Source organism: Bradyrhizobium sp. WU425 (assembly GCF_021052305.1).
Classification (GTDB): domain Bacteria; phylum Pseudomonadota; class Alphaproteobacteria; order Rhizobiales; family Xanthobacteraceae; genus Bradyrhizobium; species Bradyrhizobium canariense_D.
The window spans coordinates 7,489,565-7,546,825 of the sequence record NZ_CP088089.1 but is presented as its reverse complement, the minus strand read 5'-3'; the positions used below and the strand labels follow the sequence as shown (position 1 = coordinate 7,546,825).

Annotated in this window: 48 protein-coding genes and 1 pseudogene (2 of these 49 only partly in view); 20 read left to right on the top strand and 29 right to left on the bottom strand. The window is 64.6% G+C overall.

All coding sequences use genetic code 11. From position 1 onward, the window contains the following. Both BcanWU425_RS35910 and BcanWU425_RS35905 read left to right on the top strand, forming a co-directional pair. Positions 1-1,581: the 3' portion of a potassium/proton antiporter gene (locus BcanWU425_RS35910; RefSeq protein ID WP_018460076.1), read on the top strand. It extends 213 nt beyond the left edge of the window; the window shows 1,581 of its 1,794 coding nt (coding positions 214-1,794); the start codon falls outside the window, past its left edge; it ends in the stop codon at positions 1,579-1,581. A 337-nt stretch (positions 1,582-1,918) separates the two neighbouring features. Beyond that, entirely contained in the window at positions 1,919-2,179 is a 261-nt protein-coding gene (locus BcanWU425_RS35905) for a PepSY domain-containing protein (protein WP_085352012.1), read from the top strand. Between the two features lie 258 nt (positions 2,180-2,437). On the opposite strand, the gene modC is transcribed toward BcanWU425_RS35905, so the two are convergent. The 4 genes from modC to mepA all read right to left on the bottom strand — a co-directional run bounded on the left by modC (position 2,438) and on the right by mepA (position 5,774). Beyond that, complete coding sequence (gene modC, locus BcanWU425_RS35900) at positions 2,438-3,100, bottom strand: molybdenum ABC transporter ATP-binding protein (RefSeq protein ID WP_085352011.1); 663 nt, start codon at positions 3,098-3,100, stop codon at positions 2,438-2,440. A gap of 2 nt (positions 3,101-3,102) precedes the next feature. Further along, on the bottom strand, positions 3,103-3,798 hold the full coding sequence (modB, locus tag BcanWU425_RS35895) for a molybdate ABC transporter permease subunit (RefSeq protein WP_204513179.1): 696 nt from the start codon (positions 3,796-3,798) through the stop codon (positions 3,103-3,105). Positions 3,799-3,826: 28 nt separating this feature from the next. Next, positions 3,827-4,609 (bottom strand): molybdate ABC transporter substrate-binding protein, encoded by a 783-nt coding sequence (modA, locus tag BcanWU425_RS35890; RefSeq protein WP_085358550.1) that lies wholly within the window; start codon positions 4,607-4,609, stop codon positions 3,827-3,829. Between the two features lie 220 nt (positions 4,610-4,829). Continuing rightward, positions 4,830-5,774, bottom strand: coding sequence for a penicillin-insensitive murein endopeptidase (mepA, locus tag BcanWU425_RS35885; RefSeq protein WP_085358626.1), 945 nt, complete (start codon positions 5,772-5,774; stop codon positions 4,830-4,832). A 457-nt stretch (positions 5,775-6,231) separates the two neighbouring features. On the opposite strand from mepA, the gene BcanWU425_RS35880 reads away from it, so the two are divergent. Further along, positions 6,232-8,403: an EAL domain-containing protein gene (locus BcanWU425_RS35880; RefSeq protein ID WP_204513180.1), complete on the top strand. Its 2,172-nt coding sequence runs from the start codon at positions 6,232-6,234 to the stop codon at positions 8,401-8,403. Between the two features lie 53 nt (positions 8,404-8,456). Here BcanWU425_RS35880 and BcanWU425_RS35875 read toward each other — a convergent pair whose 3' ends face one another. Further along, positions 8,457-9,197: a hypothetical protein gene (locus BcanWU425_RS35875; protein ID WP_018460068.1), complete on the bottom strand. Its 741-nt coding sequence runs from the start codon at positions 9,195-9,197 to the stop codon at positions 8,457-8,459. A 206-nt stretch (positions 9,198-9,403) separates the two neighbouring features. Beyond that, positions 9,404-10,558: an acyl-CoA dehydrogenase family protein gene (locus BcanWU425_RS35870; RefSeq protein WP_166517650.1), complete on the bottom strand. Its 1,155-nt coding sequence runs from the start codon at positions 10,556-10,558 to the stop codon at positions 9,404-9,406. Between the two features lie 256 nt (positions 10,559-10,814). Here BcanWU425_RS35870 and BcanWU425_RS35865 point away from each other — a divergent pair, with 256 nt between their 5' ends. After that, positions 10,815-12,215: a TAXI family TRAP transporter solute-binding subunit gene (locus BcanWU425_RS35865; protein ID WP_026233936.1), complete on the top strand. Its 1,401-nt coding sequence runs from the start codon at positions 10,815-10,817 to the stop codon at positions 12,213-12,215. Between the two features lie 153 nt (positions 12,216-12,368). Here the strand turns inward: BcanWU425_RS35865 and BcanWU425_RS35860 are convergent, their stop codons facing one another. Both BcanWU425_RS35860 and BcanWU425_RS35855 read right to left on the bottom strand, forming a co-directional pair. Further along, positions 12,369-13,988, bottom strand: coding sequence for an amidase family protein (locus BcanWU425_RS35860; RefSeq protein WP_204513182.1), 1,620 nt, complete (start codon positions 13,986-13,988; stop codon positions 12,369-12,371). Positions 13,989-14,096: 108 nt separating this feature from the next. Further along, positions 14,097-14,558, bottom strand: coding sequence for a GNAT family N-acetyltransferase (locus BcanWU425_RS35855; protein ID WP_018460065.1), 462 nt, complete (start codon positions 14,556-14,558; stop codon positions 14,097-14,099). A 501-nt stretch (positions 14,559-15,059) separates the two neighbouring features. On the opposite strand from BcanWU425_RS35855, the gene BcanWU425_RS35850 reads away from it, so the two are divergent. Further along, positions 15,060-15,233, top strand: coding sequence for a hypothetical protein (locus BcanWU425_RS35850; RefSeq protein ID WP_007604975.1), 174 nt, complete (start codon positions 15,060-15,062; stop codon positions 15,231-15,233). 14 nt (positions 15,234-15,247) lie between these two features. Beyond that, a complete protein-coding gene (locus BcanWU425_RS35845; RefSeq protein WP_085352004.1) occupies positions 15,248-15,457 on the top strand; it encodes a hypothetical protein in 210 nt (69 codons plus the stop codon). A gap of 20 nt (positions 15,458-15,477) precedes the next feature. Here the strand turns inward: BcanWU425_RS35845 and BcanWU425_RS35840 are convergent, their stop codons facing one another. Beyond that, complete coding sequence (locus tag BcanWU425_RS35840) at positions 15,478-15,816, bottom strand: response regulator (RefSeq protein ID WP_018460063.1); 339 nt, start codon at positions 15,814-15,816, stop codon at positions 15,478-15,480. A 166-nt stretch (positions 15,817-15,982) separates the two neighbouring features. Here BcanWU425_RS35840 and BcanWU425_RS35835 point away from each other — a divergent pair, with 166 nt between their 5' ends. Next, positions 15,983-16,756, top strand: coding sequence for an SDR family NAD(P)-dependent oxidoreductase (locus BcanWU425_RS35835; RefSeq protein WP_018460062.1), 774 nt, complete (start codon positions 15,983-15,985; stop codon positions 16,754-16,756). A gap of 267 nt (positions 16,757-17,023) precedes the next feature. Here the strand turns inward: BcanWU425_RS35835 and lepA are convergent, their stop codons facing one another. Continuing rightward, the gene (lepA, locus tag BcanWU425_RS35830) at positions 17,024-18,835 is read right to left on the bottom strand and encodes a translation elongation factor 4 (RefSeq protein ID WP_204513183.1); all 1,812 of its coding nucleotides are present in this window, start codon (positions 18,833-18,835) and stop codon (positions 17,024-17,026) included. Between the two features lie 126 nt (positions 18,836-18,961). On the opposite strand from lepA, the gene BcanWU425_RS35825 reads away from it, so the two are divergent. Next, positions 18,962-20,587, top strand: a complete 1,626-nt coding sequence (locus BcanWU425_RS35825) for a glycosyltransferase family 39 protein (protein ID WP_204514047.1) — start codon at positions 18,962-18,964, stop codon at positions 20,585-20,587. Positions 20,588-20,602: 15 nt separating this feature from the next. Here BcanWU425_RS35825 and BcanWU425_RS35820 read toward each other — a convergent pair whose 3' ends face one another. The 5 genes from BcanWU425_RS35820 to BcanWU425_RS35800 form a co-directional block, all read right to left on the bottom strand. Next, positions 20,603-20,920, bottom strand: a complete 318-nt coding sequence (locus BcanWU425_RS35820) for an HPr family phosphocarrier protein (RefSeq protein ID WP_018460059.1) — start codon at positions 20,918-20,920, stop codon at positions 20,603-20,605. Continuing rightward, positions 20,917-21,318: a PTS sugar transporter subunit IIA gene (locus BcanWU425_RS35815; RefSeq protein WP_007597752.1), complete on the bottom strand. Its 402-nt coding sequence runs from the start codon at positions 21,316-21,318 to the stop codon at positions 20,917-20,919. Before BcanWU425_RS35815 ends, BcanWU425_RS35820 begins: the two co-directional genes overlap by 4 nt. Before the next feature lie 133 nt (positions 21,319-21,451). Beyond that, on the bottom strand, positions 21,452-21,976 hold the full coding sequence (locus BcanWU425_RS35810; RefSeq protein ID WP_018460057.1) for an HPr kinase/phosphorylase: 525 nt from the start codon (positions 21,974-21,976) through the stop codon (positions 21,452-21,454). Continuing rightward, complete coding sequence (locus BcanWU425_RS35805; RefSeq protein WP_018460056.1) at positions 21,973-23,778, bottom strand: sensor histidine kinase; 1,806 nt, start codon at positions 23,776-23,778, stop codon at positions 21,973-21,975. Before BcanWU425_RS35805 ends, BcanWU425_RS35810 begins: the two co-directional genes overlap by 4 nt. Before the next feature lie 116 nt (positions 23,779-23,894). Next, positions 23,895-24,596, bottom strand: a complete 702-nt coding sequence (locus BcanWU425_RS35800; RefSeq protein WP_007597749.1) for a response regulator transcription factor — start codon at positions 24,594-24,596, stop codon at positions 23,895-23,897. A 242-nt stretch (positions 24,597-24,838) separates the two neighbouring features. Here BcanWU425_RS35800 and BcanWU425_RS35795 point away from each other — a divergent pair, with 242 nt between their 5' ends. The 3 genes from BcanWU425_RS35795 (at position 24,839) to BcanWU425_RS35785 (ending at position 30,164) form a co-directional block, all read left to right on the top strand. After that, the gene (locus BcanWU425_RS35795) at positions 24,839-25,588 is read left to right on the top strand and encodes a HugZ family pyridoxamine 5'-phosphate oxidase (protein ID WP_204513184.1); all 750 of its coding nucleotides are present in this window, start codon (positions 24,839-24,841) and stop codon (positions 25,586-25,588) included. A gap of 63 nt (positions 25,589-25,651) precedes the next feature. Continuing rightward, positions 25,652-28,246, top strand: a complete 2,595-nt coding sequence (locus BcanWU425_RS35790) for a CHAT domain-containing protein (protein ID WP_204513185.1) — start codon at positions 25,652-25,654, stop codon at positions 28,244-28,246. Between the two features lie 301 nt (positions 28,247-28,547). Beyond that, the gene (locus tag BcanWU425_RS35785; protein WP_018460052.1) at positions 28,548-30,164 is read left to right on the top strand and encodes a phosphoenolpyruvate carboxykinase; all 1,617 of its coding nucleotides are present in this window, start codon (positions 28,548-28,550) and stop codon (positions 30,162-30,164) included. A gap of 165 nt (positions 30,165-30,329) precedes the next feature. Here BcanWU425_RS35785 and BcanWU425_RS35780 read toward each other — a convergent pair whose 3' ends face one another. Beyond that, a complete protein-coding gene (locus BcanWU425_RS35780) occupies positions 30,330-31,145 on the bottom strand; it encodes an acyl-CoA thioesterase (protein ID WP_085352000.1) in 816 nt (271 codons plus the stop codon). 94 nt (positions 31,146-31,239) lie between these two features. Next, positions 31,240-33,756, bottom strand: coding sequence for a glycogen/starch/alpha-glucan phosphorylase (locus BcanWU425_RS35775; RefSeq protein ID WP_204513186.1), 2,517 nt, complete (start codon positions 33,754-33,756; stop codon positions 31,240-31,242). 230 nt (positions 33,757-33,986) lie between these two features. On the opposite strand from BcanWU425_RS35775, the gene BcanWU425_RS35770 reads away from it, so the two are divergent. Continuing rightward, positions 33,987-34,220: a hypothetical protein gene (locus tag BcanWU425_RS35770; protein WP_231189520.1), complete on the top strand. Its 234-nt coding sequence runs from the start codon at positions 33,987-33,989 to the stop codon at positions 34,218-34,220. A gap of 90 nt (positions 34,221-34,310) precedes the next feature. Here the strand turns inward: BcanWU425_RS35770 and BcanWU425_RS35765 are convergent. Beyond that, positions 34,311-34,570, bottom strand: a pseudogene (locus tag BcanWU425_RS35765) (GIY-YIG nuclease family protein); the annotation flags it as partial. Positions 34,571-34,759: 189 nt separating this feature from the next. Here BcanWU425_RS35765 and BcanWU425_RS35760 point away from each other — a divergent pair. After that, positions 34,760-35,191, top strand: coding sequence for a hypothetical protein (locus BcanWU425_RS35760; protein ID WP_018460048.1), 432 nt, complete (start codon positions 34,760-34,762; stop codon positions 35,189-35,191). A 156-nt stretch (positions 35,192-35,347) separates the two neighbouring features. On the opposite strand, the gene BcanWU425_RS35755 is transcribed toward BcanWU425_RS35760, so the two are convergent. Beyond that, positions 35,348-36,124, bottom strand: a complete 777-nt coding sequence (locus BcanWU425_RS35755) for a DUF2865 domain-containing protein (protein WP_083926594.1) — start codon at positions 36,122-36,124, stop codon at positions 35,348-35,350. A gap of 272 nt (positions 36,125-36,396) precedes the next feature. Further along, on the bottom strand, positions 36,397-36,960 hold the full coding sequence (pyrE, locus tag BcanWU425_RS35750) for an orotate phosphoribosyltransferase (protein WP_018460046.1): 564 nt from the start codon (positions 36,958-36,960) through the stop codon (positions 36,397-36,399). A gap of 199 nt (positions 36,961-37,159) precedes the next feature. Between pyrE and BcanWU425_RS35745 the strand changes: the two genes are divergently transcribed. Further along, positions 37,160-37,786 carry a glutathione S-transferase family protein gene (locus BcanWU425_RS35745; protein ID WP_204513188.1) on the top strand — a complete coding sequence of 209 codons (627 nt, stop codon included), beginning with the start codon at positions 37,160-37,162 and terminating at the stop codon, positions 37,784-37,786. A gap of 41 nt (positions 37,787-37,827) precedes the next feature. Here the strand turns inward: BcanWU425_RS35745 and BcanWU425_RS35740 are convergent, their stop codons facing one another. From BcanWU425_RS35740 to BcanWU425_RS35730, 3 genes are all read right to left on the bottom strand, one after another. Continuing rightward, a complete protein-coding gene (locus tag BcanWU425_RS35740) occupies positions 37,828-38,463 on the bottom strand; it encodes a LysE family translocator (RefSeq protein WP_085351997.1) in 636 nt (211 codons plus the stop codon). A gap of 184 nt (positions 38,464-38,647) precedes the next feature. Next, on the bottom strand, positions 38,648-41,728 hold the full coding sequence (gene polA / locus BcanWU425_RS35735) for a DNA polymerase I (RefSeq protein WP_204513189.1): 3,081 nt from the start codon (positions 41,726-41,728) through the stop codon (positions 38,648-38,650). A 210-nt stretch (positions 41,729-41,938) separates the two neighbouring features. Beyond that, entirely contained in the window at positions 41,939-43,006 is a 1,068-nt protein-coding gene (locus tag BcanWU425_RS35730; RefSeq protein WP_204513190.1) for an acyltransferase family protein, read from the bottom strand. Between the two features lie 192 nt (positions 43,007-43,198). On the opposite strand from BcanWU425_RS35730, the gene BcanWU425_RS35725 reads away from it, so the two are divergent. The 3 genes from BcanWU425_RS35725 to BcanWU425_RS35715 all read left to right on the top strand — a co-directional run bounded on the left by BcanWU425_RS35725 (position 43,199) and on the right by BcanWU425_RS35715 (position 49,078). Next, positions 43,199-44,515: a UDP-glucose dehydrogenase family protein gene (locus BcanWU425_RS35725; protein ID WP_018460041.1), complete on the top strand. Its 1,317-nt coding sequence runs from the start codon at positions 43,199-43,201 to the stop codon at positions 44,513-44,515. Positions 44,516-44,662: 147 nt separating this feature from the next. Then, positions 44,663-47,140 carry an ATP-dependent helicase HrpB gene (hrpB, locus tag BcanWU425_RS35720; RefSeq protein ID WP_204513191.1) on the top strand — a complete coding sequence of 826 codons (2,478 nt, stop codon included), beginning with the start codon at positions 44,663-44,665 and terminating at the stop codon, positions 47,138-47,140. Positions 47,141-47,434: 294 nt separating this feature from the next. Continuing rightward, positions 47,435-49,078, top strand: a complete 1,644-nt coding sequence (locus BcanWU425_RS35715) for a lysine--tRNA ligase (RefSeq protein WP_204513192.1) — start codon at positions 47,435-47,437, stop codon at positions 49,076-49,078. A gap of 171 nt (positions 49,079-49,249) precedes the next feature. On the opposite strand, the gene BcanWU425_RS35710 is transcribed toward BcanWU425_RS35715, so the two are convergent. After that, entirely contained in the window at positions 49,250-49,903 is a 654-nt protein-coding gene (locus BcanWU425_RS35710; protein ID WP_018460038.1) for a S24 family peptidase, read from the bottom strand. A 204-nt stretch (positions 49,904-50,107) separates the two neighbouring features. Between BcanWU425_RS35710 and BcanWU425_RS35705 the strand changes: the two genes are divergently transcribed. Next, complete coding sequence (locus tag BcanWU425_RS35705; protein WP_018460037.1) at positions 50,108-50,452, top strand: DUF952 domain-containing protein; 345 nt, start codon at positions 50,108-50,110, stop codon at positions 50,450-50,452. Beyond that, positions 50,449-51,546: a quinone-dependent dihydroorotate dehydrogenase gene (locus BcanWU425_RS35700; protein ID WP_018460036.1), complete on the top strand. Its 1,098-nt coding sequence runs from the start codon at positions 50,449-50,451 to the stop codon at positions 51,544-51,546. The genes BcanWU425_RS35705 and BcanWU425_RS35700 overlap by 4 nt, the downstream gene beginning before the upstream one ends. A gap of 132 nt (positions 51,547-51,678) precedes the next feature. Here BcanWU425_RS35700 and BcanWU425_RS35695 read toward each other — a convergent pair whose 3' ends face one another. From BcanWU425_RS35695 to BcanWU425_RS35675, 5 genes are all read right to left on the bottom strand, one after another. Next, complete coding sequence (locus tag BcanWU425_RS35695; protein ID WP_204513193.1) at positions 51,679-53,004, bottom strand: MATE family efflux transporter; 1,326 nt, start codon at positions 53,002-53,004, stop codon at positions 51,679-51,681. Position 53,005: 1 nt separating this feature from the next. Beyond that, positions 53,006-53,740: an MBL fold metallo-hydrolase gene (locus BcanWU425_RS35690; RefSeq protein WP_018460034.1), complete on the bottom strand. Its 735-nt coding sequence runs from the start codon at positions 53,738-53,740 to the stop codon at positions 53,006-53,008. Positions 53,741-53,761: 21 nt separating this feature from the next. Next, positions 53,762-54,064: a DUF6460 domain-containing protein gene (locus BcanWU425_RS35685; RefSeq protein ID WP_018460033.1), complete on the bottom strand. Its 303-nt coding sequence runs from the start codon at positions 54,062-54,064 to the stop codon at positions 53,762-53,764. Between the two features lie 119 nt (positions 54,065-54,183). Continuing rightward, entirely contained in the window at positions 54,184-55,842 is a 1,659-nt protein-coding gene (locus BcanWU425_RS35680; protein WP_204513194.1) for an ATP-dependent DNA ligase, read from the bottom strand. Further along, positions 55,839-56,876, bottom strand: coding sequence for a ligase-associated DNA damage response exonuclease (locus tag BcanWU425_RS35675; protein WP_204514048.1), 1,038 nt, complete (start codon positions 56,874-56,876; stop codon positions 55,839-55,841). Before BcanWU425_RS35675 ends, BcanWU425_RS35680 begins: the two co-directional genes overlap by 4 nt. A gap of 65 nt (positions 56,877-56,941) precedes the next feature. Here BcanWU425_RS35675 and BcanWU425_RS35670 point away from each other — a divergent pair, with 65 nt between their 5' ends. Continuing rightward, positions 56,942-57,261, top strand: partial view of a methyltransferase domain-containing protein gene (locus tag BcanWU425_RS35670; RefSeq protein ID WP_018460030.1) — the start only. The gene runs 607 nt beyond the window's last position; only the first 320 of its 927 coding nucleotides appear in the window; it begins with the start codon at positions 56,942-56,944; the stop codon falls past the right edge of the window.

The window sequence follows — 57,261 nt, the reverse complement described above, 5'->3', positions numbered from 1 at the left end:
CTGATTCTGTTCGACGGCGGCTTGCGGACCCGCTTTGCCAGCATCCGCACCGTGCTCGCGCCTTCCATGGTGCTCGCGACCGTCGGCGTGCTGCTGACCTCGCTGATCACGGCGCCGTTCGCGAAATATGCGCTCGACCTCAACTGGACGGAGTCGTTGCTGGTCGGCGCCGTGGTGGCCTCGACTGACGCGGCCGCAGTGTTCCTGCTGGTGCATACCCAGGGCCTGCGCCTGCGCCCGCGCGTCGGAGCGACGCTGGAGGTGGAATCCGGCACCAACGATCCCTTCGCGATCTTCCTGACCCTGATGCTGGTCGAGTACATCTCGCTGGGAACAGGCACGGCCGCGCATGTGCTGATGGAGTTCGCCCAGGAGGCCGTGCTGGGCGCCGTCGTCGGGGTGATCGGCGGGCGTCTGGTCGTCATCGCGCTCAATAAGGTCGCGCTGCCGCAGGGCCTCCATGCGCCGTTTGTCACCACCGCCGCGCTCGTCATCTTCGGCGGCTCGCAGATCATGCATGCCTCAGGCTTCCTCGCGGTCTATCTCGCCGGGATCATCATCGGCAACCGCCCGACCCGCGCGCATAATTCGGTGGTGGCCTTCCTGGACGCCGCGACCTGGCTGGCGCAGATCGTGATGTTCGTCCTGCTCGGCCTGCTGGTCTCGCCGAGCCGGCTCGGCGGCAGCGTGCTGCCGGCGGTCGGGATCGCATTCGTCCTGATGCTGCTGGCGCGGCCGATCGCCGTGTTCGTCTGCCTGGCGCCGTTCCGCTTCAACTGGCGCGAAAAGATCTTCATCGCCTGGACCGGCCTGCGCGGCGCGGTCGCGATCTTCCTGGCCTCGATCCCGATGCTGGTCGGGCTGTCGAAGGCCTATCTCTATTTCGACGTCGCCTTCGTCGTCGTCATCATCTCGCTCCTCCTGCAAGGCTGGACCCTGGGGCCGGCCGCGCGCAAGCTGCACGTGGCGCTGCCGCGCGCCGAACGCGGCCCGCGCCGTGTCGAATTGGACTTGCCCGGCCAGCTCGAGCAGCAGCTCGTCGGCTATCCGGTGCGTTCCAAGAGCCTGTATTTTCGCCGCGGCCTGATCCCGTCCTGGTCGAAGCCGACGCTGGTGATCCGCAAGGAGAACATTTTGACGCCGGCGGAAGCCGAGCCGATCGCGCCCGGCGATTACATCTATCTGCTGGCGCCGCCGGAAAAGGCCGAATCGCTTGACCGCTTCTTCGTCGACATGCAGCCGAGCTCAGCGCCGGACCCGCATCTGCTGGGCGACTTCATGGTCTCCGGCGAGCACACGCTCGCCGAGCTCGCGGAGATCTACGGCGTGGAGGTCGGCGAGGACGAGCGCGGGCACACGCTCGCTGATTATTTCGACGTCCATCTCGACCGCGCGCCGAAAGAGGGCGCGGAGCTCGTGCTGGATCCGATCGTGCTCGTGGCGCGCTCCATCTCCGGTGGCCGAGTCAACGTCGTCGGCCTGCGCCTGCCGGAAGACGAGGAAACGCCCGCGCCGCTGACGCGCAGGCAGGTCCTGCGGCGCAAGCTGGCGGATCTGTGGAGCTCGGTGGCTGGGGTTTAACGCCACATCCGCGTTGGCGGTCATTGATGAAGCGCAAGTCTGCTTCTTCGTCGTCCTGGCCTAGTGCGCAATTGCGCACGGGGGCCAGGATCCATGCCCACCGTCAGCTGTTTTGCGAAGGCTGGTGGTGACGATCTGGCCCACCCACTCTCCTCCCTGGGGTAATGGGTCCTGGCTTTCGCCGGACGACGGCGGAGAGCGATGGGGACAACGCTGGAACCGCCACCAAATCGCCGCAACCGCCGAAGATTTGCGCGGCTTCGTGACCGCTGCTCCCGGAACGCTCCGCGATGCCGCTCGTTCTTAGCGGCGTAAACGCATCCGACAGGAGTAATCCATGCGAAAGCTCATCTTGCCGGCCATCGTCGCGATCGGGCTCGGATCGGCCGCGCCCGCGATGGCCTATGACACCGGCGATCAGATCTCGATGCAGGTCGCGCTCGACGTCGCCACCGACATCGGCGTCATGACCGTCTCGCACACCGAGTTCCTCGGCGACGAATGGCAGATCGAAGGCCGTGATCGCGCCGGCCGCTGGATGGAGGTCGATGTGGACGCGCGATCGGGTGAGGTGCGCAACGTCGATCGCGGCTGGTAGTGGCGGGTCTCGGTAGCGGTGTCGGCGAGGATCACTCGGCCGGCACCGCCACCATCCAATGCCGCGCGATCGCCGCTCGCGGTACGATCCATTACCCCGGGGAGTAGTTTTGCGAACACCGGCAGTTACGTTTTCCTCGCTGGTACGCACACCACCTGCCGCTGATAGATCACGCGATATGGGTCCTGGCTTTCGCCAGGACGACGGCGGAGGGTGGGCCGGCGGCTTGCCTCATCCGTTGCCTGCTCAACGGACCCCTCACGTCAGCACCTTCACCCCGCCGAACGACGTCACGCGGCCCTGCTTCAGCATCACGATCTGCGTCGCGAGCTGGCGCAGCTCGGCGACGTCGTGGCTGACATAGACCATGGGGACGTTGGCCTCATCGCGCAGCCGCACCAGATAGGGCAGGATCTCCAGCTTGCGGCCCTCGTCGAGCGCGCCGAGCGGCTCGTCGAGCAGCAGCAGGCGCGGCCGCGACAGCAGCGCGCGACCGAGCGCGACGCGCTGGCGCTCGCCGCCGGAGAGCTTTCCGGGGCGGCGACCCTGCAGCGCGCCGATGTCGAGCAGCTCGATGACGCGCTTGTGCTGCGCCGGATCGGGCGCGAGGCGGTTCATCCGCCTGCCATAGTCGAGATTTTGCGCGACGTTGAGATGCGGAAACAGCCGCGCATCCTGGAACACATAGCCGATGCGGCGGCGCCAGGTCGGCACATGAATGCCGGCCGCGCTGTCGTCGACCGTCTCGCCGTCGATCACGATGGTGCCGCGGTCGGGCCGCAGCAGCCCCGCGATCATGTTGACCAGCGAGGTCTTGCCGGCGCCCGACGCTCCGAACAGTCCGATGACGCGGCCTTCGCTCGCGAAGGACGCGGACAGCGAGAACTCGCCGAGCTGCTTTTCGATGTCGACGCGCAGCATCGTCAATTCCCGTGCAGGCGCGCGGTGGCGCGGCGGGCGAACCATTCGGCCGCGATCAGCGCGCCGAGCGCCAGCACGATCGAGACGATCACGAGCCGTCCCGCGGCGGCGTCGCCGTCCGGGGTCTGGATCAGCGAATAGATCGCGGACGAAATCGTCTGGGTCTCTCCGGGAATGTTGGAGACGAAGGTGATGGTCGCGCCGAACTCGCCGATCGCCTTGGCAAAGCCAAGCACCATGCCGGCGAGCACGCCGGGCAGCGCCAAGGGCAGCGTCACCGTGAAGAACACTTTGAAAGGAGTGGCGCCGAGGGTCTCGGCGGCCTGCTCGAGCCGGCGGTCGATCGCCTCGATCGACAACCGCATCGGGCGCACCAGCAGCGGAAACGCCATCAGGCCGCAGGCAAGCGCGGCACCGGTCCAGCGGAAGGCGAATACGATGCCGAGATGGTCCGCCAGGATAGCGCCGACGAGTCCGCGGCGGCCGAAAGTGAGCAGCAGCAGATAACCCGTGACGACCGGCGGCAGCACCAGCGGCAGATGCACCAGCGCATCGAGCACCGACTTGCCCCAGAAATCACGCCGCGCGAGCAGCCATGCCAGCGCAATGCCGAACGGCGTTGCCACCAGCGTCGCGATCACGGCAACCCTGAGCGAGAGCAGGATCGCCGTCCATTCGGCGGGAGAGATGTCGAGCATCAAAATCGCGGAAGCTAGGTGGCAGAGGTTAAGTTGTCGGGCTGATCAGGAACTTGAAACCGTATTTTTCAAGAATGGTCTTGGCGGCGGTCGAGCGCAGGAAGGCGAGATAGTCGCTGGTCTCGCCCTTTGCCGTCGTCGTCGCAGCGACGGGATAGATGATCGCGGGATGCGAATCCGCCGGGAAGGTGCCGACGATCTTCACGCCGGGCTCGACCTTGGCATCGGTGGAATAGACGATGCCCAGGTTGGCCTCGCCGCGCGCGACCAGCGTCAGCGCGGCACGCACGCTCTCGGCCATCGCGAATTTCGGCTCCGCCGCCTGCCAGGCGCCCAGGCTCGTCAGCGCCGCCTTGGCATATTTCCCAACCGGCACGGACTTGACGTCGCCGGTCGCGATCCTGCCGTCGCCGGCGAGTTTTGCGAGGTCGAACCCCTGCCCGATGGGGACGTTGTCGAGGCTGGAATCCTTCGGCGCAATCAGCACGATGCTGTTGCCGAGCAGATTGACCCGGGTCGGCTCGTTGATAGTCTTCTTGGAGATCGCGTAATCCATCCAGTCGGTGTCGGCGGAGACGAATACATCGGCCGGCGCGCCCTGCTCGATCTGCCTGGCGAGCACGGAGCTTGCGGCATAGCTGACGCTGAACTTGACGCCGGTCCTGGCGGTGTAGGCCGCGTCGACCTCATCGAGCGCGTTCTTCATCGAGGCTGCCGCGAACACGGTGATGGTCTTGTCCTCGGCGGCGACAGGCGAAAGGCTCGCGACCAGAACGAACAAGGCCGAAAAAATCACGGAAAGGCGGAACATCGGAAGCGCTCCATGCGCGCGCTCAGGGCACGCAAGGCGGCGCGCGCAAGACGGCGTTGGTTGAATGAGGCTGCGACCGGCGGAAGCGCTGTTCCGGCAAGCCCGACGGACTTACGGTCCGGCAAGCGATCGCTGGGTCATCATAACAGGGTGGCGGAACAGGTCAAAGGCGACGGTTCGCATAGCGCCAACCAGGAATTCGTCATCCTGGCGGAGAGTTTTACGGCTTCGCATTGCCCGCGTGCAGCACGGCCTTGCACGCCGCCGGCATCTGCGCCAGCGTCATCGGCGGTTTCGGCTTCGGCGGCTCCGGCGGGGGTTTGGGGTGCAGCACGCCGTCGCTGAACCAATAGGCGAGATCGGAGGGCTTGCAGCCTTCGTCCTCGGATTGCGACGGCTGGCCCTCGCAGTCGCTCGCGCCCGCCGGGCAGTGCATGCGGATGTGGAAGTGATAGTCGTGGCCCCACCACGGCCGGATCTTCGACAGCCAGGAACGGTCGCCCTTGGCCTCGCGGCACAGCGCCTTCTTGATCGCGGCATTGACGAAGATGCGCTGCACCGCCGGCTCCTGTGCCGCGTCGCGCAGCACCAGCACATGGCCCGGCGTGAACACCTTCGGATCGATGTCGAGCCGGTCCGGGCGCACCATCATCACCGCCGACATGTCCTCGCGCTCCTCGCGCGAGAGCCGATGGTCGGGCATCGGCGTCAGCCAGATGTCGGCATCGAGGCCGATCTGGTGGCTGGCATGGCCGGACAGCGCCGGCCCGCCGCGCGGCTGGGCGATGTCGCCGACCAGGATGCCCGGCCATCCCGCGTCCTTGTGCGCTCTTGCCGCAAGCCGCTTGATCAGCGCGATCATCGCGGGGTGACCATAGCTGCGGTTGCGCGACAGCCGCATCACCTGCCAATTGTCGCCGTTGAGCGGCATCTGCTCGGCGCCGCCGATGCAGCCCTTCACATAGGAGCCGATGACGTGCGCCGGTCCCTTCGACGGCAGCAGCTTGCGCGCGAACAGCTCCTTGGCGCCGATACTGGGATCGTTCGGATTGGCGAGCGGCGGCAGCGGTTTTGGGTTGACGCTGCCCTTGTCCTGGGCCAGCGCGTCGCCGGCGGCCAGGAGCGTCATGACGAGCAGGAGAGGGGCGAGGTGGCGGGGACTCATGTTGACATTCTTATAGCCCAACACCGCGCCAGGGTTAAGAAACAGTCCTTCCGCTGAAATTTCGTTCAAACGTCGCAGTTCCGCGGCGTCGGCCGGCCGTTTTTAACGACGCGATAACCCTCTCATGCACTGACCAAAATTCGTGCGCGGCACGCGTGCTCACTCCCTTCTGCATGCAATCGCGCGCGATCCCGGAAATGATTCAAGGCGGCGCGCAATTTTGCGCCATCTCGTTCTCCGATGACGACAATGCGATGCGCTTGGAGCGCCCATCGGCACGGCCGCGCCTTGCAAACGGGCAATGAGGGCTGTTTTGTCGAGACTGCCAGACCGTGCGTCCCATCGCCATGCCACCCAAGATTACCTTTTTTTCAGACACTTGCCCCAAGAGTTGCGGGGCTGGGTGCGACTGGGACGAGTGAAGTTGAGTTTGGGGTTTCGAAAGCCGAAAAAGCGAATGGGCAGCGTGCTCGGCGGCCTGCACCCGCGCAAGCCGCGCTTTGCGCGCCCCCCTCATCTTCCGTCCGAACGCGACGAAGTTCTGCGCAGCCGTGCCGAGGCTGAGGCCGCGATCGCGGAAGCGCGCAAATCCCATGAGCGCCTGCGCCAGGCCATCGAGATCCTGCCGCAAGGCATCGTGTTTCTCGACGCCGAGGGCCGCTACGTCCTCTGGAACAAGCAATACGCGGAAATCTACAGCAAGACCGCCGATCTGTTCGAGGAAGGCGCGCGCCTCGAGGACACGCTGCGCATCGGCGTCGCCCGGGGCGACTATCCAGAGGCTGCCGGCCACGAGGAAGAATGGATCGCCGAACGGCTGCAAAAGCTCTATCAGCCCGGCACGCGCCACGAGCAGAAGCTGGCGGACGGCCGCGTCATCCTGATCGACGAGCGGCTGACCGAGGACGGCGGCGTCGTCGGCCTGCGCGTCGACATCACCGAGTTGAAGCAGCGCGAGGCCTCGTTCCGCCTGCTGTTCGACGGCAATCCCGTCCCCATGATCGTTTGCGCACTCGACGACGAGCGCATCCTCGGCGTCAACGATGCCGCGATCGCCCATTACGGCTACAGCCGCGCCGAGTTCGAGCGGCTCACGATCCGTTCCCTTCAGGCTTTCGACAGTGAGCCGCCCTGGACCGCCGATGCGGCCGGCGAGGAGCAGGCCGGACGCACCTGGAAGCACGTCAGGGCCGACGGCGCCCTGATCGACCTTGCGATCTATTCGCGCGAACTGATCTATGCCGAGCGGCCCGCGGTGCTGCTCGCGCTGATGGACATCACCGAGCGCAAGCGCGCCGAGGCGCGGCTCGCCTTCATGGCCCAGCATGACGGGCTGACCGGTCTGCCAAACCGCAATCTGCTGCGCCAGCAGGTCGACGAGATGCTGCTGCATACGAGGCGCAGCACCGACAAGGTCGCCCTGCTGATGCTGGGGCTCGACAATTTCAAGGCGGTCAACGACACGCTGGGACACGCGGTCGGCGACAAGCTGCTGCGTGGCGTCGCCAAGCGGCTGCGTTCGACCTTGCGCGAGAACGACGCGCTGGCGCGGCTGAACTCGGACGAGTTCGCCATCGTGCAGAGCGACCTGACGCGTCCCGAGGATGCGGTGCTGCTGGCCAAGCGCCTGCTCGAAGCCATCGCCGATCCCTATCTGCTCGACGGCCATTCCGTGGTGGTCGGTGCCTCCATCGGCATCGCGATGGCGCCGGGCGACGGCGACGATTCCGAAAAGCTGCTCAAGAGCGCCGACATGGCGCTGTCGCGCGCCAAGCTGGATGCGCGCGGATCGTTCGCGTTCTTCGAGGCGGCGCTCGATGCGAAAGCGCAGACCCGCCGCAAGATCGAGGTCGAGCTGCGCGACGCCATTCAGAACGACGTGCTGCGGCCGTACTATCAGCCGCTGATCGACCTCCAGAGCGGCCGCATCACCGGCTTCGAGGCGCTGGTGCGCTGGCCGCATGCGGAGCGCGGCATGGTCTCGCCGGCCGAGTTCATTCCGGTCGCGGAAGAAACCGGGTTGATCAACCCGCTCGGCGGCCTGATGCTGCGCCGGGCCTGTCACGATGCCGCAACCTGGCCGGACGACGTCCGCGTCGCCGTCAACCTGTCGCCGCTCCAGTCCCGCAGCGGCAATCTGCTTTCGGTGGTGACGGATGCGCTGAAGCATTCCGGCCTGCCGCCGCGGCGGCTCGAACTCGAGATCACGGAGACGCTGCTGCTGGAGAAAAGCGCCCAGGTGCTGGCGACGCTGCACGCGCTGCGCGCGCTCGGCGTGCGCATCTCAATGGACGATTTCGGCACCGGCTATTCCAGCCTGAGCTATCTGCGCAGCTTCCCGTTCGACAAGATCAAGATCGACCAGTCCTTCGTGCGCGATCTCGGCGCCAATCGCGAGGCACAGGCGATCATTCGCTCGATCGTCAGCCTCGGCAAAGGCCTCGGCGTCACCATCACCGCCGAAGGCGTCGAGACCGAAGCCGAGCTGAGCTGCCTCCGCACTGAGGGCTGCGACGAAGGCCAGGGCTTTCTGTTCAGCAAGGCCCGGCCGAATGCGCAGATCATCAGCCTGCTCGCCGCGCAGCGCGGCATCGACGGCGTAGGCGAGGACGCCGCGCTGGTGGCCTAGGGTTAAGGTGCTGACCTGTTGTCTTGCGTCTCGAGATGCACAAACCCGGAAATTCAGTGGCCGACAAGTGTTACGGCCTCGGCAGGAGCGGTTTCATGGGACCGCACGAATACAAAACGGGATGCCGCGGGGATCTGTGCGTCGGCGCTGCCATCCTGGCCGATGAGGATAAGTCCCGCGCCGCCATTGGCTACATTCAAGATGACGGGGGCGCCCTGCCAGGTCCTGATTGGCTCCATTCCGATGATGAGAAACTCACCGATCGGCTGGTCGAAATATTGAAGCCTCAGTTGTGGTCCGACTTCTGCAGCCGCCAGGCCGAAACCCAATTGTTTGGCGCGCGCGTAGATGTCTGCCAGCAACGCAGTGTCGGTCCGAAAGCCCAGTTCGGCTGCCGACACCGTGAAAAGCTCTACGCTCGTTGTCGTGGCGCTCACGGTAAACGTCGGCCGCGCGAGAATTTCGCCGGCCGAGTTTCCGATGCCACAACCTGCCGCATCCAAAGCGTTACTGAGGGCGAAGAAGTTTGCAAACGTCCCGATCCTGATCGTCTTCCACGCAGGGACATCGACGGCGGATTTGATTGGGATTTGCGGCCCAGACGGCGCTTGCTTGAGCTTCAGGTGATTCCGCAGGACGTCTCGCGCCGAGCATTGAGCCACGGCCTCGCTCGCAAACAGGAAAGTGCATGCGATGCAGAGGATGGCGATAATGAGAATGCCACCATGGTGCCATCCCGGCGAACGCCCCTGAATGGCATGGCAACTGACTTTCCTGCCAGCTGTTCGGCCCATAACGGACCTCTCTTGCGCAAATCCAGCGCGCTAAGAAGAATTCGGAATCATCACTTCCATGTGGTCGGCGCGGTTACAGCGGAAAAGCTGTCGTTCCTGTAGCTATGGAAATTAGTCGGAGAAAATTCACGAAGGTTCAGCGACGAAGACGCCGGAGGGCAACACAATATAGGTCAGCGTGCGTGGACTTTCGTAACTGCTCGACGTCAGCGGTCCCCTGAAAGGATCATCTTACCGACATCCTCGTAATGCGTGTCGCGCGCCTGGATCTGCTGAGCGATGGCGTGCATGTCGCGAAAGCGGCGCTCGAACGGATTGCTGCGGAATACGGCGGTCGCGCCGGCCATGTGATAGGCGGTGTCGACCACTTTGGCCGATTGGTGGATGGTCCAGGTCGCGGCGAGGCGAACCGAGCCCCGATGTGCCGCGCTGAATTCGCCGGTCGTACAGAGATCGCGCCACATCGCACTTGCCGTCGCATAGAGATAGGCGCGCGCGGCCCGCAGGTCGCCCTCGGTGCGGCCGATCAGGCCCTGGACCGCCTGGTTGTCGCGCATGGCGCTTGCCGCCAGCGACTGATGCTTGCCGCGCGCCAGCGCGATCGCGGCATCCAGCGTGGCGCGCGCCACGCCGAGCGACACCGCGGCAAAGCCGAGGCTGAACGTCGAGCCGGTGCCGATCCTGTAAAGAGGACCCTGCTCGCGTAGCGCGGACGGCACGTCACGAAACGCGGTGAAGCGCTCGGGGATGAACAGGTCGGCGACCTCGTAGGAATCGGTGCCGGTGCCGGCGAGCCCGATCGCCTGCCAGACGTCGTGCAGCACGCCGCTCGCGACCGGAAACAGGATGGTGCGCACCTCCGCCGAGCCGTCGGCATTTTTCCGCGGCGCGCCGTCGGCTCCGACGATGCGGACATGCGCGCCGAGCCAGCTCGCCTGCCGCGAGCCGGAGGCAAAATCCCAGCGCGCCGTGACGCGATAGCCGCCTTCGACCGCCCGCGCCTCATGCGCGATCGCGCCCCAGGCGAGGATGCCCGGCGCCGTGTTGAAGATCTCCTGCGCGGTGTCGTGGTCGAGCGAGGCCGCGATCATGGCGCAGACCGTGCATTGGCCGAGGCACCAGGCGGTGGAGGCATCCGCTTTCGCGATCTCCTCCAGCATCTGCATGAAGGCTTCCGGCGGCGCTTCGGCGCCACCAAGGCTCTGCGGCAGCAGCGCGCGATAGAGCCCGTTCTCGATCAGCGCGCCGACGACGGGATCGGTCAGTCGCCGCGTCCGCTCGATCTCGTCGGCTTCGCGCGCGATCAGCGGCGCGATAGCCCGTGCCCGCTCGACCAGGCCAAATCCGGAAGTTGCGTTCATGCGCGTTTCCTCGCCCATTCTACCGTGAGCGGTCAATCGCACGATGGTGATCTATTTGGCGAGGGGGATCAAGTTGGTGTGGCGTCAATCCGGCCATCGCCACGTGAAGTGCGGAATCAGAGATGATCGCGCAAGCTCGAAAGGCTCACGCCGGGCCAAGAAACTATTGGGGCTGCTCGGACATTATCGTTTTCCAGAAGAGCATGATACTGTTCCGAAACAGGCAGCGATTTTGGCCTCCAACCGGCAGCGGCAAATGTCCTCGTCTGATGCTCCGATGAAACGCAGTGACGCAGCCCGCAGAGGGCGGAGACAGACGAAGACCCTATTGCTGATTTTAGCCATCGGATTTCTCGTTTTCGGTGCCGCTGCGGGCACGTTGTATTACGCGCTGCGGCCGATAACGCTTCGGATTGCCGTCGGACCGCCGGGAAGCAACGATCACAAGGTGATCGAGGCGATGACCGAGGCCTTTGCCAACGAAAGCAGGACGGTGAGGTTGTCTCCGATCGCGACCGCCGGAGCGGCCGAAGCTCTCGCTCTGCTCGGTGCCGGCAAGGCCGACCTTGCGGTCGGTCGCGGCGATCTGGAAATGCCGGCCGACGCGCAAACAGTCGTCATCTTGCGCAAGAACTTCGTCGTGCTGTGGTCTTCTTCGGGACCGGCGGGCAAGGGCTCCAAGCGAAAGCCGGCGCCCAAAATCAAGGAGGTCGCCGATCTCGCAGGGCGCAGGGTGGGGGTGATCGGCGCGACCCCGGCGAACGCCGCGTTGCTGAGAGTCATCCTGAGCGCCGCCGGTGTGGAGCCGGACAAGGTCACGGTCACTCAATTCGGCACTGGCCAGCTCGAGGAGCTGGCGCGTGACCCGAGCCTCGACGCCTTCATGGCTGTCGGTCCGCTCGACAGCAAGATAACTGCCGACGCCGTCGCCGCGACCGCCCGGGCGCGTGGCGAGCCGAAATTTCTCGCGATCGACGCATCGGAAGCCATCGCCCTGAAGCATCCGCGTTATGAATCGGAGGAAATTCCGCCAAGCATTTTCAATGCGAATCCAGCCTGGCCCGATGACAAGGTGGAGACCGTCAGTGTCAGCCATTTGATCGTCGCCCGGAAAGCCTTGTCCGAAACGACAGTGTCAGCGTTTTACCGCCAGCAATTTGCCCTCCGGCAGGCGATTGCCAGGCAGGTGCCTGGCGCTGCGCAAATCACCAAGCCGGACACCGAGAAGGAAGCCGAGCTGCCGGTTCATCGGGGAGCGGCGGCCGTGATCGACGGGACCGAGCGCACCTTCCTCGACAGATATGGCGACTACTTCTGGTTTGCGCTCCTGCTTCTCTCCGGCATTGGCTCGGCCGGCGCCTGGCTGCGTCAATATCTGAATCGGGATGAACGCGACGAGAACACTGGCCATCGCAACAGAATTCTGGCGCTGGTTTCCAAGGTGCGCACCGCGGAATTCGACCACGAGCTATTGGCCATGCAGCAGGAGGTCGACGCCATCATCGTCGAAACACTTGGCTGCTACGATGACGGCGCCATCGAGGAAGAGGAGCTGGCAGCCTTCGGCCTGGTGCTCGAACTGTTCGATCATGCCCTCAGCGAGAGGCGCGCAGCGTTGCAAACCCCTCCTTCGAACGTGCTCGCCGCGCGGCGGTAGCGATACCGGCTTTGGTATCCGGGAGTTGCGTTCATGCGCGTTTCCTCGCCCATTCTTGGTGTGAGCGGTAAGGAGGCAATCGTGGTCTATCCGGCGGGGAGGATCAAGCTGTCCTAGCGTCGGTCTCGCCAGCTCGCGCTGACACGGGCGACATCACAGCTCGGGCAGACCCGACGGCGGCCTGCGTGCGTTGGCTGCTTGCTCGAAGGCATACGCCAGACGCAGCAGCTTGTGCTCGCTCCAGGCGCGCCCTGCGAAAGTGACGCCGAGCGGATAGTCGGGCGTGTCTTTGCCGTCGTCTGTCCCCGAGACGAATCCGCCGGGCACCATGACGCTGGGATAACCTGCCTTGGCGGCGATTGCGGCGCCATAGGCGCCGGGGAATAGCACCGCGTCGAGCTCGTGCTGGTTCATATAGGCGTCCATGCCGCGCGTCCTGGCGGAGAGCAGGTCCATGGCACGTGCGGACTTGTACTCGGGCTCGCTCAGATCGCCCCTGGTCAAGTCAGCGGCGAGGAAGTGGTCCTGTCCGAAACGCAGCGCATTGTCGGCGTTTGCTGCGTTGAAGGCCACGATGTCGGCCATGGTCTTGATGTCAGTGTTGGTCGCCCAATCCCTCAGGTAGAGATTGAGATCGTGCTTCAGCTCGTACAGAAAGACGACCGGCGGCCTTGCGACCGTGCCTTTGTGGGCGCTGAGCGGATTGCGGTTGAGCACAGCCATGGTCGTGCCCGGCCCACCGATCCAGCCAAGTGTGGGCATGCTGGCGCCCACGATGACGGCGCCGAGATCCTCCAGCACCTTGATCACCTCAGCCATCAGCTTGGCCGACTTCGCCGGCAGCTTGCCGTAATAGCAATCGTTCAGCGGGTCAGCGGGGTCGCTCGGCACGCCGATGCGCGCGCCCTTCATCGCGTCGGCGACGAGGCCGGCGGTGTAGTCGGCCGGCCGCCGCTGCTCTTGCGTCGCTGGGTCGAGCGGGTCCTTGGCAGCCAGCACATTCAGCAACATCGCGGCATCGCGCACCGTGCGCGTCATCGGACCGGCGGTGTCCTGGCTGTGCGCAAGCGGCAGGATGCCGGCGCGGCTGATCAGCCCGACGCTCGGTTTCACGGTGACGAGGCCGTTCAGGCTGGCGGGGTGCAGCAGCGAGCCCGAGGTTTCGGTACCGATCGAGGCCGCGCACAGTCCGGCCGCCACCGCGACCGCCGAACCCGAGCTTGAGCCCCCTGGGGTCAGAACCGGGATGCCGTGCTCGTCCATCAGCCCTGGTGCGTAGGGGTTCTTCACCTGCCCGCCCAGCGATGAATAGCCCGAGGGCATGTCGATCGCGAGCATGTTGGCAAACTCCGTCAGGTTCGCCTTGCCCAGGATCACCGCGCCGGCGCTCCGCAGCAGCTTGACGATGGTGGCATCATCCCTGGCGCGCGCGCCCTCCAGCGCCAGCGAGCCCGCCGTGGTCGGCTGTTCGTCTCCGGTCGCGATATTGTCCTTGAGTAGGATAGGGACGCCCGCCAGCGGCCGTTGGGCCGACGGCCTCGTGCCGTCGAGCGTGCCGGCGAGCGCATCGGGATTGAGTGCACGGACCGAGTTGAGCTTAGGCCCGTCGCGGTCATAGGCCGCGATGCGCGCGAGATAGAATTCCGCCAGCGCTCTCGCGGTGATCCGTCTGCCGGCCAAGGCATCGATGACGTCGCTCATGGGCGCGTGCGCGAGCATCTGCATGGTCGACGCCGGCGGCTCAGTCAGGCCAGCTCTAGGAAGCTCGGACATTTGCCTTTCCTTGCTCCATTCCATCGCGAGTGCGAGAGGCACTATCGTGGCGGATTTGGCGGGGAGGATCAATGAGGGGCGATGGGTTTCGCAAGCGCCAAGCCCATCTTACGAGCTGCCATCGAGCAATCGCTCCATGACGATCGTGCGTTCGTCACCATGATAGCTGTCGCGCGCCGCCCTGAATCCAAGGCCGGCGTAGAAGGTTTCAGCGGTGATTGAGGAAGAAAGGGTCAGCGAAGGGATGTTGCGCTCGCGTGCGGTACGCTCGATCTCGGCCATCAGCAGCTTGCCGATGCCGCGGGCCTGAACGTGTGGAGCGACGAAGACAGTGCGGACGACGGACCCGTCGAGGCTCGCGGTCCCGACGATGCGGCTGCGGATGGTAGCGACAAAAACGGTGCGTTGCCCAATGAGCTGCCGCACAGCGTCCGGACTGAAGCCGCGCACGATCCTTTCGATGACCTCGTTCGGATAATCCTTCGCGTTGGTTTCCCGCAGTGCACGCACGATGACCGCGCTGATATGAGCGGCGTCATCTTCAAGTGCAGGACGGATTGTGCATTCCATGGGCCACTCCAGTTCGCGGCGTGAAAAGCACAAAGACCGCTCGCTATTGCAGTCCCAGACCGCTGCAGTACCACGCCATGTCTTCGTGTCTCCAGCCGCGCTTGACGCCTGATTCCTTGCATTCATTGTAGGTCTTGAAGTTAGCTCCGTTTCGGCAGCCTGACGGATAGCTCCCAAAGCCGCCACCCGAGGTGGAACATGCGACCGAACTGGCCGCCGTGGTCGGGGCGACAGTGGCTTTGGGTGCTGCGTTCGCTGATGTGATCGACAAAATCAGCAAGCCCCCTAACGCAAGAACCGACGCTTTCATTGCATTCTCCTGATGGAACGATGCGTATACTATCTCAGGATGCATTATAGCTGGAGGCGCAACCTGAATGAAAGAGACCCGCGCTGCGGGCGCCCTCTGGTTTTCCATTCAACACCAAACCGGACAGCGTTGGTTCCTCTGAAGGAACGGTCAGGAGCTCAAGGCGTTTGAGGTAGCGAAAGGACACTTGCATGACCGAGAAATTCGATCCGGCACCGCCGGACAAGAACGCGGAAGATCTCAAGCGTGGCATCCGACGCGACAAGGCCAGGGACGACGAGCTGGACAAGGGCTTGAAGGACAGTTTCCCGGCGTCGGACCCGGTGAGCAGCACCCAGGCGTCCAAGGCAACACCGGACGCATGAAGGAGGGATAGACTATGGGCCTCGCAGCCTATGATATTGTTGGCAGGGACGGTGCCTGGCACGTCGACCACGATGGCGAAATCCGGAACACTTACCAGACCAAGGAAGCCGCTTTCGAGGCGGCTGTGGCCGCGGCATCGCTCGCCATGCGGCAGGGTCATTCCGTCCGGCTAACGGTGCCGGAGAGCGAGAACACCGTCGGCGCAGAAAATTCGGGCGGATGACCTTCGAGAGCATCCTGGTTCTACACGGCCGCCAGCAAATGGGCGGGCGCAAACGGCTTGCGCAAAAAGGTCGTGTTGGGCGGCAGCGGCGCCATCACCGTCCCGGACATCAGCACGATGTTGAGCCCCGGATGAGCACTGCGAGCGTATTCTGCGAGCTCAAGCCCGGTCATTCTCCCCGCGAGGTTGTGATCGGTGATGAGCGCCCGTAGCTCCGTGCCCGTCGACGCCACGATAAGCTCCGCGGCTTCCGCAGTGGCGCACTCGACGACTTCGAACCCTTCGTCCTTGAGAAGGTCGGACAGAACTTCGCGCTGGAGTGAGTCGTCCTCGACCAGCAGCATGACGAAATTCGACATGCGGTCATTCCCAACTTATCGGATGTTAATGCGCATCCCGGAAGATTGTTCGGTTGTGATGTCTTCGTTCGGCGCTCCTTGCGCCACGGCATGATCAGTCGAACATGTTGCATTCTCCTTGAGGTTTCGACGCAGGCGCCGAAGCGGGGATCGAACAGGAGCGGCAATGGCAATCGTCTTCATCACCGGCAGCACGGACGGTCTGGGCCGCGCAGCTGCCCAGTCTCTGCTCGAACAGGGCCACCAGGTCGTCCTGCACGCACGATCAGCGGAACGTGCGACCGCAATCTCCGAGCTTGAATCGCATTCCGCACGGGTCGTGATCGGCGATCTCAAGAGCGCCGCCCAGACGAGACACGTGGCAGATCAGGTCAACGCAATCGGACGAATGGACGCGGTCATCCACAACGCCGGGGTCTATACCGAGCGCAGCCGCGGCCCGACGCCCGAAGGCCACGCCACCACCCTGGCAATCAACACGCTCGCGCCCTATTTGCTCACCGCCCTGATGAAGCGCCCCGATCGGCTGGTGTATCTCAGCAGCGGACTACATCGCGGCGGAGAGGGATCGTTGAGCGATCTCGACTGGACGAGGCGAACCTGGGATCCGGCCAAGGCGTACGCGGAGAGCAAACTGCACATGGTCGCACTGGCCTTTGCCTTGGCGCGGCGTTGGCCGCAGGTGCTGAGCAACGCCGTCGATCCCGGCTGGGCGCGCACCAAAATGGGCGGTGCCGGAGCGCCGGTCGGCGTGGCCACCGGACAACGGACGCAGACCTGGCTCGCTGTGAGCGATGATCCCGCCGCCCTGGTCAGCGGTCGTTACTGGCATGACCTCCGGCAACAAGAGCCGGCGCACGAAGCAGTTGATCCCGATTTTCAGGAGCGGCTTCTGGACAGGCTGGGCGAGTTGACGGGAGTGATGCTTCCACCGGCGTAGAAGCAATTCGCCTGAAGCCCACATCTTCCCAAAGCGTCGGGAGGCCGATGCTGCCTCTCATGCGCACGGCATTGCCACGTGCTGCATGATGCCATCATGCCCCTGTTTTGCCCGACGAGTCAAACGAAATTCTGAAAATCAAAAATTCAATCCGAACAAGCCCCTCGCTACTGTGCATGGGGTTGTTTTCGCGTTTTTTGTTTTCGGTCCCGAAAAGCGCGGACCGGACCTGTCTCGCCGCGCTCGCGGCGGCCTAAAGCCGTCGCCTCAGCTGTCCACCTTCAGCGCGGCGATGAAGGCTTCCTGCGGGATGTCGACCTTGCCGAACTGCCGCATCTTCTTCTTGCCTTCCTTCTGCTTCTCCAGAAGTTTGCGCTTACGCGTGATGTCGCCGCCGTAGCACTTTGCGGTGACGTCCTTGCGCAGCGCGCGCACCGTCTCGCGCGCGATCACCTTGCCGCCGATCGCCGCCTGGATCGGGATCTGGAACATGTGCGGCGGGATCAAATCCTTCATCTTCTCGACCATGGCGCGGCCGCGGCCTTCGGCGCGGGTGCGATGCACCAGCATCGAGAGTGCGTCGACCGGCTCGTTGTTGACCAGGATCTGCATCTTGACGAGATCGGCCGGCTTGTAGTCGGTGAGATGATAGTCGAACGAGGCGTAGCCCTTGGAGACCGACTTCAGGCGGTCGTAGAAGTCGAACACGACCTCGTTGAGCGGCAGATCGTATTTCACCATCGCGCGGGAGCCGACATAGGTCAGCTCCTTCTGCGAGCCGCGGCGGTCCTGGCACAGCTTCAGCACGCTGCCGAGATATTCGTCGGGGGTGAGGATCGTGGCCTCGATCCAGGGCTCCTGGATCTCCGCGATCTTGACCACGTCCGGCATGTCGACAGGATTGTGAATCGAGATTTCCTGTCCGTCGGTCAGGCTCATCTTGTAGATCACGCTCGGCGCGGTCGCGATCAGGTTGAGATCGAATTCGCGCGACAGACGCTCCTGGATGATCTCCAGGTGCAACAGCCCGAGGAAGCCGCAGCGGAAGCCGAAGCCGAGTGCGGCCGAGGTCTCCATCTCGTAGGAGAAGCTGGCATCGTTGAGGCGTAGCTTGCCCATCGCCGCGCGCAAGGTCTCGAAGTCGTCGGCGTCGGCGGGGAACAGGCCGCAGAACACCACGGGAATGGCCGGCTTGAAGCCCGCCAGCATCTCGGTGACCGGCTTCCTGTCGTCGGTGATGGTATCGCCGACACGGGTGTCGGCCACTTCCTTGATCGCGGCGGTGATGAAGCCGATCTCGCCGGGGCCGAGCTCGTCGACCTGCGTCATCTTCGGGGTAAAGAAGCCGACGCGCTCGATGTCATAGGCCGCGCCCGTGCCCATCATGCGGACCCGGCTGCCCTTCTTCATGACGCCGTCGACGACGCGGATCAGCACCACCACGCCCAGATAGACGTCGTACCAGCTGTCGACCAGCAGCGCCTTCAGGGTCGCTTCGCGGTCGCCCTTCGGCGGCGGCAGGCGGGTGACGATCGCTTCCAGCACGTCGGGCACGCCGAGACCGGTCTTGGCCGAGATCATCACGGACTCGGACGCGTCGATGCCGATGACGTCCTCGATCTGTTGCTTGACCTTCTCCGGCTCTGCGGCGGGAAGATCGACCTTGTTCAGGACCGGAACGATCTCATGCCCCGCATCGAGCGCGTGGTAGACGTTGGCGAGCGTCTGCGCCTCGACGCCCTGGCTGGCGTCGACCACCAGCAGGGAACCCTCGCAGGCCGCCAGCGACCGCGAAACTTCGTAGGCGAAGTCGACATGGCCGGGCGTATCCATCAGGTTGAAGATGTAATCCTTGCCGTCCTTGGCGCGGTAGGCGAGGCGAACCGTCTGCGCCTTGATGGTGATGCCGCGCTCGCGCTCGATGTCCATGGAATCGAGCACCTGCTCCTTGCCCGCCATTTCCCGGTCGGTGAGGCCGCCGGTCATCTGGATCAGGCGGTCGGCCAGCGTCGATTTGCCATGGTCGATATGGGCGACGATGGAGAAATTGCGGATGTTGGAAATGGGGACGGTCGTCATGGGCGCGGGATACCACTCACATCCCCGTGCGGCAACCATATTGCTGTATTTTCAGGGCCTTTGTTCACGCCAAGCTGATTCCACGAAGGCCCGAAACGCGCTACGCAACGCCTGATGTCCAGGCCCATGACGACGACCTCGATCCCGTCTGCCCGAGCGCGCGCGAAGACCCGGGTGAGCTATGCCCGCTTTCGCGCCTGGCTGGTTGCCAGCGCGACCCGCCCCGAGGCGCGCCTCTGGCTGGTGATCCAGCTCGCCATCCTGCATGCGGTGCTCTGGACCTTCATCCTGATCAATCTCAAGGCAGCGCAGGACGTTCACATGGACGTCGCGGAAGCCTGGGGCTGGGGGCAGAAATTCCTCTGGGGCTATGGCAAGCACCCGCCGCTGTCGGGCTGGGTCGCCGGCCTCTGGTTCACAGTGTTCCCGCCGACGGACTGGGCGACCTATGCGCTGGCGATGGCGACCGTCGGCACCGGTATGGTGATCTGCTGGCTCATCGCGCTGCGCGTCGTGGATGCGCGGCGCGCGTTCCTGGTCGTGGTGATGGTCGCGCTCTACCCGATCTTCAATTTCAAGGGTTTCAAGTACAATCCCGACCTGCTCCAGCTCGTCACCTTGCCGCTCCTCGTGCTCGCTTATCTCAATGCGTTCGAGAAGCGGAGCTGGCGGTCCGGAGTGTTGCTCGGCCTTGCCGGCGCGCTGGCGCTGATGACCAAATACTGGGTGCTGACCATGATCGGCGCCATCGGGCTTGCCGCGCTGATCCATCCGGAGCGAATGAGATTCCTGTCGTCGCCGGCACCGTGGGTTGCGATCGCGACGATGGTGGTGGCGATGATCCCGCACATCGTGTGGCTGGCGGACGCGCATTTCGTGCCGCTGACCTATGCCGGCGATACCTACAGCCTCGAGGACAGCGGCCAGGTGCATCAGCTCGTGACCGGCTATGCCCTGCATAATGTCGCGCTGCTGGCATTGCCGGTGGCGCTGGCCGCGCTGGCGATGGCGCTGGTGCCACCTTGGTTCAGGCTGCTCCTGCGTGCGCCCTTGCGCATCGTCACGCGGGACTGGGCGCGCGGCGCGAATTCCAGCGTGAACCTTTCGCAGGCGCGCAACGTCTGGCTCATCCAGATCATCGTCGCGGTCGGCCCCGCGCTCGGTGCGCTGGCCTTCAGCATCTACATGAAGACCGATTGGGGCATCTCGCTGTTCTTCCTGGTGCCCTTGGCGCTGGTCGCGATCCCGGCGTTGCGGGTGCAGAGCGCTGCGCTGTTCAACATCGTCGCGATCTGGCTCGTGCTCAGCGTTGCCACGCTCATTGCCTCGCCCTGGATCGCCGCCCGCGAGATGGCGGCCAATGCCGGCAATACGGCGACTTACGGCGCGCGCTCGGATCTCGCGCGCGAGCTGACGCAGGCCTGGCACGCGCGCTTCGCCTCGCACTGGGCGGTCGTCGCCGGCACCATGGAATCGATCCAGCCGATGGTGTTCTACAGCCCGGATCATCCGGCCGCGTTCACGCCGCTCGAGGCCTGGGGGTCCGGATTGATTTCGCCCGATGACGTCAAGCGATACGGCTTCATCGGCGTGTTCGACCCGGCCGATGGTCGCCTGCCGGCGTTCGAAAAATGGGTGTCCGAAGTTGCGCCGAAGGCCGAGCGCATCGTAATGACGACGCGCCGTTTCACTCACGGCAAAGCCGGTCCGTCGATGAGCTGGAACATCTACATCGCGCCGCCGGGGAATTGATCGAAGCGAATCCGCCTAAATCCCTTCCTCGTTGAATTTGCTTTCAACGAGTTCGGTGATCGCCGCGAGCGCGGCTTCGGCATCATCGCCGGACGCAGCGACCGTGATGGTGGTGCCGGGACCGGCGGCGAGCATCATCAGGCCCATGATCGAGGTGCCGCCGACGGTTTCGCCGCCGCGCGTCACCCAGACCTGCGCGCTGAAACGCTCGACGGCCTGGACGAACTTGGCGGAGGCCCGCGCGTGCAGGCCGCGCTTGTTGATGATCAGGAGGTCCTTGGAGATCGCGCCCGCGGGCACGCCCGTCCCGGCTTGCGGCGCCTCGTCGCTCATTTGCCGGCGAGGACGCGGCTGGCGATGGTGACGTATTTGCGGCCGGCTTCCTGGGCCATCGCGATCGCGTCGGGGAGCGGACGCTCCTCGCGCACCTTGGCGAGCTTCACCAGCATGGGAAGGTTGATGCCCGCGAGCACTTCGACCTTCGGCCGGCTCATGCAGGATATTGCCAAATTGGACGGCGTGCCGCCGAACATGTCGGTGAGGATCGCGACGCCGTCGCCGGAATCGACGCGGTTAACCGCCTCGATAATGTCGCTTCGACAGAGATCGGAATCATCTTCGGCGCCGATCGTGATCGCTTCGATTTGCTTTTGTGGGCCCATGACATGTTCAAGCGCTGCCTTGAATTCGTCGGCAAGGCGCCCGTGGGTCACAAGTACTAGACCAATCATCGGAAAACTCCTCGCGGGCGCTTTTGGTGCACCGCACGAACGCGCCACTTTGACCATCCAGAGCCCCCGCGCAAGAGGGGATGTTGCGTATCTCCCTGAATCTAGACGGATGGATAAGGGGAGCTGCGCCGGTCTATTCGGTCGCGAGTGTGGGGTTCATATGGTTACCATTTCCCTTCAAACAATCGCCTGAAGGGTTAACGGGAGATGAACTCTTGGTAGTGGTCAAGGCCGCGACAACCAGAGGAAGGGGCAAATAGTCGCGGCCGACTGGGATTCGTGGTATTTCGACACCTAAAATGGCTGTTTTCAGGGATTGGGCCGGCGGCAGCCGCTCCGCATCCGCGGCGTCCAGATCGACCACGAGGCCGACGGTCGCATGCTCCACAAAGTCGCAGCGGCGGATTCCCAGCCCCCGGATCTCGATCAGGCCGGCCAGAACCGGGGCGGGGCGGACCTCAATTTCGCGGCCGACTGTCGCCAGATGGACACGGTCATCACCGACCAGAACGGCCGTTTCGAGCACGCCGCTGCGTCCTGCCATGATCAAATCGAAGGCAAGGCGCGACTTGCCGGAGCCCGAGGGCCCGCGGATCAGCACCGCCAGATCTCCAACCTTGACCGCCGAGGCGTGAACGCTGGGCCCACCGTCGCTCATAGCGCCGGTAGCCTCACCACGAAACGCGCGCCGACAACACTGGGCGCGCCGTCCTCGTCCGCCGGGCCGAGGCGGTTCTCCGCCCAGATGCGTCCGCCATGCGCGTCGACGATCTGCTTGGAGATCGACAGGCCGAGGCCGGAGTTCTGGCCAAAGCCCTGATGAGGGCGGTCGGTGTAGAAGCGCTCGAAGATGCGCTCCAGCGCGTCGTCGCGGATTCCGGGGCCGTCGTCGTCGACCACGATCTCGATCTCTCCGCGTACGCGGCGGCAAGTGAGGCGCACCTTGTTGCCGGGCTCGGAGAAGGACTGTGCGTTCGAGAGCAGGTTGGAGACCACTTGTCCGAGCCGCGAATCGTGGCCGGTCACGGCGAAATTGTCGGTCGGGCTGCGGCCCTCGAAACGCATTTCGACCGCGACGTCATGGCCGAGCTTGGTTTCATTGGCGACGGAGACGAGCGTCGTCAGCAGGCGGCGCAGGTCGACCGGAATCGCATCCTGGCGCTGCAGTTCTGCATCGAGACGGCTGGCGTCGGAGATGTCCGAGATCAGCCGGTCGAGCCGCTTGACGTCATGCTCGATCACCTCGAGCAGGCGCGCGCGGCTGTTCTCGTTGCGCGCCAGCGGCAACGTCTCGACCGCGGAGCGCAACGAGGTCAACGGGTTCTTCAATTCGTGCGCGACGTCGGCGGCGAACATCTCGATCGCTTCGATGCGGCTGTAGAGTGCACTGGTCATGTCGCGCAGCGCACCGGAGAGATGGCCGATCTCGTCGCGACGACGGGTGAAGTCGGGAATTTCGACGCGGGTCCTGATCCGGCGGCGGATCAGCTCGGCGCTATCGGCGAGCCGGCGGACCGGACCTGCGATCGTGCTGGCGAGCAGCAGCGACAGCATGATCATGACCGCGGCGGCGACGCCGCCCACTTTGAGGATGGCGAGGCGCTCGGCGGTGACCATCTGGTCGATGTCGTCGCCCTGCGTCGACAGCATCAGCGCGCCATGGATGGCGCGCGAGCGCAGCACGGGGACCGCGACAGAGACGATCACCTCGCCGCGCGCATTGACCCGCACCATCGAGCGCTTCTGGCCCTGGAGCGCGTCGCCGACCTCCGCATAGCCATTGCCGTTCTCGGGGCCGAGCTCGCGATAGAGCGGCAGGTCGCCGCGATTGAGCCAAGTACGGACCGCGACCATGCCGCGTTCGACCATGCCAGGCTTCTCGGCGGACACTGACGGCAGGGGGAAGCGCACCACGGTATCGAGGCTGCGGCTATCGACCAGCAGGCTGCCGTTCGGGTCGTAGATGCGGGCGCGCGTCTTGGTCGGCGAGATCAGCGTGCGCAGCACCGGTGCCACGCGCTCCGGATTGATCGGAAAATCCAGCGGGGAATACTCGTCCGAGCCGCCATAGGTCTCGCCCGGCTTGAGGTCGAGCAACCGGTCGGGGTCGATGGTGATGGCGTTGGTCTGCACCGTCGCGGACGCCGCGATCGCGCCGGCGATGATCTCCGCCTGCACCAGCAGGCTCTGCGCGCGCGCGTCGATCAGGCCGGCGCGGAATTGCGACAGATAGAGGATGCTCGCCACCAGCGCGACCAGGCCGGCGAGGTTGAGCGAGACGATGCGGCGGGTCAGGCTCGAGAAGGACAGCGCGAAGAAGAACTGCCCGGCGCGCTTCAACCAGTTCAGTGGACGCCAGCCCCGCACGGCCAGCTTGTCCTCAGCCAATTGATCCGGAGCGCCGTGGGCGGTGACGTCCTCGGCGTTCTGGTTCTCGTCAGGCTGCGTTCGGTCAAGCAATGCTCACGCCCGCGTTAGGACAGCTCGTGCGAAGGTCCCCGCATCCTAGAGCCATCCCGGTCCCGATGGAATCAGAACCGGCGATGCTCTCGGTCTTTCGTGGAGGCGCGTGCGCCTCAGGCTTCCTTGAAGCGGTAGCCGACGCCGTAGAGCGTCTCGATCATCTCGAACTCGTTGTCGACCACCTTGAACTTCTTGCGCAGCCGCTTGATGTGGCTGTCGATGGTGCGGTCGTCGACATAGACCTGGTCGTCATAGGCGGCGTCCATCAGCGCGTTGCGGCTCTTCACCACGCCGGGCCGGGTCGCGAGCGCCTGCAGGATCAGGAATTCGGTGACGGTCAGCGTCACCGGCTCGTTTTTCCAGGTGCAGGTGTGCCGTTCAGGATCCATGCGCAGCAGGCCGCGGTCGAGCGCCTTGGCGTCGTTCTCCTTCGGCGTGACGGTCGGGTCCTTCGGCGCCGAACGGCGCAGCACCGCCTTGACGCGCTCGACCAGCAGGCGCTGCGAGAACGGTTTGCGGATGAAGTCGTCGGCGCCCATCTTGAGGCCGAACAGCTCGTCGATCTCTTCGTCCTTCGAGGTCAGGAAGATCACCGGCAGGTCGGATTTCTGCCGCAGCCGGCGCAACGTCTCCATGCCGTCCATGCGCGGCATCTTGATGTCGAGGATGGCAAGATCGGGCTGGGTGGTGCGGAAACCGTCGAGCGCTGAGGCGCCGTCGGTATAGGTCATGATGCGATAGCCTTCGGCCTCCAGCGCGATCGAGACGGATGTGAGAATGTTGCGGTCGTCGTCGACCAAAGCGATTGTGGGCATGAGCCTCTGCTTTCTGCTTTCCGTTTGGGTCGTGGCTTGAAAACGGCGAGCAATCCACTGATGCGCCGCATACATGGGTGCCGATGTTGGCATTCGAACCTTGTCACCGAGCAATGCAAGCTAGGCTGAAGTGTGACCAAGTTCCACGAAACACGGCAGATTCGCCGCATCTCGACCCATAACCGGGCCCCGGTTTACCCGAAAAAAGGCCCTCCATGCAACCACCTGACCCGAGAAAGCCGATGCAACCGACCCCCGACTTCGACCCCGGACAGCTCGCCAAATCGCTGCTGCGGCGGTCACGGCAGGGGGCCTTGGCGACATTGATGGCCGGCAGCGGCGATCCTTATTGTTCCCTGGTCAATCTGGCGAGCCATCCGGATGGCTCTCCGATCCTGCTGATCTCAGGATTGGCCGTGCACACCAGGAACATCCTGGCCGACAGCCGGGTGTCCTTGATGCTGGACGAGCGGGCGGCGGGCGATCCGCTGGAAGGTGCCCGGATCATGCTGTCCGGCCATGCCGAGCCGGCCGATGCCGACAAGGATCTGCTCCGGCGACGGTATCTCAATGCTCATCCCTCAGCGGGAGCCTTTGTTTCCTTTAAAGATTTCTCTTTCTTTCGGATCCGGCCTACGGGAACCCATCTGGTCGCCGGCTTCGGCCGGATCGTCGACCTCAAGCCGGAGCAATTCCTGACCGACCTCACGGGGGCCGAGGACTTGCTGACGGCGGAGGAGGGCGCGGTGGAGCACATGAATGCCGACCACCGCGAGGCCATGGGCCTCTATGCAACAAAACTGCTCGGTGCTGCCGCGGGCGACTGGCGCTGCACCGGCTGCGACCCGGAGGGCCTCGACATGCAGGACGGCCAGACCGTCTTGCGGCTGGATTTTCCGGAGCGGGTGGCTGATGGCACGGCGCTGCGCAAGATGCTGGTTCGCCTCGCCGGCGAAGCGCGCACCAGGATGAACCAGAGCGCAACACATTGAACGCTGCTGCCCATCGCCGCGACCCAAGTTCGTTACCGGTCAGAAGGCGGCGGCGAGAGCGTCATGACAGAATGGAATAGACGGACGCTGGTTGCGGGTTTGACGTTCGCGATCACCGCATCGCTTGTCACGCCTAGCGTCGCCCAGAAAGGTCTCGCCGCGGAGAGCGCGCGGATCAACACCCTCATGAGCGCCGGCAGATATTCGGAAGCACTGCCTTTGGCGCAAGGTATGGTCGCGAACCTGGAGAAGAGCGACACAGGTCGCGAACTCGCCGCCGCGCTGAACAACCTCGGCCAGGTTCATGCCGGTCAGGGCCACGACGATCTGGCGGAGCCGCTCTACAAGCGCGCCATCATGCTGATGGAAAAGTCGCTCGGTCTCGAAACCCCGTTGATCGGAGCCGAACTGAGCAACCTCGCCGCGCTCTACCAGCGGCAGAGCCGCTACGCCGAGGCTGAGCCGCTGTTCAAGCGCGCGCTCGCCGTTCGCGAGAAGGGATTGTCGCGCGAGCATCCCGATGTCGGCCAGTCACTCAATAATCTCGCCACGCTCTATGTGAAGCAGCAGCACTATGCCGAAGCCGAGCCGCTGTTTCAGCGGGCGCTCGCGATCTACCAGAAGGCTGGCGGCTCCGAGCATCCGGCGGTGGCCACCGTCCTGAACAATCTCGGCCAGGTCTATCGCGATCTCAATCGCGATGCGGACGCGGAAGCGCCGATCAAGCGCTCGCTCGCGATCCGGGATAAGGTGCTGGGACCGGATCATCCCGACGTCGCCCGCTCGCTGAACAATCTCGCCGGCCTCTACGAGCACCAGCAGCGCTACGGTGACGCCGAGCCGCTCTATCGTCGCGCGCTGGTCATCCGCGAAAATGCACTCGGGCCCGATCATCCCGAGGTCATGACCTCGACCGGCAATCTGGCTTATTTCCTCTACGTGGCCGGGCGCGCCGCGGACGCATTGCCGTTCGCGGAAAGGACTCTTCGGGGCGATCGCGCCCAGTTGCGCATCGTCTTGCCGGTCCTGTTCGCCGCGCGCCAACAAGATCTGCTGTCCGGCGACAAGGCGCTCGACGAGGCCCTCGCCGCGATCCAGCGCGGCACGCAATCCTCCGCCGCATCCGCCGTGAACAAGCTCGCGGTTCGGCTTGCCGCCGGCAGCGACCGGCTCGCCGAGCTGGTGCGCCGGGATCAGGATCTCGCGGCTGAGTCAGAGGCACTCGACAAGGCGATCGTTGCCGCAGTGTCGAAGCAATCCGCGCAGCGCGATCTCGCAACCGAGCAGCGCAGCCGCGCGCGGATTGCAATGATTGCCAACGAGCGTGCGGGCTTGCAGAAGACGCTCGCGGTCGAGTTTCCCGACTACGCGTCACTCTCCAATCCGCTGCCGTTGACGGCAAAGGACATCCGGCTGCTGCTGTCGGCCGACGAGGCGATGGTGCTCTATTCCGTCGTCGACAAGCAGAGCTATGTCATCGCGATCACGCGCGAGGGCGTCGACTGGAAGGCCATCCCACTCGGCGCGGATGCGCTGACGCAGAAGGTGACGGCATTCCGCAAGGGACTCGACGTCGGCAAAGCGCGCGACGCCTCCGGCAAATCCGGATTGTTCGATCTGGCGCTCGCCAACGAGCTCCATGTCGCGCTGCTCGGTCCGGTCGAGGCGTTGACAAAGCACAAGCACAGCCTGCTGGTGGTGCCGTCGGCTGCGCTGACCGCATTGCCGTTTCATCTGCTCGTCACGGAGAAGCCGCAGGCTGCGATCCCGGACACGCTCGAAGGCTATCGCGGCGCCGCCTGGCTGCTGCGGCGCCAGGCCGTCTCGGTGCTGCCGTCGGTGGGCAGTCTGAAATCGCTGCGGGCCTTCGCGCGTCGGGATCAAAGCGTGAAGCCGATGACCGGCTTCGGCGATCCCGTGTTCAATCCTGCACTGGAAGGGCCCGCCGAGCGGCGCGCCGCGAACGGCAAGGTCGCCGCGCGCAGCATCGCGACCATCGCCTATAGTGATTTCTGGCGCGGTGCCGGCGTCGATCGCGCGCGGCTTGCGCAGGCGCTGCCGCAACTGCCCGACACCGCCGATGAGTTGAACGCGGTGGCCAGGGATGTCGGGGCTTCCGAGGCCGACATTCATCTCGGCCGCGACGCCAGCGAGACGACGCTCAAGCGTGCAGCGCTTGCTCAATACGGCATCATCTACTTTGCCACCCACGGCCTCGTTGCCGGCGACATCAAGGGACTGGGTGAGCCCTCGCTCGCGCTCTCCATTCCCGATCAGCCCACTGAACTCGACGACGGTCTACTCACCGCGAGTGAAGTCGCTCAGCTCAAGCTCAATGCGGATTGGGTTGTGCTGTCGGCCTGCAACACCATCGCGGGCGACAAGCCCGGCGCCGAGGCCCTGTCGGGACTGGCGCGCTCGTTCTTCTACGCCGGTGCGCGCGCGCTCCTGGTCTCGCATTGGGCCGTGGATTCGGAAGCTGCCACCCGCCTGACCACGATGACTTTCGAGCTGCTCAAAAACGAACCACAAATCGGGCGTGCCGAAGCCTTGCGCCGCGCGATGTTAACCTACGTTGACGACACCTCGTCTCCGCGCAACGCCTATCCTGCGATATGGGGGCCCTTCGCGCTCATCGGCGAAGGCGCGGTACGATAGGGTGGCCTTGGAATTTTCATCGAGACCGTCTTGGGCATTGTGCGTCGCAATAACCTTGTGAAACGCCGAAACGCGCATTTGGTTGCGCGATCATTGTTGATTTTTTGATGCGCCTGCTCAGAGCTGACATGCGCGACGTTTGGCGCGGTCCTTGAATAAACCAAATCCGAAGGGATCAGCTTGGCAACGCCTGCGTTCATCAGTATTAGGTCGTTCCAACCGAGGCCGAACGGCCTGTAATCACGGTGACCGCGGCGGCGCCAAGCATGATCGCGCTGAGTGGGTTCTAGGAGGATTTTTCGTGCAAGAGACGGGCGTGCGCAACGGTGCCTTCGGCGCCGACAAATTCGGCTTAAAGAATCTCAAGCAGGTTCACTGGAACCTCGGTGCGCCGCAACTCTATCAATACGCGCTCTCCGCGGGCGAGGCGGTGCTGTCGGCCGATGGCGCGCTCTGCGCCGACACCGGCGAGTTCACCGGCCGCAGCCCCAAGGACAAATTCACGGTGCGTGACGCCACCACCGACAAGAAGATGTGGTGGGCCGGCAACCAGTCGATCACCGCAGAGCAGTTCGAGACGCTCTACCAGGACTTCCTCAAGCACGCCGAAGGCAAGTCGCTGTTCGCACAGGACCTCTATGGCGGCGCCGATCCGGCTTATCGCATCAAGACCCGCGTCTTCACCGAGCTCGCCTGGCACTCGCTGTTCATCCGCACGCTGCTGATCCGTCCCGAGGCGATCGAGCTCTCGGCGTTCGTGCCCGAGCTCACCATCATCGACATGCCGAGCTTCCGCGCCGATCCGAAGCGCCATGGCTGCAAGTCGGAGAATGTCGTCGCGATCGATTTCGCCCGCAAGATCGTGCTGATCGGCGGGTCTTACTATGCCGGCGAGATGAAGAAGTCGGTCTTCACCACGCTGAACTACTATCTGCCCGAGCGCGGCGTGATGCCGATGCATTGCTCGGCCAATGTCGGCGCCAAGGGCGATGCGGCGATCTTCTTCGGCCTGTCCGGCACCGGCAAGACCACGCTGTCAGCCGATCCGAACCGCACGCTGATCGGCGATGACGAGCACGGCTGGGGCCCGAACGGCGTCTTCAACTTCGAAGGCGGCTGCTACGCCAAGTGCATCAAGCTGTCGCAGGAAGCCGAGCCCGAGATCTATGCCGCCTCGACCCGCTTCGGCGCGGTGCTCGAGAACTGCGTGTTGGACGAAGACACCCGCGTGGTCGATTTCGACGACGGCTCCAAGACCGAGAATACGCGCTCGGCCTATCCGCTCGAGTTCATCCCGAACGCCTCGCGCACCGGCCGCGCACCGCAGCCGAAGAACGTGGTGATGCTCGCCGCCGACGCCTTCGGCGTGCTGCCGCCGATCGCCAAGCTCTCGCCGGCGCAGGCAATGTATCACTTCCTGTCGGGCTACACCGCCAAGGTCGCTGGCACCGAGCGCGGTCTCGGCAATGAGCCGCAGCCGGAATTCTCGACCTGCTTCGGCTCGCCCTTCCTGCCGCTCGACCCCTCCGTCTACGGCAACATGCTGCGCGACCTGATCGCCCAGCACAATGTCGACTGCTGGCTGGTCAACACGGGATGGACCGGCGGCAAGTACGGTACCGGCTCGCGCATGCCGATCAAGGTGACGCGCGCGCTGCTGACCGCGGCCCTCGACGGCTCGCTTCGCAACGTCGAATTCCGCACCGATAAATATTTCGGCTTCGCGGTCCCGACCGCGCTGCCGGGCGTGCCGAGCGAGATCCTCAACCCGGTCAACACCTGGAAGGACAAGGACGAGTTCGACAAGACCGCCCGCGCGCTGGTCGGCATGTTCCAGAAGAACTTTGCCAAGTTCGAAGCCCAGGTCGACGCCGAGGTCCGCGCCGCTGCACCGGACGTGAAGCTCGCGGCGGAGTAAGCTTGCGTCATTTGAAATTCGAAAGGGCGGCCGTGAGGCCGCTCTTTTGGTTTTCGAGATGTCTCTCTACCGTCATTGCGAGCGCAGCGAAGCAATCCAGAATCCCTCCGCGGAAACAGTCTGGATTGCTTCGCCGCGCTCGCAATAACGAACTTGCGGAAGCAGCTACGCCTTGAAATACGCGATCTGCGTGCTCGTCGCGAGCAGCCTTCCGTGGGGCGACCACAGCTCGGCGTTCTGGTCGGCGTAGCTCTTGTGCATGATCTTTGAATCTGCGGTCGCCAGCACGCGGGTGATGTCCTCGGCCGCGAGTTCTTCGCTGTCAGTGTGGAAATACGTCGTCAGCGACACCGTGCCGAACGGCACCAGCTCGCGCCGCGCGTGGAAGATGCGGCCGAAGAAGGCGTCCGACATCGACATCAGCGACGGCATGTCCAGCTTGCGCGGCTCGCGATCACTGATCCAGAGCTTTGAGTAAGTGCTGGCGAGTTCGGGCTTGGACGGGCCGATCCGCATCTCGCCCTCGACGAACCGGAATTCATACTGGTTGGCCCAGGACGCCGCGATCTTTGGGAACGGCATCGTCTCTTCGAACGGCTTTGCATCCGGATATTGCGCCACCCTGTGGTCCCAGGACGGCCGGCGTTCGGCGAACACCGCGGTGGCGAGGGTTGCGACCTCGCCGCCGCCTTGCGACAGTTCGACGCTCCAGTGCTGGCTGGAGCGGTTGGCCTTCACCAGTCGCACGTCGAGATCGAACGGCCCCTTGGCGATCGGCGCGCAGTAATTCACGGTGAGCGCCAGCGGATCGCCGGCACGTTCCGGATGCTCGATCAGCGCGCGCAAAATGGTCGCGGCCGTGACGCCGCCGAACGGGCCGACAAAGGCCCAGTAATCGTCGCTGGTGTGTCCCTGCCAGCTCGAGTCACCGGCGGTGACGCGGGTGGCGTCGTCGAAAGGGTGCGGGAGCTTGGCGTGCATTGCTTGATCCGGCGTTCAATGACGGACGTCATATCACGTCCGCCGCCGGCTTGTGCAATTACCTCGTGGGTAACCGATTTCACGCAGCGGAAAATTAGCCGGCGACATCGCGCAGGGTCGGCAGCAGCGGTGTGGTCGGATTGACCGGCACGTTCCAGATCTCCTCGGCATATTCGCGGATGGTGCGGTCGGAGGAGAACCATGCCATGCGCGCGACGTTGAGGATCGAGGCACGCGTCCAGGCCGGCGCCACCTGCCAGCGCGCATCGACGCTACGTTGCGCATCGTAATAGGAATCGAAGTCGGCGCTGACCATGTAATGGTCGAGATAACGCAGCGCGTGCGCGATGGATTCGAAGCGGCCGGGATCGCCGGGCGAGAACTCGCCGGTGCCGATGGCATTGATGGCGCGCTGGAGCTTGGGCGAATTGCGGATCACGTCCGAGGCGTCCAGCCCCTGCTTGCGCCGGATCATCACGTCACCGGCTTCCATGCCGAAGATCGCGATGTTCTCCGCGCCGACATGGTCGCGGATCTCGATGTTGGCGCCGTCGAGCGTGCCGATGGTGAGGGCGCCGTTCAGCGACAGTTTCATGTTGCCGGTGCCGGAGGCTTCCATGCCGGCTGTCGAGATCTGCTCGGAGAGGTCGGCAGCGGGAATGATCACTTCGGCAAGGCTGACATTGTAGTCGGGCAGGAACACGACCTTGAGCTTGCCGCCGATGGCGGGATCGTTGTTGACGACTTCCGCAACATCGTTGATGAGTTTGATGATCAGCTTGGCGTAGCGGTAGCTCGCCGCCGCCTTGCCCGCAAAGATCTTCACCCGCGGCACCCAGTTGCCGTTGGGGTCGTCCTTGATCGACTGGTACAGCGCGACCGTCTCGATGACATTGAGAAGCTGGCGCTTGTATTCGTGGATGCGCTTGATCTGCACGTCGAACAGCGCGTTCGGGTCGACCTTGATGCCGAGCCGCTCGCCGATCAGGCGCGCCAGCGCGGTCTTGTTGTGAAGCTTGACTGCACGGAACTTCTTCTGGAATTCGACGTCGCTGGCGCGGGCCTCGATCAGGCTGAGCTGCGTCGGATCGTCGAGCACGGCATCGCCGCAAGTCTCGCGCAACAGATCGGTCAGCTTCGGATTCGCCAGCATCAGCCAGCGGCGGAAGGTGATGCCGTTGGTCTTGTTGGTGATGCGGCCAGGATAGAGATGGTTGAGGTCGTGGAACACGGTCTCGCGCATCAGGTCCGAATGCATCGCCGAGACGCCGTTGATGCGGTGCGAGCCGACGAAGGCGAGCTGGCCCATGCGCACGCGCCGGCCGCTCCGCTCATCGATCAGCGAGACCGAGGCGCGGAAGTCGATGTCGCCGGGGGCGCGCGCCTCAGCGAGCGCGAGATGCTGCACGTTGATGCGGTAGATGATCTCGAGATGCCGCGGTAACAGCCGTTCGAACAGCTCGACCGGCCAGGTCTCCAGCGCCTCGGGCAGCAGCGTGTGGTTGGTGTAGGACAGCGTGGCGACCGTGATCTTCCAGGCCTCGTCCCAGCGGAAATTGTGGTCGTCGATCAGGATCCGCATCAGCTCGGTGACGGCCAGGCTCGGATGGGTGTCGTTGAGCTGCACCGCGACCTTGCTCGACAGGCTGCGGAGCTGGCCGTCGGAGGCAAGATGCCGCTTGATCAGATCCTGCAGCGAGGCCGAGACGAAGAAATATTCCTGGCGCAGGCGCAGCTCGCGGCCCGCCGGGCTCTCGTCGTTCGGATACAGGAATTTACAGATCGCTTCCGCGCGCGACTGCTCGGCGCTGGCGCTGACATAGTCGCCGGTGTTGAAGGCGTCGAGCTTCAACGGATCGGGCGAGCGCGCCGACCACAGCCGCAGCGCATTGACGTGCTGGCCGCGCCAGCCGACGATCGGCGTGTCATAGGCCATCGCCTGCACGGTCTCGGACGGATGCCAGATCGCGCGATCGCGGCCCTTGTCGTCGACATGCTCGACACCGCCGCCGAAGCGAATGTCATAGATCACCTCGGGCCGCTGCAATTCCCAAGGGTTGCCGAAGCCGAGCCATTCGTCCGGATATTCCTGCTGCCAGCCCTGATTGATGATCTGGCGAAACAGGCCGTAATCATAACGGATGCCGTAGCCGATCGCGGGGATCGACAGTGTCGCCATGCTTTCCATGAAGCAGGCGGCAAGACGGCCCAGACCGCCATTGCCGAGCGCTGCATCCGGCTCGCATTTGCGCAGCTCAGGCAAGGAGACGCCGAGATCGCCGAGCGCGACTTCGAAGATCTTCAGCAGCCCCATATTGTTCAGCGCGTCGCTGAAGAGGCGGCCGATCAGGAATTCGAGCGAGAGATAATAGACGCGCTTGCGCCCTGCATCGTAGCTGTGCTTCTCGGCCGTGAGCCAGCGATGCACGATGCGGTCGCGCAGCGCCAGCGCCGCGGCCTGGTACCAATCGTGTTTGGTCGCCATGCCCGCATCCTTGCCGATGGCAAGGCGCAGCTTCGCCAGGATAGCGCCCTTGATCTCAGCCAGCGCGAGTTCGTCGATGGGCTGGTTGGGGGCGGGAAAATTAGGCTGGAACGATGAATCTTGCAAAGTCGTCACTTCCTGGTCGCGAGAACACTACTGACCCTACGCATCTTGCCTCTGTACCGGAACCATTGCTGGTGCGACCGTGCACTGCGTTGGCGTAAAATTATGCAAGGAACGGGCCGATTTGGGAACCCGGACGCATACGGGGAAACGTGGATTTGGTGCTAGAATGGCGGCCAATTCAGCCATCAGTGTGGAGGAGACGTCCCATGAAAGCTCTGATGAGACCTGTGATGCGACGGCTGATCGAAATCGCCGCGGCCACCTTCCTCGTCGTCTGCATCACGGCGTCCAGCGCCGCCTTCGCCGCCGGCAAGATCGGCCGCAGCGCCGACGGCCTGAGCTGCGCCGTCACGCTTCCGCAAAACGCATCCTCCGCCGCCCGCTGCGCCGCCATCAAGCGCCAATGCGGCGGCAAATTTTACGCAAGCGCGTGCGGGGATAAGTTGATGTCAGCGGCGAATTGAGCAGGGGCTGGTGCAACGAAGAAGGTGTCGTCCTGGCGGAAGCCAGGACCCATTACCCCGCCTGTCAGATGAGGCCTGACCGATCATTCCGGGATTTTCTTCCTCGATCAGCTTGATCTTCCAGTCCCGCTTCCAGAACTTCAGTTGCTTCTCGCGCGCGATAGCTTCCTGGGGAGTCGAGAATGCTTCGACGTGCACAAGGCGGAAGATCTTGTACTTGTGCACGAACTTGGAGCCATGACCCGAGCGGTGCAATTCAAGCCGCGCGCGGATGTCGTTGGTGACGCCGAGATAAATGTCCCGTGATGGCGGCTCGCCAGGATGTAGACGTAGTAGCTGCTTGCGCTCATGGCCTCAGCTCGCAAGGGCAGCGCTGACCGGGGTAATGGGTCCTGGCTTTCGCCAGAACGACGCTCTCAACAAAACACGTTTGCCGTCAGAACAAATTAAGAACACTTTAGCAAGTCTTTGATATATCATTGTGATTCGGCGTGTTGCCGACACCATATCTAGCGTCTGCCAGACTTCGCGAGGACTACATGTCCACCATTGCCTTCGATCAATTTGCCCTCACCAGGATCGCCGATTTCGCGCGCTCGCTGTCGCGGCTGCATCAGGCGGCGCGGCGCCACGCGGTCGACGACGACCAGTTCGACCGCGAGTTCAACGCGGTGTGCCAGTCGATCTGGGGCTACACCATCGACGACGTCAGCGACGATCTGTTTTCGGCGCAGGACCATCTGTTCCTCGACACGCTTGACGAAGCGCATGCGCGCATCTTCGCCGCCGAGCAGGGTTATGATCTCGTCGACGACCAAGGCATGCTCACCGACTGGTGGGGTTTTTGCTGGATGATTTTAGCCGAGAAGCGCGGCCTGCTCACGGCAGACAACCGCGCCGCCGCGCGCGCGGCGATCGAGGAGAAATATCTGGCGGCGCCGAACGTGATCGGCGTGATCATCGGACGGTGACCCATCATCCTCCGTCATTGCGAGGAGCCTCTTGCGACGAAGCAATCCAGAGTGCCTCCACGGAGCCAGACTGGATTGCTTCGCTTCCGCCTTCGCTCTTCGAGCTTCGGCGGACAAGTCGCTCGCAATGACGGCTTGGCTACAGACGAGCCCGAGCTAGTCCAGCCCAGCCCGCTTCGCCGGCTTTTGCGTTTTCGGCACCGTCACGTCGGGGAGCGTCTCGCGCACGATCTCCGCGGCAGGGGCATCCGCCGCCACCGTGTCGGCGCGCACCGGCGCCACCTTCATCTCGCCGAGCCGTGCGCGGACCTGCGCGGTGAGACCGGGATAGGAGGCGACCGGGGTGAAGTCCGCGGCCTGGTCGTTGCCGACGCGGATGCCGGTATAGGCGACGAGACCGTCGCTGGTGGCGATCACGTCGCCGGGCTTTAGCGACGAGTCCAGCGCCAGATCGACCGGAGCAAGGCCGACCGGCTCGCGGCCGTTGCAGGTGCAGTCGGCGCGCAGCGCCTTGCGATAGGCGAACGCGTTCTCGCTATCGGCATAGCGCTCGCCGGTCTGCGACGCCGCGCCGTCGATCGAGGAGCCGAAATAGATCTTGGTGGCGCTTGCAGGACAGAACGCCTGACACATCTGCGCGGGCGAGGTGAGACCGCGCATCAGCGGAAAATATTTGCCGTCGCAGCTGCGCACGCAGAACGCCGGTCCCGAGCCGCCGGCCGCAGCCGAACGTGTCGGCGGCACGTATGGCGGACTTGCGCCGTTCTGCTGGCCGGTGAATGGATCGGCGTAGGAGCTCGGCTGCTGCGGCACCTCACGCTGCGGCCGCTGCTGCTGCTGCATTCCGCCGAAGAAGAAGTCGAACAGGCCTTCGGCCGAAACCGGGGCCGGAGCCGCAACCAGCGGTGCTGCCAATGTGGCGGCTACGAGCATCGCGCGACGCCACCGGCGCGCATGGGACATGACTGTACGCAAACGCTTACTCCACCCGGCGCTACCCAACCGGCCGGGACCATCAGGTCTCAGCACATGATTCACCATAAGGCGGGATGGTAAATGAGCGGTTGAGGGGGGAGGAGCGGTGTCGCCGGACGGGTGGACCTCGTCCATGGCCGGGCTTGTCCCGGCCATCCAGGATCTCTGGTGCGGCAAAGACGTGGATGCCCGGTCAAGCCCGGGCACGACGGCGGAAAAAGTCTAGCCGCTCAAGCCTTCAAGAACTCCGACGCCTTGTACAGCGAGCGGAACGGCAGCCCGGCCGCGCCAAAGGTGTCGTCGGCGCCTTCCTCGCGGTCGACCATGGTCAGCACCAGCACCACTTCCGCGCCGGTCTCGCGCACCGCTTCCACCGCCTTCATCGCCGATCCGCCGGTGGTGGTGACGTCCTCGACGATCACGACGCGCTTGCCCTCCAGCGTCTCGCCCCTGGGCAGCCCCTCGATCGCGAGCTTCGCGCCATGCTCCTTCGGCTTCTTGCGCACGAAGAAGGCCGCGATGGGATGGCCCTTGATCCAGGAGATCTGCGCCAGCGCGCCGGCCAGCGGCACCGCGCCCATCTCGAGCCCGCCGATGAAATCGAGCTGGTCGTCCTTCAGCGCCTCATAGGTCAGCTCGGCGAGCAGGGTCGCACCCTCCGGGTCGAGCATGGTCGGCTTGAGGTTGAAGTAGAAGTCGCTCTTGCGGCCCGACGCGAGCGTCACCTCGCCGCGGCCGAAGGAGCGCCGGCGGATGATCTCGAACAGGCGGGCGCGGGAGGCTGATTTAGACACGGCGGGCCCTCGGGAGCATTTTTGGAGGTGGCGGAATTTATCCGCGACGGCCTCGACATTCCAGAGGGGGCTTCCCCCGTCAACAGGGATCGGCCATCCCGGGCGGCCGGTTGTGGGGGTGCAACGTTCTGGGGTAGGTGGATGCCGGATATCTCGGGCAAGAAAACCTGCAAGAAGGCTGGGCAAGGACACGCGACAAATGACCATCGAGCTGCACACCTGGAACACGCCGAACGGCCGCAAGATCTCGGTCGCGCTGGAGGAGATGGGGCTGCCCTACAAGGTGATCCCGGTGAATATCAGCAAGGGCGAACAGATGGCGCCGGAGTTCCTGAAGCTCTCACCCAACAACAAGATCCCCGCGATCGTCGATCCTGATGGCCCGGACGGCAAGCCCGTCAGCATCTTCGAGTCGGGTGCGATCCTGCTGTATCTCGGCGAAAAGACCGGCAAATTTCTGCCGAAATCGCTTTCGGGCCGCATTCCCGTTTATGAATGGTTGATGTGGCAGATGGGCGGTTTCGGGCCGATGCCGGGCCAGGTGCACCATTTCATCGCGCTCGAGAACGAGCAGGACCGCGCCTACGGCCTCAAGCGCTACATGGCCGAGACGCGACGGCTCTACGGCGTCCTCGACCGCCGGCTGGAGTCCCGCGATTTCGTCGCCGGCGAGCTCTCGATCGCCGATTTTGCCATCCTGGGCTGGGCCTGGCGTCACCCTCGCCACAAGGTTGACCTGGCCGACTTTCCCAACGTCAAGCGCTGGTACGAGGCCCTGATGGCCCGCCCGGCGGTGAAGCGGGGCATGGAGGCGAAGCTGGATTGATCTTTCTCTCCCTCTCCCCGCAAGCGGGGAGAGGGGAAAAATTACACCTTCCGCGCTTCCACCGCCATCCGCACCGCAAGCCCGGCCAGCACCGTGCCCATCAGCCAACGCTGGACCAGCATCCAGCTTGGCCGGCTTGCGAGAAACAGCGCGATCGACCCGGCCGCGAGCGCGATCATCGCATTCACGCTGACACTGATCGCGATCTGGATCGCGCCGAGCACCACTGACTGCGCCAGCACGCTGCCGGCGGTGGGATCGATGAACTGCGGCAGCAGCGCGAGGTAAAGCATCGCGATCTTCGGGTTGAGCAGATTGGTGACGAACCCCATCGCGAACAATTTGCGCGGGCTGTCGATCGCAAGCTGCTTCACCTGGAACGGCGAGCGCCCGCCCGGCTTCACTGCCTGCCAGGCCAGCCACAACAGATAACCCGCGCCGGCAAAGCGCAGCGCGTCATAGGCGAAGGGAACGGCGAGCAGCAGCGCCGTGATGCCGAATGCCGCGCACAGCATGTAGAACACGAAGCCGAGCGCCACGCCGCCGAGCGAGACGATGCCCGCCGCAGGCCCTTGCGTGATCGAACGCGAGATCAGGTAGATCATGTTCGGCCCGGGCGTGAGCACGAGGCCGAGGCAGACGAGAGCGAAGCCGAGCAGGGCGGAGGCGTGGGGCATGGCTGAACCGGTGCGGGAGACGGCTCGATTTTAATATGCGAGGCCTCGCCGTGCCATCGCGCAATTGCACGGAGGACAATTCTGACCTGTGTCTCTCTCTCTATAGGTCGTCCCGGCCCCCGTGCGGGCGCACTTGGCCGGGACGACACTCAAAGTTTGGAAGGAGCGAAGTGAAGACGTAGCGTCAATGTGCCTCGTCCCAATTGTTCGCTGCGCGTGCATCGACATGCAGCGGCACCGAGAGCAGCACGGCCGGGAACGGCGCGTCCTGCATCACGTGCTGCACGACGGGGAGCGTCGCCTCGACCTCCGCGTCCGGCACCTCGAAGATCAGTTCGTCGTGCACCTGCAGCAGCATCTGCGCCGACAATTTCTTCTGGACCAAGGCATCCTCCATCCGCGTCATCGCGCGGCGGATGATGTCGGCGGCGGTGCCCTGGAGCCGAGCGTTGATCGCGGCGCGCTCGTTGAAGGCCCGCACCGAGGCGTTCGAAGCCTTGATGTCGGGATAGTACATCTTCCGTCCGAACAGCGTGGTGACGTAGCCGTGGCTCCGGCAGAAGTCGCGCGTCTCGTCCATGTAGGCGCGGATGCCGGGGAAGCGTTCGAAGTATTTCTTGATGTAGGCGGAGGCCTCTTCGCGCGCGATGCCGAGCTGGTTGGCGAGGCCGAACGCCGAAATGCCGTAGATGATGCCGAAATTGATCGCCTTGGCGCGGCGCCTGATTTCGCTCGGCATGCCCTTGATCGGCACGCCGAACATTTCCGATGCCGTCATGGCGTGAATGTCCAGACCGTCGCGGAACGCCTGCTGCAGCACGGGAATGTCGGCGATCTCAGCGAGCAGCCGCAGCTCGATCTGCGAATAGTCGGCGGAGACGAGCTTGTGCCCTGGCGTTGCGATGAAGGCGCGCCGGATCTTGCGTCCGTCCTCGGTGCGCACCGGAATGTTCTGCAAATTCGGCTCGTTCGACGACAGCCGGCCCGTCGTGGTCGCGGCCAGCGCGTAGGTCGTATGGACGCGGTGGGTCTGGGGATTCACGTAGGTCGGCAACGCGTCCGTGTAGGTCGATTTGAGCTTCGAGACCTGGCGCCACTCCAGAATCTTCTTCGGGAGGTCGTGGCCCTGCTCGGCGAGCTCGTCGAGCACCTGAGCGGTGGTCGACCACGCGCCGGTCTTGGTCTTGGTGCCGCCCGACAGTCCCATCTTGCCGAACAGGATGTCGCCGATCTGCTTCGGGCTGCCGACATTGACCGGCTCGCCCGCGATCTGCTGGATCTCGGCTTCGACACGGGCCGCAGTCTGGGCGAAGTCGCCGGAGAGACGCGACAGCACCTGACGATCGATCGAGATGCCGCGCCGCTCCATGCGTGCGAGCACCGCGACCAGCGGGCGTTCCAGCGTCTCGTAGACCGTGGTCATGTGCTCGGCGATGAGGCGCGGCTTCAGCACGCGCCAGACGCGCAAGGTCACGTCGGCGCCTTCCGCCGACAGCGACGCGGCCTTGTCGATCGGCACCTGGTCGAACGTGATCTTGCCCTTGCCGCTGCCGAGCAGCTCGTTGTCTTTGAGCATCGCGTGACCGAACCAGCGCTCGGACAGTTGCTCCAGCGCGTGCGAGCCGCGGCCGGCATCGAGCACGTAGGAGATCAGCTGCGCATCATCGGTGTTGCGCAGTGTGATGCCGTGCTGCGCCAGCATCACCGCGGTGAATTTGACGTCGAAGCCGATCTTGAGAATGCCTGGTGATTCCAGCACCGGCCGCAACGCTTCGATCGCATCAGTGTGCTTGACCTGGTCGGGCGCGAGGCCCGCGTCGAACAGGCCGGCGCCGCCGCCGGACTGCTTGTGCGCCAGCGGCACGTAGCAGGCCTCGTTCGGCGCCAGCGCCAGCGCGATACCGCAGAGGTCGGCCTGCATCGGATCGATCGAGTTTCCCCGGATCTCGACCGCGACATGGCCGGCATCGTGAATGCGCGCGATGAACGCGTTCAATTCCGCGAGCGTCTTGATGGCCTGGTACTTGCTGCGGTCGACCGGAAGCTTGCGCAAAGCCTCTTCCCGCGCGGCGGCGAGCGAAATCGGCGCGCCCTTCGGACTCGCGGCCTTGTCCTCCTTGCTCGCCGAAGGGTTGCGCTGGCCCACCGGAACTTGCGCCGGCGCGCCGGGTCCCGGGGCCGGCACGACGTCCGAAGGCGGCAGCGGCGAGAAGACGCTGGCGCCGCTGGAATAGCCGGGATCTGCATCGACGTTGGCCGGGTCAATCTGCGAGAATTCGGCGACGCGGCGCGTCAGCGTGGAAAACTCCATCGCCTTCAGGAACGCGATCAGCTTGCGCGCATCGGGCTCGTGGACGGCGAGATCGTCCAACGGGACGTCGAGGTCGACCTTGTCGTCGAGCAATACGAGCTGCCGCGAGATGCGCGCCTTCTCGGCGTTCTCGATCAGCGCCTCGCGCCGCTTCGGCTGCTTGATTTCGGTGGCGCGGAACAGCAATTGCTCGAGATCGCCATATTCGACGATCAGCTGCGCCGCGGTCTTGATGCCGATGCCGGGCACGCCAGGAACGTTGTCGGTGGAATCGCCGGCCAGCGCCTGCACTTCCACCACCTTCTCCGGCGGCACGCCAAACTTCTCGATCACCTCGGGGATGCCAATGCGGCGGTCCTTCATGGTGTCGTACATGGTGACGCAGTCGGTGACGAGCTGCATCAGGTCCTTGTCGGAGGACACGATTGTCGCGCTTGCGCCGCGCTCGCAGGCTTGCCGTACATAGGTCGCAATCAAATCGTCGGCCTCGAAGCCCACCTGTTCCAGGCAAGGCAGGTCGAAGGCGCGCACCGCCTCGCGGATCAGCGAAAATTGCGGGATCAGATCGTCCGGGGCCGGCTGCCGGTGTGCCTTGTACTCAGGATAGATCTTGTTGCGGAAGGTGATTTCCGACTTGTCGAAAATGATCGCCAGATGGGTCGGCCGGTTGTCCTCGGGCATCTCGCGCAACAGCTTCCACAGCATGTTGCAGAAGCCGAGCACGGCATTGACCTGCAAGCCGTCGGACTTGCGGTTCATCGGCGGCAGCGCATGGTAGGCGCGGAAGATGTAGCCGGAACCGTCGACCAGGAAGACATGGTCGCCCTTGCCGGCCGCCTTCGCGGCAACGGGCTTGGCAGCAGCTGTCGCAGCAGCGGGCTTGGTTTCGGCGGCCTTGGGCGCGGCAGCCTTGGTGTCAGCTTGGGCGGTGGTCTTTGGGGAGCTCTTGGGCATGGCCGCAATGTATGAATTTTTGCGGGATTTGACAGCCTTGGGAGGTGGATTTTTGGCTTGCGGATGCCGCTATCCCCACTGTCATTTCCCGCATCCCCCGCTGTCATTCCCCGCGACGGCGGGGAATCCAGTACGCTGCGGCTTCTCCGTATACGACTGCTGCCCTCTGGAATACTGGATCCCCGCCTTCGCGGGGATGACAGCAGAGTATCACTCCGCCGCCTGCAACACCGCGCTTGTCTTCTTCGGCGCGATCCAGAACGCATCGGGCCGCTCGAACAGGAAGTTGCCGCCAAGGCGCAGTGCGATCTGCCAGATTGCGAGCGAGCCGATCACGCCGGCGATGGTCACGATCAGCGACACCGCACCGATGTCGGGAATGATGCCCGTGCGCAAGAGCAGCGTCCGTGTCGCCGCCATCGGCAGGAAGAAGGCGAGATAGATCACGATCGAATGCTCGCCGCAGAAGCGGAAGACATTCAGCCATTGCACGCGCGCGAGCAGCGTGCCCATCGTGATGATGGCGCAGGCGCCGGCGAAGCCGAGCACGAGCGATACGATTTTCCATTCGCTGGCGCCGAGCGCAACGAGGCCGGCATTGACCAGCACCCATGTCGCGAGCGCTGTCAGCGCCCATGCGGGATGATTGCGCGCGCGGTCCGACAGCGCGAACACGTAGGGCGCGAACAGATAGCCCGAATAGAAATAGATGAAGCGCGCGCAGAACTCGTCGATCGCGGTCCAGCCGGTCGAAATGCGCGCCGTCTCCAGCGCGGCCGCGACGAGCCATATCGCGGGCTGCGGCATGCGCCGTGTCAGTTTTGTGACGACGAAGAAGATCGGCAGGAGGTAGATGAACCATAGCGTGCCGAACGGCTCGACGAAGGATTCCAGATACAGCAGGCCGGCGTCGCGCCAGCTCGTTTCTGCTGCGAATGCGGGGGCCTTGAAGCCGAACTGGATTGTCACCCAGACGACATAGAAATAGGCGAAATGCACCACTTTGCGGTCGAGATAGCTTCGCCAGTCCCGGTCGATCACCAGTGACAGGAACAGACCCGAAATCAGGAAGAAATCAGGCATCCGGAATGGCTTCGCGAAGGCCACCAAAACATGCATGAAACCGGTCTCGCCGGCGGCAAGCTCGACCCCCAGCACCGAATGCATCATCACGACCATGACGATGCAGATGCCCTTGGCGTAATCGACCCAATCGACGCGCGCAGCAGCCGGGGCCTTGAGTCCCCCGCTCGCGGCGATTGTGCCTGATGGTGCCATGGTGTCTCTTTTCGAGGCGTGTTCCGCCAGATCTGTGTGAACGCGGAGCAGTTTGCCGCCTTGCGGCTTACGATTTCTTTACTGGTACAATTGCTGTGCCGTTTTTTGCACGCGGGCTGTTCCCTCACCCCGGGAAAATGCTAAACCGCCGTGGAATTGGGGTTTTGTTAACCAAGCCAAACAGGGTTTTTCATGCGAATCGCGATGATCGGCACGGGCTATGTGGGACTGGTGTCCGGAGCCTGCTTTGCGGATTTCGGCCACGACGTCATCTGCGTCGACAAAGACGAGAAGAAGATCGCGGCGCTTCATCGCGGCGAGATCCCGATCTACGAGCCTGGGCTCGACGAGCTGGTGGCGACCAACGTCAAGGCCAAGCGGCTGGAGTTCACCACCGATTTGTCCAAGCCGGTTGCGGATGCCGATGCTGTCTTCATCGCGGTCGGCACGCCGTCGCGCCGCGGCGACGGCCATGCTGATCTGTCCTACGTCTATGCCGCTGCGAAAGAGATCGCGCAGTCGCTGTCCGGCTTCACCGTCGTCGTGACCAAGTCGACCGTTCCGGTCGGCACCGGCGACGAGGTCGAGCGCATCATCGGCGAGACCAATCCCAAAGCCGACGTCGTCGTCGCCTCGAATCCCGAATTCCTGCGCGAGGGCGCGGCGATCCGCGACTTCAAATTCCCCGACCGCATCGTCGTCGGCACCTCCGACGAGCGCGGCCGCAAGGTGATGAGCGATATCTATCGTCCGCTGTCGCTGAACCAGGCGCCGCTGATGTTCACGGAACGCCGCACCGCCGAGATGATCAAATACGCCGCCAACGCCTTCCTCGCGACCAAGATCACCTTCATCAACGAGATCGCGGACCTCTCCGAAAAGGTCGGCGCCAACGTGCAGGAGGTCGCGCGCGGCATTGGCCTGGACAACCGCATCGGCACCAAGTTCCTGCACGCCGGTCCGGGCTTCGGCGGCTCCTGCTTCCCAAAGGACACCAAGGCGCTGATCAAGATCGCGCAGGACTACGACGTGAGCTTGCGCATCGTCGAATCCGTGCTCGCGGTCAACGAGAACCGCAAGCGGGCGATGGCGCGAAAAGTGAGCCAGGCGCTCGGCGGTTCGCTGCGCGGCAAGACCATCGCCGTGCTCGGGCTCACCTTCAAGCCCGACACCGACGACATGCGCGACGCGCCGTCGATCCCGCTGGTGACCGGCCTGATCGACATGGGCGCGAAGGTGAAGGCCTTCGATCCCGTCGGCATGGAGCAGGCGAAGACTGAGCTGCCCAGCATCACTTATTGCGAAGACGCCTATTCCTGCGCGGAAGGCGCCGATGCGATCGTGATCGTCACCGAATGGGTGCAGTTCCGTGCGCTCGACCTCGACCGGCTGAAGGCAACCATGGCGCAGCCCGTCATTGTCGACTTGCGCAACATCTACCGCCCCGAGGAGATGGCTGCGGCCGGCTTCGTCTATGAGAGTGTTGGACGGCCGCCGGTGCAGGGCTAGCGATCCGACCTCGCAACGATTCCGTCATGGCCGGGCTTGTCCCGGCCATCCACGTCTGTTTTCTAGTGTGACGACGTGGATGCCCGGCGACTTCCGTGCGAAGACGCGCTTCGCGCTTTTTGCTCGGGCGTGACGAATGGACAGGCCTTGCCCCTCAGTTTCGACACGCCCCTCCCGATCGATGCCGTGCTCGACGACCTCTCGCGCACGCTGGAGGCGCATCATGCCGCCGTGCTGGTGGCCCCTCCTGGCGCCGGCAAGACCACGCGCGTGCCACTGGCGCTGCTCGATGCCCCCTGGGCCAAAGGCAAGAAGATCATCGTGCTGGAGCCGCGGCGCATCGCGGCGCGCGCCAGCGCCGACCGCATGGCCAAATCACTCGGCGAACGCGCCGGCGAGACTGTCGGCTATCGCGTCCGCTTCGGCTCGAAGATCTCGCGCGCGACCCGGATCGAGGTGGTGACGGAGGGCATCTTCACCCGCCAGATTCTCGACGATCCCGAACTGTCGGGCATCGCCGCCGTGCTGTTCGACGAATTCCACGAGCGCTCGCTCGATGCCGACATGGGCCTGGCGCTGGCGCGCGACGCGCAGCTGGGCTTGCGCGAGGATTTGCGCATCCTCGTGATGTCGGCAACGCTCGATGGCGCCCGCGTGGCAAAATTGCTGGGCGAAGCGCCCGTCGTCGAAAGCGAGGGCCGCGCCTTTCCGGTCGAGACGCGCTATCTCGGCCGCAAGGCTGACGCGCCGATCGAGCGGCAGATGGCGGATGCGATCGCCTCGGCGCTGCGGGCCGATGCCGGCTCGGTGCTGGCGTTCCTGCCGGGCGCCGCCGAAATCCGCCGCACCCAGAATTTCCTCGCCGAACGCATACACGATTCCAGCATTGAAATCGTGCCGCTGTTTGGCGCGCTCGACGCCGCCGTGCAGGATCGTGCCATCTCGCCGGCGCCCAAGGGCACGCGCAAGGTGGTGCTGGCGACCTCGATCGCGGAGACCTCGCTCACCATCGAGGGCGTGCGCATCGTGGTCGATTCCGGTCTCGCCCGCGTGCCGCGCTACGAGCCCGACATCGGCTTGACCCGGCTCGAGACCGTGCGCGTCTCCCGCGCGGCGGCGGACCAGCGCCGCGGCCGCGCCGGCCGCACCGAGCCCGGTGTCTGCTACCGGCTCTGGGACGAACCTCAGACAGCCTCGCTAGCGCCCTACACCCAGCCCGAGATCCTCAGCGCCGATCTGTCCTCGCTGGTGCTCGATCTCGCGCAATGGGGCGTCGCCGATCCTGCCGCGCTGTCGTTTCTCGACCCGCCGCCGCAGCCGGCCTGGAAGGAAGCAAAAAGCCTGCTCTCCGAGCTCAACGCGCTCGATGGCGATGGCCGCATCACCGCGGAGGGCAAGAGCCTGCGCGCGCTGGCGCTGCCGCCGCGGCTCGCGCGCATGATCGTGGATTCGCACCGTGCCGGCGAAGGCGAGGCCGCCGCCGAGATCGCGGCCATCATCACCGAGCGCGGGCTCGGCGGCGACAGCGTCGATCTCGAGCACCGGCGCGATCAGTTCCGCCGCGACCGTTCCCCGCGTGCCGCAAGCGCGCGCGACCTCGCCCGGCGCTGGGCTTCGCAGGTGGCGGCGTCAGAGAAGGCGGCGACCGCAGAAGGTGACCTCTCGACCGGCCTGATGCTCGCCTACGCCTTCCCGGATCGCGTCGCGCGCAACCGCGGCAATGGCAGCTTCGTGCTCGCCAACGGCCGGGGTGCTGCGGTGGATCAGACCTCGTCGCTCGCGCGCACGCCTTATATCGCGGTCGGCGAGATGACCGGCACGGCGGCGAGCGGGCGCATTCTGCTCGCGGCGCAAATCTCGCAGGACGAGATCGAGCGGCATTTCGCCGAGCATATCGAATCCGTCGAGGAGATCTCGTTCGATCGCGGCGCGATGGCGCTGCGGGCGCGGCGCAAGCGCGCGCTGCACGCGATCACGCTCTCCGAGGCGACGCTCGCCGTGTCGCCCTCGGGGGACACTGCGCGCATCTTCGCCGACGGGTTGATCGCCGCCGGACTCGACCGGCTGCCCTGGTCGAAGGTAGCCAAACAATGGCGCGATCGCGTGATGTTTTTGCGCAGGGCCGAAGGCGACAGCTGGCCCGATCTCTCGGACGACGGATTGATCGCGCGGCGCGACGATTGGCTGGTGCCGGCGCTCTACGACAAGATCGCGCTGAAGGATATTTCCGCCGGCGATCTCTCCGACGCGTTGATGGCTTTGTTGCCGTGGGAGATGCGCGCGCGGCTCGACCGCGAGGCGCCGACGCATTTCGAGGCCCCGACCGGCAGCGTGCTCGCGATCGACTATGAAGCCGAGCAGGGGCCGACCATCGCGGTGCGGCTGCAGGAATTGTTCGGCCTCAACACCCATCCCTCGATCGCCGCCGGCAAGGTGCCGCTGGTGCTGGAACTGCTGTCGCCGGCGCAGCGCCCGGTGCAGGTGACGCGCGATCTCCCCGGTTTCTGGCGCGGCAGCTACAGTGCCGTGCGGTCCGATTTGCGCGGCCGCTACCCGCGCCATCCCTGGCCGGAAGATCCGGCGAATGCGCTGCCGACCCGGCGGGTCAAGCCGCGCGGGACGTGAGGCGCAAGAAGACCCTCATGGTGGGGAGCGCGGCCCGCCCTTCACGGGCATCCTTCGAGACCCGCTCCTATGGAGCGCTCGTTAATCCAAGCACGGCACCGACCTCTAGCTGCCGCCGGAGTGGGGCTGTTTATCGCGGTAAATGGCGGCTCTGAGTTCGTCAATGAGTTATCATTTATGCGCTGCGGAGGCGCTCCGAACGAGCAAAAGCGTCACAAGCTCTCAGGATGAGGGTCTCACAAAATTGCATTCTGCCCGGAAATCGCTATTTTCCGCGGCCCGGAGGCCCCTTAGATGTCTGTTATCGATCTTGCCGCGAATCCGAGCGATCTGCGTGCGCTCGCCGAACAATCCAACGCCTGGCCGTTCGAGCAGGCGAAGGCCATTGTCGCGCGGCTGAAGAAAAGCCCGAAGGACGAGGTGCTGTTCGAGACCGGCTACGGGCCATCAGGCCTGCCGCATATCGGCACCTTCGGCGAGGTCGCGCGCACCTCGATGGTGCGGCACGCTTTTCATGTGCTGACCGAGAACAAGATCAAGACCCGCCTGCTCGCGTTCTCCGACGACATGGACGGGTTTCGGAAAGTGCCCGACAACGTCCCCAACAAGGAGATGCTGGCCGCGCATCTCGGCAAGCCGCTGACGCGGGTGCCGGATCCGTTCTCCAACGAATACCCGTCGTTCGGGCACCACAACAATGCGCGGCTGCGCGCCTTCCTCGATCATTTCGGCTTCGACTACGAATTCGCGAGCTCGACCGACTATTACACGTCCGGCCGTTTCGACGCGACGCTGCTCAAAATGCTCGCGGCCTACGACAAGGTGATGGCGATCATCCTGCCGACGCTCGGTCCCGACCGCCGCGCGACCTATTCGCCGTTCCTCCCCATCAGCAAGACCACGGGTGTCGTGCTGCAGGTGCCGATGATCCGCCGCGACGTTGCGGCCGGCACGGTGACCTACCTCGATCCCGATACCAACCAGGAAGTCGAGACGCCGGTCACCGGCGGCAACGTCAAGTGCCAATGGAAGGCCGATTGGGCGATGCGCTGGGTCGCGCTCGGCGTCGATTACGAGATGGCCGGCAAGGACCTGATCGACTCGGTCAAACTCTCCGGCGCGATCGCCAGGGCGCTCGGCGCCACGCCGCCGGAGGGCTTCAACTACGAGCTCTTCCTCGATGACAAGGGCCAGAAGATCTCGAAGTCGAAGGGCAATGGGCTGACCATCGACGAATGGCTGCGCTACGCCTCGCCGGAATCGCTGTCGCTGTTCATGTATCGCGAGCCGAAGGCGGCCAAGCGGCTGTATTTCGACGTCATCCCGCGCAATGTCGACGACTACCAGCAGTTCATCGACGGCTTTGGGAAGCAGGACGCCAGGCAGCAGCTCGGCAATCCGGTCTGGCATGTCCACAATGGCCATCCGCCGAAGTTCGACATGCCCGTCACGTTCCAGCTCCTGCTGACGCTGGTGTCGTCGTCGAATGCGGAGAATGCCGAGACACTGTGGGGTTTCATTGGTCGCTACCGACCCGGTGTGAGCCCGCAGACGCATCCCAAGCTCGACGCGATGGTCGGCTATGCCATCAACTATTATCGCGACTTCGTCGCGCCGACGAAGACGTTCCGCGAACCGACCGAGACCGAGCGCGCGGCGCTGCAGGATTTGCGGGATGCATTATCGCAGCTTCCGCAGGACGCCTCGGCCGAGGACATCCAGAACGTCGTCTACGAGATCGGCCGCCGCGAGCCGTTCCTCGACCAGGTCAAGAAGGGCAAGGACGGCCGTCCGGGCGTGACGCTCGACTGGTTCAACATGCTCTACCAGGTGCTGCTCGGCCAGGAAAAGGGCCCGCGCTTCGGCTCCTTTGTCGCGGTGTATGGCGTGCAGAACGCGGTCAACATGATCGACGGCGCGCTGGCGCGGAGTGCGTGAGAGCTACGGAACTGAGTTGTAGGCGCGACCTATCTCCCCGATTCGTCCTGGCGAAAGCCAGGACCCATAGCCACCGCCGGATGTGGTTACGGAGACTCGGAGTGGCCAATTGGTGCCACAACTTCTCCCGGGGTAATGGGTCCTGGCTTTCGCCAGGACGACACCGAGGCCTCACTGGCTTGCCCACACGATCCGCGCGATCCACACCACCTCGCTCGCCGCCATCCTGCGTTCGGCCTGCGTCGCATCGAGCGGCTGCAAATCCAGAGCCTTTGCGGTGCGGCGCTTCAGCGTCGCCACCGTCAGCTCGCCCGCGTTGGTCTTCACCACCACGCGATCGCCTTTGTGGATCGGCGCGCCGGGCGCGACCAGGATGATGTCGCCGTCGCGATAGGCGGGCGCAAGCGCTTCGCCGGACATCTGCAGCGCGAAGCTATGGTTGCCCTCGAAGGCGGGAAGGGCAAATTCGGTCCAGCCCTTGCCGACGGGAAAGCCGGACTCGTCGAAGGCGCCGCTCGCGCCCGCCAGCGCGAAGCCGAGCAGCGGCACCGAACGGCCGCCGCCTGCCTCGTCGCCGACCAGCCTGGCAAAAATGTCGATCGACGAATCTGCCGCCGCCAGCGCTTTCGCGATCGATTCGGTCGAGGGCCAGCGCTCGCGGCCGTCGGAGGTAACGCGCTTGGACTTGTTGAAGGTGGTGGGATCGAGCCCGGCGCGCTTGGCGAGGCCGGACGGCGACAGGCCGGCACGCGCCGCCAGCCGATCCAGCGCGCCCCAGATCTGGTCGTGGGTGAGCATCCTCTGCGCTTTGGCCTGCCTGACCATGGAAGGTCCAGCCCGTCGCAACTCAGGAAAACTATCCTCAAATCAATCGGTTTTCCGTTTTCGGTGCAAGAGGCGGCGTCTAAGTCTTGAGTTCGGCAGGGGTGGCCTTTACGGTCCCGCCCGGGATTTAACGACCCACGAGAGACGAAAATCCCCAGGAGACTCAAAGAGCTGTCTCCCCGGGCAAACAGGGCTGCGTAAGCGGTGGTCAAGATCTACAAAATCTGTCCGGCCTCGGCCTGGCGCGAGGCGGAACGGCAGGGCGTTTATCGCGGCAGCGCGGACGATTCGCGCGACGGATTCATCCATTTCTCGACCGCCGCCCAGGTTCCCGAGACCCTGCAGAAGCATTATGTCGGGCAGCGCGCGCTGTTCCTGGTCGAGGTCGACGGCGATGCGCTCGGCAGCGCGTTGCGCTGGGAGCGCTCGCGCAATGAGGAGCTGTTTCCGCATCTCTATGGCGAGCTCGATCTCGGCGCGGTGATGGCTGTGATGAACCTCAACACGCGCTCCGACGGCGGCCACGATGTTCCGGAGCTTGCCCCGTGATCCGCGCTTTCGACGCTCTCTCGCTGCCGGTGCTGCGTTGGCTCGATCCGGAGGATGCGCATCGCCTCGCGATCCAGGGCCTGCGCTTCCTGCCGCCGGGCAAGCCGCACGCTGACGATCCCAAGCTTGCGGTGCGTGCGTTCGGGCTCAACTTCCCCAATCCGATCGGCATGGCCGCGGGCTTCGACAAGAGCGCCGAAGTGCCGGATGCGCTGCTGCGGCTCGGCTTCGGCTTCGTCGAGATCGGCTCGGTGACGCCGAAGCCGCAAAGCGGCAATCCGCGACCGCGGCTGTTTCGTCTGGAGCGCGACGAGGCCGTGATCAACCGCATGGGCTTCAACAATGACGGTGCGGAGACAGCCCTGCGCCGGCTTGCGGCGCGCGCGCAGCACGGCGGCATCGTCGGCGTCAATGTCGGCGCCAACAAGGATTCGCCCGATCGGGTCAATGATTACGTCAAGCTGATCGAGACCTTTGCGCCGGTCGCGAGCTATTTCACCGTCAACGTCTCCTCGCCGAACACGCCGGGCCTGCGCAATCTGCAGGAAGGCGCGCTGCTCGACGATCTCCTCGCCAGGGTGATCGACGCGCGCCAGCGGGTGCGCGAGAGCGCCGGCGACACGCCGGTGCTGCTCAAGATCGCGCCGGATTTGAGCCTCGCCCAGCTCGACGACGTCGTGCAGGTCGCGCGCTCGCGCCGGGTCGATGGCATGATCGTATCGAACACCACGATCGCGCGGCCGAGTACGCTGCGCGAGGAGATGCGCGCCAAGGAGCAGGGCGGCCTGTCCGGCCGGCCGCTGTTCCGGCTGTCGACGCGGATGGTCGCGGAGACCTATGTGCGCGTCGAGGGCGCATTCCCCCTGATCGGTGTCGGCGGGGTGGACTCGGGCGGCGCCGCGCTGACGAAGATCCGCGCCGGCGCGAGCCTGATCCAGCTCTATTCGTCGCTGGTCTACAAGGGCCTCGGCATCGTCGACGAGATCAAGCGCGACCTCGCCTCGACCCTATTGCGGACGGGGCGGGATTCTCTCTCCGAGATCGTCGGCTCCGACGCCGCCACGCTGACGGCGGAAGACTGGCCGGGGATGTAGGCGGTCTCGTGCCCCGAGCGCAGCGCAGCACGTTAGTGATGCGCTGCTGAACCGGGGCCCACGCTCGCGGCATTCTGGGTCCCGGCTCCGCGCAGCAGCGTTTCACCCTGCAGCGTGTCCGGGACACGAGAGCTACGACCTCGAAAACGTCTTCCTGTACAGCGCCGGATAGCGCGCGGCCTGCAAGCCGCCGCGCGAGACGTAGGAGGCGATCAGCGCGCTCCACAGCCCGGCATTGCCGAACGATTGCAGCGCCCACCATGTGGCGAGGAAGATCGCGAGCGAGGCCAGCATCAGATTGCGCATCTCACGCGCCCAGGTCGCGCCGATATAGATGCCGTCGAAGCCGAAGGCGAACACGCCGGGAATCGGCGCGAGCACGACGAACGGCAGGAATTCCCGCGCGCCGCGACGGACGCTTTCGCTCGCCGTCATGAAATCGATTAAGTTCGGCCCGAATACCGCGAATAGCGCGGACACGACCAGCGCGAAGCCGAGCCCCCATAGCAGCACCAGCCGGGTCGAATCAGCAAATCCCCTGGCGTCGCGTGCGCCGAGCGTACGGCCGCAAAGCTGCTGGGCTGCGTTCGCTAGACCATCGAGAAAGAAGGCGCTGACCAGCAGAAAATTGTTGAGCACGGAATTCGCGGCCAGCGTGACGTCGCCGGCCCGCGCGCCCTTGGCGGTGAAGAACAAGAACACGGCGATCAGCGCCGCGGTACGGATCAGGATGTCGGAATTCACGGCCAGCAGCCGCATCAGCTTGGCCCGGTCGAACAGCTCTGCGTACGGCACCGCGAACCCACCGTCCGCATAGCGGCGGCAGACGATCATGCCGAGGCCGAATCCGGCCGCTTCAGACAGCAGCGCTGCGATCGCAGCACCTGCGATGCCGGTGTCGTAGACCAGCACCAGCAGGATCGTCGCCGCCGCGTTGACGAGATTGATGATGATTTGGAGCGCGAGCGCCGGGTTGGCGCGAGCCTGGCCGACCAGCCAGCCCAGGATAACATAATTGACGAGCGCCAGCGGCGCCGACCAGATCCGGATCACGAAGTAGGTTTTCGCCGCGCGCGTGACGCCTTCGCTGCCGCCCATCAGGTCGAACAGCACGGTGGCCAGCGGCAGTTGCAGCGCGATCAGTGCTACGCCGATCAAGCCGGCGACGATGAAGCCGCGCACCAGGATCGCGGTCAGCTCGCGCGTCTCGCCGGCGCCGAGCGCCTGCGCCGTGAAGGCGAGCGTGCTCATGCGCAGGAAACCGAACAGCCAGAACAGGCAATCGAAGATGACGGACGCGATGGCGACGCCGCCGAGCAGCGCGGCGTCGTCCAGCCGTCCGATCGCGGTGGTCGAGACCACGCCGATCAGTGGCGTGGTGAGGTTGGCGACCATCGCCGGGCCTGCGATGGCGAAGACCTGACGGGAACCGATCTTCAAGTGAACGGGTGCGTGCATGTCAGAACACGAGCACCATGCCGTCTTCGGCGGCGAGATGAGCGATGTCGTCGAGGCGCGACAGCACGTCTTCGCTCATATGGGTGAGCACGAGGCGTTTTGCGCCGATTTCGGGAAGGTGCTGTTCCAAGGTCGTCAGGCTGAGGTGATTCTTGACCACCTTCTCGTACATATAGGCTTCGGCGATGAAAAGGTCGGCGCCATGCGCCAGCGGAATGAGCGTCTCCGTCCATTCGGTATCGGCGCTGTAGGCCAGCGTGCGACCCTCGGCTTCGACGCGATAAGCGAGGAACGGTCCACCGGATTCGCCGTGCACGACTGGATAGGGCGTCACCGTCACCGCGCCGAAGCTTTGGCTCTGCTCGGGCGCGAGCTCGACGACGGACAGCTCGAAGCGCTGTTTCGTCTTCGAGGAGTGCTCGAACAGAGCCTCCATCACCTCACGCAGCCGCGTCTCGATGCCTTTGGGGCCGGCGATCGTGAGCGGCCGCGTCCGCCGCGAGAATTGTGCGTCGAGCAGGACAAACGGCAGCCCGGCAAAATGGTCGCCGTGGAAATGCGTGATCAGGATGAGATCGATCTCATTGCGGTCGATCTCCAGCCGCTTCAGTGCCGGCAAAGCCGACGCGCCGCAATCGATCAGGAAGTTGGCTTCGCGCCCCGAGACGTGGAAGCAGGTATTGAGCCTGCCGCCGGATCCGAAGGCGTCGCCGCAGCCGACAAAGCGCAATTGCATCGGCCGCCAGCTCCAAATCCTTTACCTGCGTGGCGCGCCGAAAACGCGCATCAGCAGCCAGATCGGAATCACGATGACAGCGCCGAGCAGGAAGTAGCGCCACAGCCAGTTCACGGTATCGAAGCCGAGATCCCACAAACGCTGGAACAGAAGACGAATGCTTAAGATGATATTCCAGGGGTCGAAGCCGATCGCCGCCAGCACGACGCCGACGAGGATCGAGAGCAGCACCAGGCGAAACGCGACCGCCAGCGGCGAGCCGCCGAGAAAGCGGTGCAGGCCGTCACTGCGGCCGGCCGGCAAATCTCTGACGTCGTGGGCCATCTCAAACTCCTCAGGGGATTCGACCTATCATAGGGCAAGGCGGGGACATGGGGAACCTGTGAGGGGGCGTCAATCGGCTTACGGGATTTTAATTCGGGCAAGCACACGCCCGGGGCTTCTTAAGCCTCAACCTCGGCCGCCTCCGCTTTCAGCATCTTTTCCAGCGTTTCCAGCCGGTCGGCCTCCCGCGGCGGCTTGTCCCAGCGCAGCCGGCTGATGCGGGGAAAGCGCATCGCGACGCCGGATTTGTGCCGTGGTGAGCGCTGCAGCCCCTCGAAGGCGACCTCCAGCACCAGCCCCTTGTCTGGCTCGTGCACGACGTGGCGGACGGGGCCGAATTTTTCGGTGGTATTGCGACGCACGAAGCGGTCGATCTGGAGCAGCTCCTCGTCCGTGAAGCCGAAATAGGCTTTTCCGACCGGCACCAGTTCGTCACTGCCCGGCCCTGCGGTCCAAACGCCGAAGGTGTAGTCGGAATAGTAGGACGAGCGCTTGCCGTGGCCGCGCTGCGCATACATCAGCACGGCGTCGATGATGTGCGGATCGCGCTTCCATTTCCACCATTGTCCCTTCGGCCGCCCCGGCAGATAGGGTGCGTCGCGCCGCTTCAGCATCACGCCTTCGACGGCGTCCGCGTCCTCGCCCGCACCAGCGCTGGCGGGATCGGCGCGTGCTGCGGTCAGCGCCTCCCAGCTTGCGAAGGCGACGGTGGGCGACAGATCGATGCGGGGATCGTCGAGCTTGCCGATGAAGGTCTCCAGCCGTTCGCGCCGCTCCGCGAAAGGCAGCTCGCGCAAATCGTTCTCGTCGTCGCCGAGCAGATCGTAGGCGCGCAGATGAATCGGAAATTCCTTGATCAGCTTCGGAGACACGACCTTGCGGTTGAGCCGCTGCTGCAGAACATTGAAACTTTGCACGCGCCCTTCGCGCAGGATCAGAAGCTCGCCGTCGATGGCGCCGGGCAGCCGCAGCGACGGCACGAGGTCCGGAAAGCTCCCGGTGATGTCCTCGCCGGTGCGCGAATAGAGCCGAGCGGTGATGTGGCCGTGCTCGTCGCGGCCGGCCACCGCCTGCACGCGGATGCCGTCCCATTTCCATTCGGCGATGTAGTCGGCGGGATTGAGTGCAGCGAAATCGGTGTCCTCGATCGCATGCGCCAGCATGACAGGACGGAACGGCGCGGGATCGCGATTGACTGGCTTGTCGCCGCGGCCTTCCAGCCAGGCGAACAGGTCGAGATAAGGCGGCGCGAGACCGGGCCAGATCAGCTCGACCTCATGCGGGTCCTTGTCGCCGAGCGCGGCGGCCGCGGTCTTGGCCAGGCGCGCGGAGATGCCGATGCGCAACGCGCCGGTGACGAGCTTCAACAGCGCCCAGCGGCCGGTCTCATCCAATTCGTCGAGCCAGCGCTCGAGCTGCTTCGGCAGCTCGGTCTTGCCGAGGGTGCGCAGGGTGGTGACGACCTCGGTGAGGGTTGGGGGAGGTGGGTTGTTGTGGACACCCACGGCCTTCGGCCACATCAGCGCGATTGTCTCGGAGAGATCGCCTACATAGTCCCAGGATAGGCCGAACAAGACCGGGTCAGTTCGCTGGGCGATAAGATCGCGCAGCAGAGAAGGTTTTGCGTGCTTGAAACTCAGCGCACCGGTCAGCGCGGCCAGCGCGTAGCCGCGATCGGGATCGGCGACCTCGCGAAAATAACTCGTGATCAGCCGCAGCTTGTTGTTGCGGCCGGGTTCGTAGGCGAGGCGGTCGAGAAGTTCGGCGAAGCGGTTCATGCTTCGGCCTCGTCAGCGAGCGGCGTCTCGGTCTCCTCCTCGTCGCCATAGCCGACGAGATCGAGCGGCCGCGACCGCAAACCCTTGCTTTGGCACCAATGCACCAGCGCGTCTTCCTGGCCATGGGTAACCCAGATCTCGCCGGCACCGGTCGCGGCGATCGTGGCGGTGAGGCCGTCCCAATCGGCGTGATCCGAGATCACCAGCGGCAGCTCGATGCCGCGTTGCCGCGCGCGGGCGCGCACCCGCATCCAGCCAGAGGCGAATGCCGTGACGGGATCGGGAAACCGGCGGGTCCAGAGATCGGATGTTGCAGAGGGCGGCGCCAGCGTGATGGTGCCGGCGAGCGCCGCCTTCTTGACGCCCTTCGCCGGCCGCAACTCGCCGAGCTCGATTCCGCGGCTCTGATAGTAATGCGTGATCTTCTCCATCGCGCCATGCAGATAGATCGGCGCGTCGTAACCCGCTTGGCGCAGCAGAGCGATCACGCGCTGCGCCTTGCCAAGCGAATAGGCGCCGACGAGATGCGCGCGCTCCGGAAATAGCGCCACCGACGCCAGCAGCTTCTTGACCTCGTCGGCCGCATCGCCATGGCGAAACACCGGCAGGCCGAATGTCGCCTCGGTGATGAAGACGTCGCAGGGCACGAGCTCGAACGGCGTGCAGGTCGGGTCGGGTGCATCCTTGTAGTCGCCGGAGGCGACGATGCAGGTGTCCTTGCAGGTCACCGCGACCTGCGCCGAACCGAGCACATGGCCGGCCGGATGAAACTTCACGCTGACGTCGCCGAGCCGGATCTCCTCGCCATAGCGGATCGCTTGTGTCGAGCCGGCAAAATTCTCGCCATAGCGCAGCCGCATCATGTCCAGCGTTTCCTGCGTCGCCAGCACCGCGCCGTGGCCGGCGCGGGCATGGTCGGAATGGCCGTGGGTGATCACGGCCCGCTCGACCGGCCGGACGGGGTCGATATGGAAGCCGCCCGGCTTACAGCATAGGCCGGCGGCAACTGGCAGCAGGATGTCTTGCGGACGCATGCCTGTTATATAGGTCGCGACCCCGCATCTTCGAGTCATCACCGCTTCGTTCCCTGGTTCCCACAATGCCCCTGCGCTTGTTCCTGACCTCCGGCGATCTCATGGCCGACCGCCGCTTCGAGTTCGCGCGCGACCTCCAGCTCAAGGGCGATCTGGCGGCCGCCGCCGACCTGCTGGAGCAGACCATCGAGATTGCGCCGAATTTCACCTCGGCTTGGTTCACGCTCGGCGAAATCCGCGCGCAACTCGGCGAGCGCGACAAGGCCATTGCGGCCTTTCGCAAATCGCGCGAGTCCGACCCGAGCGATCAGCATGGCGCTCATCTGCATCTGATACGCCTCGGCGATGCGCAATTGTCCGAGATGCCCAAGGCCTATGTGCAGGC

Bases quoted from the DNA above. Each gene is read 5' to 3' on its own strand.
- BcanWU425_RS35825 (WP_204514047.1), top strand. From the start codon at position 18,962: ATGACGACGACCTCGATCCCGTCTGCCCGAGCGCGCGCGAAGACCCGG.
- BcanWU425_RS35690 (WP_018460034.1), bottom strand. From the start codon at position 53,740: ATGCAATTGCGCTTTGTCGGCTGCGGCGACGCCTTCGGATCCGGCGGC.
- BcanWU425_RS35770 (WP_231189520.1), top strand. From the start codon at position 33,987: ATGCGACGGCTGATCGAAATCGCCGCGGCCACCTTCCTCGTCGTCTGC.
- polA (WP_204513189.1), bottom strand. From the start codon at position 41,728: ATGCCCAAGAGCTCCCCAAAGACCACCGCCCAAGCTGACACCAAGGCT.
- lepA (WP_204513183.1), bottom strand. From the start codon at position 18,835: ATGACGACCGTCCCCATTTCCAACATCCGCAATTTCTCCATCGTCGCC.
- modB (WP_204513179.1), bottom strand. From the start codon at position 3,798: ATGCTCGACATCTCTCCCGCCGAATGGACGGCGATCCTGCTCTCGCTC.
- BcanWU425_RS35680 (WP_204513194.1), bottom strand. From the start codon at position 55,842: ATGAACCGCTTCGCCGAACTTCTCGACCGCCTCGCCTACGAACCCGGC.
- BcanWU425_RS35820 (WP_018460059.1), bottom strand. From the start codon at position 20,920: ATGAGCGACGAGGCGCCGCAAGCCGGGACGGGCGTGCCCGCGGGCGCG.
- BcanWU425_RS35740 (WP_085351997.1), bottom strand. From the start codon at position 38,463: ATGCCCCACGCCTCCGCCCTGCTCGGCTTCGCTCTCGTCTGCCTCGGC.
- BcanWU425_RS35725 (WP_018460041.1), top strand. From the start codon at position 43,199: ATGCGAATCGCGATGATCGGCACGGGCTATGTGGGACTGGTGTCCGGA.
- BcanWU425_RS35745 (WP_204513188.1), top strand. From the start codon at position 37,160: ATGACCATCGAGCTGCACACCTGGAACACGCCGAACGGCCGCAAGATC.
- BcanWU425_RS35710 (WP_018460038.1), bottom strand. From the start codon at position 49,903: ATGGTCAGGCAGGCCAAAGCGCAGAGGATGCTCACCCACGACCAGATC.
- BcanWU425_RS35760 (WP_018460048.1), top strand. From the start codon at position 34,760: ATGTCCACCATTGCCTTCGATCAATTTGCCCTCACCAGGATCGCCGAT.
- BcanWU425_RS35795 (WP_204513184.1), top strand. From the start codon at position 24,839: ATGCAACCGACCCCCGACTTCGACCCCGGACAGCTCGCCAAATCGCTG.
- BcanWU425_RS35860 (WP_204513182.1), bottom strand. From the start codon at position 13,988: ATGTCCGAGCTTCCTAGAGCTGGCCTGACTGAGCCGCCGGCGTCGACC.
- modA (WP_085358550.1), bottom strand. From the start codon at position 4,609: ATGTTCCGCCTTTCCGTGATTTTTTCGGCCTTGTTCGTTCTGGTCGCG.
- BcanWU425_RS35865 (WP_026233936.1), top strand. From the start codon at position 10,815: ATGTCCTCGTCTGATGCTCCGATGAAACGCAGTGACGCAGCCCGCAGA.
- modC (WP_085352011.1), bottom strand. From the start codon at position 3,100: ATGCTGCGCGTCGACATCGAAAAGCAGCTCGGCGAGTTCTCGCTGTCC.
- BcanWU425_RS35845 (WP_085352004.1), top strand. From the start codon at position 15,248: ATGGGCCTCGCAGCCTATGATATTGTTGGCAGGGACGGTGCCTGGCAC.
- BcanWU425_RS35685 (WP_018460033.1), bottom strand. From the start codon at position 54,064: ATGGCCCACGACGTCAGAGATTTGCCGGCCGGCCGCAGTGACGGCCTG.
- mepA (WP_085358626.1), bottom strand. From the start codon at position 5,774: ATGAGTCCCCGCCACCTCGCCCCTCTCCTGCTCGTCATGACGCTCCTG.
- BcanWU425_RS35790 (WP_204513185.1), top strand. From the start codon at position 25,652: ATGACAGAATGGAATAGACGGACGCTGGTTGCGGGTTTGACGTTCGCG.
- BcanWU425_RS35815 (WP_007597752.1), bottom strand. From the start codon at position 21,318: ATGATTGGTCTAGTACTTGTGACCCACGGGCGCCTTGCCGACGAATTC.
- BcanWU425_RS35875 (WP_018460068.1), bottom strand. From the start codon at position 9,197: ATGGGCCGAACAGCTGGCAGGAAAGTCAGTTGCCATGCCATTCAGGGG.
- BcanWU425_RS35835 (WP_018460062.1), top strand. From the start codon at position 15,983: ATGGCAATCGTCTTCATCACCGGCAGCACGGACGGTCTGGGCCGCGCA.
- BcanWU425_RS35840 (WP_018460063.1), bottom strand. From the start codon at position 15,816: ATGTCGAATTTCGTCATGCTGCTGGTCGAGGACGACTCACTCCAGCGC.
- BcanWU425_RS35870 (WP_166517650.1), bottom strand. From the start codon at position 10,558: ATGAACGCAACTTCCGGATTTGGCCTGGTCGAGCGGGCACGGGCTATC.
- BcanWU425_RS35880 (WP_204513180.1), top strand. From the start codon at position 6,232: ATGGGCAGCGTGCTCGGCGGCCTGCACCCGCGCAAGCCGCGCTTTGCG.
- BcanWU425_RS35855 (WP_018460065.1), bottom strand. From the start codon at position 14,558: ATGGAATGCACAATCCGTCCTGCACTTGAAGATGACGCCGCTCATATC.
- BcanWU425_RS35800 (WP_007597749.1), bottom strand. From the start codon at position 24,596: ATGCCCACAATCGCTTTGGTCGACGACGACCGCAACATTCTCACATCC.
- BcanWU425_RS35780 (WP_085352000.1), bottom strand. From the start codon at position 31,145: ATGCACGCCAAGCTCCCGCACCCTTTCGACGACGCCACCCGCGTCACC.
- BcanWU425_RS35755 (WP_083926594.1), bottom strand. From the start codon at position 36,124: ATGCTCGTAGCCGCCACATTGGCAGCACCGCTGGTTGCGGCTCCGGCC.
- BcanWU425_RS35675 (WP_204514048.1), bottom strand. From the start codon at position 56,876: ATGCGTCCGCAAGACATCCTGCTGCCAGTTGCCGCCGGCCTATGCTGT.
- BcanWU425_RS35850 (WP_007604975.1), top strand. From the start codon at position 15,060: ATGACCGAGAAATTCGATCCGGCACCGCCGGACAAGAACGCGGAAGAT.
- BcanWU425_RS35730 (WP_204513190.1), bottom strand. From the start codon at position 43,006: ATGGCACCATCAGGCACAATCGCCGCGAGCGGGGGACTCAAGGCCCCG.
- BcanWU425_RS35810 (WP_018460057.1), bottom strand. From the start codon at position 21,976: ATGAGCGACGGTGGGCCCAGCGTTCACGCCTCGGCGGTCAAGGTTGGA.
- BcanWU425_RS35905 (WP_085352012.1), top strand. From the start codon at position 1,919: ATGCGAAAGCTCATCTTGCCGGCCATCGTCGCGATCGGGCTCGGATCG.
- BcanWU425_RS35715 (WP_204513192.1), top strand. From the start codon at position 47,435: ATGTCTGTTATCGATCTTGCCGCGAATCCGAGCGATCTGCGTGCGCTC.
- BcanWU425_RS35695 (WP_204513193.1), bottom strand. From the start codon at position 53,004: ATGCACGCACCCGTTCACTTGAAGATCGGTTCCCGTCAGGTCTTCGCC.